51 protein-coding genes, 1 tRNA gene and 1 pseudogene (1 of these 53 running past the window's edge) are annotated in these 56,372 nt (G+C 63.1%); 21 read left to right on the top strand and 32 right to left on the bottom strand.

All coding sequences use genetic code 11. The annotated features are described in order from the left end of the window. Positions 1-16 precede the first annotated feature (16 nt). Complete coding sequence (locus tag HUI96_RS19535; protein ID WP_188256375.1) at positions 17-679, bottom strand: hypothetical protein; 663 nt, start codon at positions 677-679, stop codon at positions 17-19. Positions 680-1,078: 399 nt separating this feature from the next. Between HUI96_RS19535 and HUI96_RS29490 the strand changes: the two genes are divergently transcribed. Further along, positions 1,079-2,053, top strand: a complete 975-nt coding sequence (locus HUI96_RS29490; RefSeq protein ID WP_237684247.1) for a hypothetical protein — start codon at positions 1,079-1,081, stop codon at positions 2,051-2,053. A 265-nt stretch (positions 2,054-2,318) separates the two neighbouring features. Here the strand turns inward: HUI96_RS29490 and HUI96_RS19545 are convergent, their stop codons facing one another. Next, the gene (locus tag HUI96_RS19545) at positions 2,319-3,083 is read right to left on the bottom strand and encodes a hypothetical protein (protein ID WP_188256376.1); all 765 of its coding nucleotides are present in this window, start codon (positions 3,081-3,083) and stop codon (positions 2,319-2,321) included. Then, positions 3,083-3,577, bottom strand: coding sequence for a Panacea domain-containing protein (locus HUI96_RS19550; protein ID WP_237684248.1), 495 nt, complete (start codon positions 3,575-3,577; stop codon positions 3,083-3,085). Before HUI96_RS19550 ends, HUI96_RS19545 begins: the two co-directional genes overlap by 1 nt. Positions 3,578-3,707: 130 nt before the next feature. Here HUI96_RS19550 and HUI96_RS19555 point away from each other — a divergent pair, with 130 nt between their 5' ends. From HUI96_RS19555 to HUI96_RS19565, 3 genes are all read left to right on the top strand, one after another. Beyond that, entirely contained in the window at positions 3,708-4,637 is a 930-nt protein-coding gene (locus tag HUI96_RS19555; RefSeq protein ID WP_188256377.1) for a hypothetical protein, read from the top strand. A gap of 209 nt (positions 4,638-4,846) precedes the next feature. Continuing rightward, the gene (locus HUI96_RS19560; RefSeq protein ID WP_188256378.1) at positions 4,847-8,479 is read left to right on the top strand and encodes a class I SAM-dependent DNA methyltransferase; all 3,633 of its coding nucleotides are present in this window, start codon (positions 4,847-4,849) and stop codon (positions 8,477-8,479) included. 23 nt (positions 8,480-8,502) lie between these two features. Next, positions 8,503-9,438: a restriction endonuclease gene (locus HUI96_RS19565; protein WP_188256379.1), complete on the top strand. Its 936-nt coding sequence runs from the start codon at positions 8,503-8,505 to the stop codon at positions 9,436-9,438. A gap of 17 nt (positions 9,439-9,455) precedes the next feature. On the opposite strand, the gene HUI96_RS19570 is transcribed toward HUI96_RS19565, so the two are convergent. Then, positions 9,456-10,862: a hypothetical protein gene (locus tag HUI96_RS19570; protein WP_188256380.1), complete on the bottom strand. Its 1,407-nt coding sequence runs from the start codon at positions 10,860-10,862 to the stop codon at positions 9,456-9,458. Positions 10,863-10,864: 2 nt separating this feature from the next. Then, entirely contained in the window at positions 10,865-11,104 is a 240-nt protein-coding gene (locus HUI96_RS19575) for a helix-turn-helix transcriptional regulator (RefSeq protein WP_188256381.1), read from the bottom strand. A gap of 599 nt (positions 11,105-11,703) precedes the next feature. On the opposite strand from HUI96_RS19575, the pseudogene HUI96_RS29495 reads away from it, so the two are divergent. After that, positions 11,704-12,714, top strand: a pseudogene (locus tag HUI96_RS29495) (recombinase family protein); the annotation flags it as partial. A gap of 566 nt (positions 12,715-13,280) precedes the next feature. On the opposite strand, the gene HUI96_RS19585 reads toward HUI96_RS29495, so the two are convergent. Continuing rightward, positions 13,281-13,357 (bottom strand) — tRNA-Met (locus HUI96_RS19585). Between the two features lie 457 nt (positions 13,358-13,814). On the opposite strand from HUI96_RS19585, the gene HUI96_RS19590 reads away from it, so the two are divergent. Then, complete coding sequence (locus tag HUI96_RS19590) at positions 13,815-14,771, top strand: Gfo/Idh/MocA family protein (protein WP_188256382.1); 957 nt, start codon at positions 13,815-13,817, stop codon at positions 14,769-14,771. 29 nt (positions 14,772-14,800) lie between these two features. Here the strand turns inward: HUI96_RS19590 and mnmA are convergent, their stop codons facing one another. Further along, the gene (mnmA, locus tag HUI96_RS19595) at positions 14,801-15,991 is read right to left on the bottom strand and encodes a tRNA 2-thiouridine(34) synthase MnmA (RefSeq protein ID WP_188256383.1); all 1,191 of its coding nucleotides are present in this window, start codon (positions 15,989-15,991) and stop codon (positions 14,801-14,803) included. Positions 15,992-16,432: 441 nt separating this feature from the next. On the opposite strand from mnmA, the gene HUI96_RS19600 reads away from it, so the two are divergent. Beyond that, a complete protein-coding gene (locus HUI96_RS19600) occupies positions 16,433-16,708 on the top strand; it encodes a DUF1153 domain-containing protein (RefSeq protein WP_019173843.1) in 276 nt (91 codons plus the stop codon). Positions 16,709-17,047: 339 nt separating this feature from the next. Here HUI96_RS19600 and HUI96_RS19605 read toward each other — a convergent pair whose 3' ends face one another. After that, positions 17,048-17,485, bottom strand: coding sequence for a paraquat-inducible protein A (locus HUI96_RS19605; RefSeq protein ID WP_337918486.1), 438 nt, complete (start codon positions 17,483-17,485; stop codon positions 17,048-17,050). A 67-nt stretch (positions 17,486-17,552) separates the two neighbouring features. Continuing rightward, positions 17,553-17,930 (bottom strand): flagellar export protein FliJ, encoded by a 378-nt coding sequence (locus HUI96_RS19610; protein WP_188256384.1) that lies wholly within the window; start codon positions 17,928-17,930, stop codon positions 17,553-17,555. Positions 17,931-18,376: 446 nt separating this feature from the next. Here HUI96_RS19610 and ctrA point away from each other — a divergent pair, with 446 nt between their 5' ends. Further along, positions 18,377-19,072, top strand: a complete 696-nt coding sequence (gene ctrA, locus HUI96_RS19615; protein ID WP_188256385.1) for a response regulator transcription factor CtrA — start codon at positions 18,377-18,379, stop codon at positions 19,070-19,072. An 88-nt stretch (positions 19,073-19,160) separates the two neighbouring features. On the opposite strand, the gene HUI96_RS19620 is transcribed toward ctrA, so the two are convergent. Next, complete coding sequence (locus HUI96_RS19620; RefSeq protein WP_188256386.1) at positions 19,161-19,547, bottom strand: response regulator; 387 nt, start codon at positions 19,545-19,547, stop codon at positions 19,161-19,163. A gap of 117 nt (positions 19,548-19,664) precedes the next feature. After that, a complete protein-coding gene (gene chpT, locus HUI96_RS19625; RefSeq protein ID WP_188256387.1) occupies positions 19,665-20,303 on the bottom strand; it encodes a histidine phosphotransferase ChpT in 639 nt (212 codons plus the stop codon). Positions 20,304-20,586: 283 nt separating this feature from the next. Here chpT and HUI96_RS19630 point away from each other — a divergent pair, with 283 nt between their 5' ends. Both HUI96_RS19630 and HUI96_RS19635 read left to right on the top strand, forming a co-directional pair. Continuing rightward, a complete protein-coding gene (locus HUI96_RS19630) occupies positions 20,587-21,165 on the top strand; it encodes a DUF1134 domain-containing protein (protein WP_188256388.1) in 579 nt (192 codons plus the stop codon). 91 nt (positions 21,166-21,256) lie between these two features. Then, positions 21,257-22,354 carry a hypothetical protein gene (locus HUI96_RS19635; RefSeq protein ID WP_188256389.1) on the top strand — a complete coding sequence of 366 codons (1,098 nt, stop codon included), beginning with the start codon at positions 21,257-21,259 and terminating at the stop codon, positions 22,352-22,354. Here the strand turns inward: HUI96_RS19635 and HUI96_RS19640 are convergent. From HUI96_RS19640 to HUI96_RS19655, 4 genes are all read right to left on the bottom strand, one after another. After that, positions 22,321-23,130, bottom strand: a complete 810-nt coding sequence (locus HUI96_RS19640) for a TrmH family RNA methyltransferase (protein WP_188256390.1) — start codon at positions 23,128-23,130, stop codon at positions 22,321-22,323. The genes HUI96_RS19635 and HUI96_RS19640 overlap by 34 nt on opposite strands. 69 nt (positions 23,131-23,199) lie before the next feature. Then, positions 23,200-23,985 (bottom strand): HugZ family protein, encoded by a 786-nt coding sequence (locus HUI96_RS19645; RefSeq protein ID WP_188256391.1) that lies wholly within the window; start codon positions 23,983-23,985, stop codon positions 23,200-23,202. 30 nt (positions 23,986-24,015) lie between these two features. Then, complete coding sequence (locus HUI96_RS19650; RefSeq protein WP_188256392.1) at positions 24,016-24,777, bottom strand: 3-hydroxyacyl-CoA dehydrogenase; 762 nt, start codon at positions 24,775-24,777, stop codon at positions 24,016-24,018. Positions 24,778-24,929: 152 nt separating this feature from the next. Beyond that, positions 24,930-25,454, bottom strand: coding sequence for a GNAT family N-acetyltransferase (locus tag HUI96_RS19655; protein ID WP_188256393.1), 525 nt, complete (start codon positions 25,452-25,454; stop codon positions 24,930-24,932). A 279-nt stretch (positions 25,455-25,733) separates the two neighbouring features. Between HUI96_RS19655 and HUI96_RS19660 the strand changes: the two genes are divergently transcribed. Next, complete coding sequence (locus tag HUI96_RS19660) at positions 25,734-26,714, top strand: glutathione S-transferase family protein (RefSeq protein ID WP_188256394.1); 981 nt, start codon at positions 25,734-25,736, stop codon at positions 26,712-26,714. Positions 26,715-26,747: 33 nt separating this feature from the next. Here the strand turns inward: HUI96_RS19660 and HUI96_RS19665 are convergent, their stop codons facing one another. Next, a complete protein-coding gene (locus HUI96_RS19665; protein ID WP_188256395.1) occupies positions 26,748-27,245 on the bottom strand; it encodes an NUDIX domain-containing protein in 498 nt (165 codons plus the stop codon). A gap of 50 nt (positions 27,246-27,295) precedes the next feature. Here HUI96_RS19665 and HUI96_RS19670 point away from each other — a divergent pair, with 50 nt between their 5' ends. Further along, on the top strand, positions 27,296-28,237 hold the full coding sequence (locus HUI96_RS19670) for a metallophosphoesterase family protein (RefSeq protein ID WP_188256396.1): 942 nt from the start codon (positions 27,296-27,298) through the stop codon (positions 28,235-28,237). Between the two features lie 14 nt (positions 28,238-28,251). Here the strand turns inward: HUI96_RS19670 and HUI96_RS19675 are convergent, their stop codons facing one another. From HUI96_RS19675 to HUI96_RS19705, 7 genes are all read right to left on the bottom strand, one after another. Continuing rightward, complete coding sequence (locus HUI96_RS19675; protein WP_188256397.1) at positions 28,252-28,857, bottom strand: hypothetical protein; 606 nt, start codon at positions 28,855-28,857, stop codon at positions 28,252-28,254. A gap of 191 nt (positions 28,858-29,048) precedes the next feature. Continuing rightward, positions 29,049-30,719 (bottom strand): 2-isopropylmalate synthase, encoded by a 1,671-nt coding sequence (leuA, locus tag HUI96_RS19680; protein ID WP_188256587.1) that lies wholly within the window; start codon positions 30,717-30,719, stop codon positions 29,049-29,051. 334 nt (positions 30,720-31,053) lie between these two features. Beyond that, positions 31,054-32,682, bottom strand: coding sequence for a PQQ-dependent sugar dehydrogenase (locus tag HUI96_RS19685; RefSeq protein WP_188256398.1), 1,629 nt, complete (start codon positions 32,680-32,682; stop codon positions 31,054-31,056). After that, a complete protein-coding gene (locus HUI96_RS19690; protein WP_188256399.1) occupies positions 32,675-33,130 on the bottom strand; it encodes a DUF2231 domain-containing protein in 456 nt (151 codons plus the stop codon). The genes HUI96_RS19685 and HUI96_RS19690 overlap by 8 nt, the downstream gene beginning before the upstream one ends. A gap of 177 nt (positions 33,131-33,307) precedes the next feature. After that, positions 33,308-34,396, bottom strand: a complete 1,089-nt coding sequence (locus tag HUI96_RS19695) for an AbrB family transcriptional regulator (RefSeq protein ID WP_188256400.1) — start codon at positions 34,394-34,396, stop codon at positions 33,308-33,310. 70 nt (positions 34,397-34,466) lie between these two features. Beyond that, positions 34,467-34,763: a MoaD/ThiS family protein gene (locus tag HUI96_RS19700; protein WP_188256401.1), complete on the bottom strand. Its 297-nt coding sequence runs from the start codon at positions 34,761-34,763 to the stop codon at positions 34,467-34,469. A gap of 14 nt (positions 34,764-34,777) precedes the next feature. Further along, positions 34,778-35,860, bottom strand: coding sequence for a WD40/YVTN/BNR-like repeat-containing protein (locus HUI96_RS19705; protein ID WP_188256402.1), 1,083 nt, complete (start codon positions 35,858-35,860; stop codon positions 34,778-34,780). A gap of 237 nt (positions 35,861-36,097) precedes the next feature. Here HUI96_RS19705 and HUI96_RS19710 point away from each other — a divergent pair, with 237 nt between their 5' ends. Then, complete coding sequence (locus tag HUI96_RS19710; RefSeq protein ID WP_188256403.1) at positions 36,098-36,625, top strand: 2,4'-dihydroxyacetophenone dioxygenase family protein; 528 nt, start codon at positions 36,098-36,100, stop codon at positions 36,623-36,625. A 20-nt stretch (positions 36,626-36,645) separates the two neighbouring features. Continuing rightward, positions 36,646-37,380, top strand: a complete 735-nt coding sequence (locus HUI96_RS19715) for an SDR family oxidoreductase (protein ID WP_188256404.1) — start codon at positions 36,646-36,648, stop codon at positions 37,378-37,380. A 17-nt stretch (positions 37,381-37,397) separates the two neighbouring features. On the opposite strand, the gene HUI96_RS19720 is transcribed toward HUI96_RS19715, so the two are convergent. The 3 genes from HUI96_RS19720 to HUI96_RS19730 all read right to left on the bottom strand — a co-directional run bounded on the left by HUI96_RS19720 (position 37,398) and on the right by HUI96_RS19730 (position 42,181). Then, positions 37,398-38,306, bottom strand: a complete 909-nt coding sequence (locus HUI96_RS19720; protein ID WP_188256405.1) for a cation diffusion facilitator family transporter — start codon at positions 38,304-38,306, stop codon at positions 37,398-37,400. 193 nt (positions 38,307-38,499) lie between these two features. Then, on the bottom strand, positions 38,500-40,689 hold the full coding sequence (locus HUI96_RS19725) for an anthranilate synthase (protein WP_188256406.1): 2,190 nt from the start codon (positions 40,687-40,689) through the stop codon (positions 38,500-38,502). Between the two features lie 439 nt (positions 40,690-41,128). Then, on the bottom strand, positions 41,129-42,181 hold the full coding sequence (locus HUI96_RS19730; RefSeq protein WP_188256407.1) for a succinylglutamate desuccinylase/aspartoacylase domain-containing protein: 1,053 nt from the start codon (positions 42,179-42,181) through the stop codon (positions 41,129-41,131). Positions 42,182-42,385: 204 nt separating this feature from the next. Here HUI96_RS19730 and HUI96_RS19735 point away from each other — a divergent pair, with 204 nt between their 5' ends. After that, positions 42,386-43,156: an isocitrate lyase/PEP mutase family protein gene (locus HUI96_RS19735; protein ID WP_188256408.1), complete on the top strand. Its 771-nt coding sequence runs from the start codon at positions 42,386-42,388 to the stop codon at positions 43,154-43,156. A gap of 29 nt (positions 43,157-43,185) precedes the next feature. Continuing rightward, positions 43,186-43,965: an SDR family NAD(P)-dependent oxidoreductase gene (locus HUI96_RS19740; RefSeq protein WP_188256409.1), complete on the top strand. Its 780-nt coding sequence runs from the start codon at positions 43,186-43,188 to the stop codon at positions 43,963-43,965. A gap of 115 nt (positions 43,966-44,080) precedes the next feature. Here HUI96_RS19740 and HUI96_RS19745 read toward each other — a convergent pair whose 3' ends face one another. Then, positions 44,081-45,760, bottom strand: a complete 1,680-nt coding sequence (locus tag HUI96_RS19745) for a formate--tetrahydrofolate ligase (protein ID WP_188256410.1) — start codon at positions 45,758-45,760, stop codon at positions 44,081-44,083. A gap of 293 nt (positions 45,761-46,053) precedes the next feature. Continuing rightward, complete coding sequence (locus HUI96_RS19750) at positions 46,054-47,220, bottom strand: DUF2333 family protein (RefSeq protein WP_188256411.1); 1,167 nt, start codon at positions 47,218-47,220, stop codon at positions 46,054-46,056. A gap of 496 nt (positions 47,221-47,716) precedes the next feature. Here HUI96_RS19750 and HUI96_RS19755 point away from each other — a divergent pair, with 496 nt between their 5' ends. The 4 genes from HUI96_RS19755 (at position 47,717) to HUI96_RS19770 (ending at position 51,490) form a co-directional block, all read left to right on the top strand. Continuing rightward, on the top strand, positions 47,717-48,664 hold the full coding sequence (locus HUI96_RS19755) for a choline ABC transporter substrate-binding protein (RefSeq protein ID WP_188256412.1): 948 nt from the start codon (positions 47,717-47,719) through the stop codon (positions 48,662-48,664). 154 nt (positions 48,665-48,818) lie between these two features. Next, on the top strand, positions 48,819-49,673 hold the full coding sequence (gene choW, locus HUI96_RS19760) for a choline ABC transporter permease subunit (RefSeq protein WP_188256413.1): 855 nt from the start codon (positions 48,819-48,821) through the stop codon (positions 49,671-49,673). After that, positions 49,670-50,851, top strand: a complete 1,182-nt coding sequence (gene choV, locus HUI96_RS19765) for a choline ABC transporter ATP-binding protein (protein WP_188256414.1) — start codon at positions 49,670-49,672, stop codon at positions 50,849-50,851. Before choW ends, choV begins: the two co-directional genes overlap by 4 nt. Before the next feature lie 9 nt (positions 50,852-50,860). Further along, positions 50,861-51,490 carry an alpha/beta family hydrolase gene (locus HUI96_RS19770; RefSeq protein WP_188256415.1) on the top strand — a complete coding sequence of 210 codons (630 nt, stop codon included), beginning with the start codon at positions 50,861-50,863 and terminating at the stop codon, positions 51,488-51,490. 58 nt (positions 51,491-51,548) lie between these two features. Here HUI96_RS19770 and HUI96_RS19775 read toward each other — a convergent pair whose 3' ends face one another. After that, positions 51,549-52,028, bottom strand: a complete 480-nt coding sequence (locus HUI96_RS19775; protein WP_188256416.1) for a pyridoxamine 5'-phosphate oxidase family protein — start codon at positions 52,026-52,028, stop codon at positions 51,549-51,551. Between the two features lie 189 nt (positions 52,029-52,217). Here HUI96_RS19775 and clpS point away from each other — a divergent pair, with 189 nt between their 5' ends. Then, entirely contained in the window at positions 52,218-52,523 is a 306-nt protein-coding gene (gene clpS / locus HUI96_RS19780) for an ATP-dependent Clp protease adapter ClpS (RefSeq protein WP_188256417.1), read from the top strand. A 2-nt stretch (positions 52,524-52,525) separates the two neighbouring features. Here clpS and HUI96_RS19785 read toward each other — a convergent pair whose 3' ends face one another. The 3 genes in view from HUI96_RS19785 to HUI96_RS19795 are tightly spaced (at most 58 nt apart) and all read right to left on the bottom strand, a layout consistent with a single transcriptional unit that may run on beyond the window. Beyond that, positions 52,526-52,882, bottom strand: coding sequence for a cupin domain-containing protein (locus HUI96_RS19785; RefSeq protein WP_188256418.1), 357 nt, complete (start codon positions 52,880-52,882; stop codon positions 52,526-52,528). A 4-nt stretch (positions 52,883-52,886) separates the two neighbouring features. Further along, positions 52,887-54,953 carry a hypothetical protein gene (locus HUI96_RS19790; protein WP_188256419.1) on the bottom strand — a complete coding sequence of 689 codons (2,067 nt, stop codon included), beginning with the start codon at positions 54,951-54,953 and terminating at the stop codon, positions 52,887-52,889. Positions 54,954-55,011: 58 nt separating this feature from the next. Next, positions 55,012-56,372 carry the 3' portion of a DUF4159 domain-containing protein gene (locus HUI96_RS19795; RefSeq protein ID WP_188256420.1) on the bottom strand. The gene runs 1,477 nt beyond the window's last position, so the window shows 1,361 of its 2,838 coding nt (coding positions 1,478-2,838); the start codon falls outside the window, past its right edge; the stop codon is at positions 55,012-55,014.

Below are 56,372 nucleotides of genomic sequence, written 5' to 3' on the forward strand. Positions count from 1 at the left end.
GGCGCTCACCGTCGCCCTACAATAAGGGGGTCAAAATTGGACGCCGATCAGGGGTCAGTTTTGCGCGCCGATTGACAACCAGATCGTAGCTGGCGAGGTTCGCCATATCCAAGAAGTACTTAGACTTCCGCTTGGGTTCTGCCCCAAGCCATTCCGACAGTTCCGTCTGTGCGATCTGCAACCAAGTAGGAAACTCCTCGGGGCAATTGAAGTCTCCGTCGATGAAACCGAACAGGGCATTGAGGTAGATGACGCGGCCCACGCCGGGGAACTCGTAAATCTCGCCCCCGCGCTTCCCTTGCAGTCGCTTCTCAAGCAGTTGCCGCCCCAGTTCCATGACGAAATGGTCTTCCGGGTAACGGTCGTCCACGAGAAACCAGTTGGCTATCTCTCGTCTGCGCTCATTGTCATCGCGACCGTGAAATGCGCCTAGCCCCATATTGCAGATCGTGCAGCAAGGTACGAGCTTGCATTCGCCGAACCGTTCTCGGATCGCTTTCTTGGTGATCAGCCCGCCATCTGCGAACCTGTGCAGGACATAGACGGGCGGCTGATGGTCGAGCTTTCCGTGGCTCGGCATTCCGCAATAGATGCACCTGTCACCAGCGACGGGCTGGTAGACAGGGTGGAAACGCTGCTCGGCAGCGCGGCGGTTGTATCGTTCCTTGACGCGGCCCATGAGGGTTGAGCACCGAGGTGATGTTCAAAGGCATGCTCGATGCTACCGGCGGACGCTGAAAGAACTGGTAAGTCGAAAGGAAAAACTGTTCGTTTCTGATCAGTGCGATGTCAGCGGATTTTCCAAGCCTAGCCACGAGTGCCGCGATGGCGGGCGCGAGCGCGTGGAAGATACGCCAGCAGACGGGACACGCTTCCGATACGATGCTGGCCCGCTACATCCGCGACGGTGACATGTTCACGAACAATGCCGCTGGCGCAGTCCTCTCGGGTGCTGGGAGGCAGTTATCCAGTGACTAATGCCCCGCCAATTTTCAACATTCGCGTTCAGTTCATGGCAATTGGTTCCGTGCAAGAATGAAAACATCGACTGTCCTCCTGCCCAAATGGAGCATGGAAAATGAATGTGACAAGTCCTTCTTTAACGAGAACCAAGAAGCTGGGGGACCTCGCAGAAAGTTTGGCTTTGGGGTTGTTGCAAGAGGCGGGGTTCAGAGAGGTAGTCGATCTCAACGTCGAAGCTCCGAACCACGCCGGGGGCGATTTTCTGGCTGAGCGGCATGGCGAGCGATTTCTGATTTCGGTCAAGGCGCGCAACAAGTTTCGGCAGAGTGGTGCGCTCAATGGCAGCTACAACATCTTCCCGGAGAAGGTGCGTAGAGCCGCCAGCCTTTATGATGCTGTTCCCGCTTGGCTGACTATTCAGGTTGATACGGGTCGCGCCTGCTATTCCGCCTACTTCGGATTGATAGACGCATTGCCCAATCCCAACGCGGTGGGCGTGCCGATGACAGCACGGGCTGTGGCGACCTATGAGTGCCTCGCAAGGGATTGCGACTGCCCGGACATCACGCTCGATCTATCCAATCGCAACAGTGCAGGAGCCGCCGTCATCGAGCGTCGGAACAGGCTGCGTGAACAAGCAACTGTTGCTTTCGTCTCTGGCTCCGCGAGGCAGTACACGACGAAACAGATGGGCGACGCTTGCGAGATGTTGGTCGCAGCAGAGCTAACCTTAGCGGGGGTGCCCGCATTGAAGGTGCCTGACAATTGGCCCGGATACGATGTGATCGCCCAGCCCCTTGATAGAAGTGCGCAGCGTATCTCAGTCAAGTCGAGAACATTCAAGCGCGGTGCGGCATATGTCGGCTACAACGACTATGACGAGTTCGACTGGCTCGCGATTGTCCTGCTCCCCGGTGAGGAGCTTTGCGACCGCACAATCTATGTGATCCCCCGATTGGTGGCAGAGGGTCTGGCGCGCCGAGACAAGCCGACGAGCAAGACGGCTGCGGAGCGATACTATCGAGTGGATCAAGTGCCCGAGATTTTCGCAGGCTGGAAGTCGAACTTCGGATTGAAGCACCGGGCGTGATCCGGGGGGCGCAGCTTTGATCGGGGGTCGGCATTGGTGACGCCCGGCCTGACGATGTAGAGCATCGGCAGGTCAGTTCTCTAACCTCCGATACGCTTTACATTTAGTAGCTCAGGAGTGCTCCCATAGCCGGGTCGTCATCGCAGGCTTGTCGGATTTTTGAAGCCTCCAACGACGCCCTCGTCAGAGCCGTGGCGAGTAGCCACTGGGGCCAGCGGATTTTGTCTTTGGCTATCCGCTACTGTGGTTGCGCTACTCACATTTCCTATTTTTTCGGCGTGAAGAGATCGTCCATCTCCGCATGAACCGTGGTCGATGCAGCCTCTCCGCGCTCACGCTCGCGATGCCACTCTTCCATTAAAACCCGGCGTGCCTCATCTCGGGCCTCTAAGAACATCTCTATGCAATCGGCAAGTTGACCCCCGGAAAGTTGCTCGTAGTCGCCTCGTTGCCATGTCTCCGCTGAGCGCACCTTCTCGCCATCCTTCGGGAAGAACAGATACTCAGCCGGACCATTCTGGTAATCGGTCAGCGAGAGAAAGGCATCCTCACAGATTGTGACCAGTAGGCGGCGTTGCATTAGGGTCAGCGACAGTGTGCTCCAACCACAGACAAAGATCGGCAAAAAGGTTCCGCGCTCGCGGATGACCGATAGCGGAGCAACAGGAACCTGCACCTCTCTCGATACCAAGAAATGACCCCGCTCAAAGTCGATGGGGTTCCGCGCAGCATAGCCGCGTTCATCGTCATGAGCGTAAAACGCCCTGACGAGTTCTTCATTTTGGACTTTACCGGCGGGCGAGCCGCGATGTCTCACGATCCCGAGTGCCGTCTCAAGTTCGATGCCTAGCTGGATGCGGTCTTTGATCGCCGCATACCCAGTCTGGTAAGTGAACTGGGGGATGCCCTTCGCGAATGACAAGATCGACTTCGTTGTGGAAGGAAGGTCCGCTCCTATGAAGCGAACCCAGTTGGGTCCAGCAGGCGGACGGTCGAGCTTGGCAATGATCTTTGCGTAGTCCTTTGCCATCAGTGTTTCGCCGTCTTCTGATACCATTCCCGGATCAGATCATCCGAGATTTTCATGGTGGGGTTAGCTCGATTGTCGTGGTTCCACGTCGTGTCCCATGGCCCGCCTCTTACGTGCGATTGTGCCACCAGAGCGCCGGGCGACATGGCTATGTATTTTGGCAGGATAGAGTTCAGAAAAGTCTCGTCTTCCGCGGTCAGATCGCACGATGCAGTGATACGCTGTCCCGTTTGTGGATCAATGCACGTTGCTCGGGAGACGATGTAGCTCTCTCCGAATGCCTTGAACTGGTGATATAGCTCACGAAAAACTGGACCGTGGGTCCAAGCTTCGATCTTCGCGGTTACGAGGGGGCGCGAAAATGTCGCCAGAAAGTCGGCATGCAGAAAGTAGACGATCTTGTTGATGTGGAGGTTGGAGATGCCCCGCCCTTCGCCATCCGCAACATCCAGCACATAGTTGGCAACTGCCCTTACGTCATAGGCCATACGCATAGCTAAGCAATTCCTGTTTTGTTCACAACGCCGAGGGAGCGATTTCCCCAAGACAGTAGCGGGCCTCTGGCAGGAGGCGTGACAACTGGTCGAGCCCGCCTTACCTTCGCCGCCGGGTGGGAGGAAAGCTATGATCAGCGTGAAATTCGCTCTGTCGTTTGAGGGCAACGAAGCTGACGACAACCAACTCGACTTTTATGACGCAGCGGATGCGCTCACTGGGTTCCAGCGGTCACTGGCCTTAACCACGCACCTTGTCCTCAATGGCGAGATCATCGTGCAGGCTCCGGCGCTGAAAGGTGCTCGGATTTTTATCAAATCACCCGAACAGGGGAGTTGGAAGGTCGTTACCACCGTTGGAATGATCATGGCTGGAGCACATCAGCTTGGCACTGCACCAAGAGATACGGTTATCGGGCATCTCGTTACATCGGCCTATGATTACGTCATCAACGAGACCCTCGGCTTTCACGTCGATTTCGACAAAACCCTCGGCCAACAGTATGAGGATGCGCAGCGACATAGACGGGCCATTGCGCCGAAAATCACCCAGTCACAAGTCGATGCGCTCATCGAGAAGTGCGAGAGTTCGATCAAGGAGATGCACCGGCCCATCTATGCATCGAAGACCGCGACCACAGCGAATTTGAGTTCTACATATCGGCGAGCAACTAAGCGCCTTGCAGAAATGGACGCCGACACATTCGACTATGTGAACCTGACTACACAAGTCGAGCAGCCGGTGGAAAATTCAGGTCGGGTCAGCAGTTACAACATCAACACATTCAAGGGCCGTGTGTATCTCCACGATGAACATCGGCCTATTCCCTTCGACCTCGCAGAGGGGTGCCGTGACCCCTTAAGCGTGCAGGCCGTTACTCAGAGCTTGCAACGGAACGCGAGGGATCGATTTAGCCCAGACGGAGAAATTCAGTTCTCAGCCTTCCGCTTTGAAAGCAGCACAGGTCGTCTCAAAAGGCTCCTGATCACTCGTGTCTTCCGCCCGGTAGCTATGCAAATGCAAGGGATAGGTGGGGTCCACTCCATAGCTGCGCAGTAGCGTCAAGCTCTCGCCTTGGTGTTAAGCTGCGTCCGCACGTCCTTCCCGTCCAACGAGCATCTATCGCCGTTCGTTCTGCGTAATTTCACCTGACAACGAATAGCTGTTTTCAGCATTCTCTTGCAAAACCAGTGCAAACGATTTCGTTTTGATGGCGCCAGCGTTCAATTTCTGATTGTCATCGCATTCACCCTGAGTAATTTGGGCTCATGGGGGAGTGTCTGACCAATACCCAAAAGCTGGAAGCTCTGATCACCGAAGCGCAAGCCTCTGGCGGGTCGGAATTGGCCAATTTCCAGCCGTTCATTCTCGGATTGTGCGAGGCGCTGGGGCTGGAGCGCCCGGCGATGGCGCAGGAGCAGAACGAGAGAAACGACTACGTGTTTGAGCGTCGGGTCGATTTCAAACACCCGGACGGCTCACGCACCGCCGGGCGGATCGACTGCTACCGGCGCGGACATTTCATTCTCGAAGGGAAGCAGTCGGGGAAACGGCTGGGTGCCAAGGTCCATCCTTCTCAGCTTGACCTCCTCCCGGAAGATGCGACCCAGCGGAAGCCCGGACAGGCGAAGCGGGGAACACGCGGCTGGGATCAGGTCATGCTCGCAGCCCGCAGGCAGGCCGAAGACTACGCCCGCGCTCTCCCGGTCGAGCACGGCTACCCGCCCTTCCTCCTCGTGGTCGATGTCGGCCATGTGATCGAGGTCTATGCCGATTTTTCCGGGCAGGGGAAGAACTACGCTCACTTCCCAGACCGTCAGTCCTACCGGATCAGCATGGACGACCTCCACGATGCGAAGGTGCAGGCGCGGCTGCGGGCCATCTGGACCGACCCGCTGTCGCTCGACCCCACGCGCATTTCAGCCGAGGTCACGCGCGACATCGCCGAGCGACTAGCAAAGATCGCGAAACGTCTCGAAGGCAAGCACGACGCGAAGGACGTGGCCGAGTTCCTGATGCGGTGCCTGTTCACGATGTTCGCGGAAGACGTGAAGCTCATTCCCGAGAAAGGTTTCCACAAGCTGCTCGGGCAGATGAAGGACACGCCCGAACATTTCGTGGCCGCGCTGGAGAGCCTGTGGAGCGTTATGGATGGTGGCGGTTACGCGCCGCACCTGAACGCGACCTTGAAGAAGTTCAACGGATCACTGTTCAAGAACCGCTCTGCCCTTCCGCTCGACAGAGACGACATCAACGAGTTGTGGATCGCTGCGGGTAAGGACTGGTCTGATGTCGAACCAGCAATCTTCGGGACCTTGCTTGAGCGGGCGCTTAACCCAAGGGAGAGGTCGAAGCTCGGAGCACACTACACCCCCCGTGCCTATGTTGAGCGCCTTGTCGTGCCGACCATCATCCAACCGCTCCGGGCTGATTGGGAGTTGGTTCAGGGGCAAGTGAAGGAGCTTCGCGACAAAGGCGACCACGTGGGCGCGCTGGCCGCCGTGAAGGCTTATCATCACAAGCTCTGTACGACGCGGGTGCTGGACCCGGCTTGCGGCACCGGCAACTTCCTCTATGTCAGCCTCGAACTGATGAAGCGGCTTGAGGGCGAGGTTCTGGAGGCGCTGGAGGGTCTCGGTGAGGACCAGAGGCGCTTCGCGATGGAAGGTGAGACCGTGAGCCCGCGTCAGTTCTACGGGCTGGAGCTGAACCCGCGCGCGGTGCCCATTGCCGACCTCGTGCTGTGGATCGGCTACCTCAAGTGGCAACTCAAGACGGCGGGCCTCTCCTCAATCACCGAGCCGATCCTGCATGCCTATGGAACCATCCGGCAGCAGGACGCGGTGATTACCTATGACCGTCAGGACTTGTTGCGGGACGCTCAGGGCCGACCGTTGTCGCGATGGGATGGCGTCACGAAGAAGCTGCATCCGATCACCGGGGAGGAAGTGCCTGACCCCAACGCGCAAGTGCCACTCTACTCCTATGTGAACCCCAAGCGCGCGCCGTGGCCGGAGGTCGAGTTCATCGTCGGCAACCCGCCCTTCATCGGCGGCAAAGACATGCGTGCCGAGTTGGGCGACGGTTATGCGGAAGCATGCTGGGCAGCACGACCTCACGTCCCGGGCGGGGCGGACTTCGTCATGCACTTCTGGGACGAGGCCGCGACCCGACTGTTATGGAAGCCGATTAGTGGGCAAACGAACCCGCTGAGGCGCTTCGGGTTCATCACCACCAATTCGATCACGCAGACCTTCTCGCGGCGGGTCATCGAGCGTCACATAGCGGCCAAGGAGCCGCTCTCACTCGTGTTCGCGATCCCTAACCATCCGTGGCTCAAGGCATCCGACAAGGCCGCCGTGCGGATCGCCATGACAGTCGCTGAGAAAGGCGACCATGAGGGTGTGCTGGCGGAAGTGGTCTCCGAGGCCGGACTGAACACCGACACACCGCAGATCGGGTTGGAAGCGCGTGAGGGGAAGGTTCGTGCGAACCTCACGATTGGGGCCGACCTCGCATCTGCAAAGGCCCTCTTCGCGAACGAACTAGTCTCAAGTCCCGGCGTGAAGCTCCACGGTGCGGGTTTCATCGTTACGCCTTCACAGGCCAAGGGGTTGGGGCTGGGGACGGTCGACGGGTTGGAGCGGCATATTCTTCACTATCGAAACGGGCGTGACATCGCGCAGCGTCCGCGTGGCGTCATGGTCATAGACCTCTATCCCCTCGAAATTGAGGAGGTGAGTGCACGCTTCCCAGCGGTCTACCAGCATGTGCTCGACAACGTGAAGCCGGAACGCGACCACAACAACAGAGCGAGCTACAAAGATTTTTGGTGGCTGTTTGGCGAGCCAAGAAAGGACTTCCGCCCAACTCTGGAGCGACTTCCCCGCTACATCGCCACTGTTGAGACGACACGCCACCGCACATTCCAGTTCCTCGACGCCAGCATCAGACCGGACAACATGCTCATATGCATCGGACTGGATACTGCCGAGCACCTAGCGGTTCTCTCATCACGGCTAAACGTCGCGTGGGCAATCGCTACGGGCGGTTGGCTGGGTGTCGGGAACGATCCGCGGTACTCGAAGTCGCGAACCTTCGATCCCTTCCCATTTCCATTGGCGGTCGATCCGAGATTGGCGTCCGGTAATCCGCTGTTCGCACAGCAGGAGCGGTTGCGTGAACTCGGTGAGCGGCTCGATACCTTCCGCAAAGAGCGGCTGGCACAGCATTCCTTCCTGACCATGACCGGCCTCTACAGCGCACTGGAGCGACTTCGGGAGTTGGAGAATGGTTGCGACGTGCCCCCCTTATCGGAGGCCGAGCGTGACATTCATCAGGCTGGGTTGATCTCTGTCCTCAAGGAAATGCACGATGACATCGACCGCGCCGTGTTCGTTGCCTATGGATGGGAAGACCTGATCCTCGAACTGGTGGGCAAGCCGGGTGCAACGCTGCCGTCTCCGTACAAGACGGAAGCACAAGAGCGCTCTGAGGAGCAGCTTCTGTCGCGTCTTGTCGCGCTCAATCAGGAGCGGGCGGCGGAGGAGAGAAAGGGCGTCGTGCGCTGGCTCCGTCCCGACTACCAGAAGCCGAAGCTGGGCGTGAAGGCACCGAAGGCCGAGGGAGAGCATGTCGGCCCCCTCGGCATCGACCTGCCCGCGAGCGCCGAGCGTCCGAAGTGGCCCTCGGATGGGCTGGAGCAGATCAGGCTGGTGCGCGACCTCCTCGCCAAGGCACCAGCGCCAGCACCACCTGACGCAATCGCCAGCGTCTTCGACGGCAGAAACACCTCAAAGCGCCGGGACCGCATCGCCGAGGTTCTTGAGACGCTGGTCGCTACCGGTCTTGCCCGCACCGGCGAGCATGAGGGCCAGCGGCGATACTTCCTGCCGAGATAGCAGGCAGGGGATGAGGAGTAGAGTTGCCGATCCCAGACTATCAATCGTTGATGCTGCCGGTCCTCCGCCTCGCGGCTGAAGGCGAGAAGCGTGTCGCCGATGTCGAGGACCGTATCGCGGACGACCTTGGACTGACGGCTGAGGAGCGGGAGGAGCTTCTGCCGAGTGGTCGTCAGCGCGTGCTGCACAATCGTATTCACTGGGCGAAGTTCTACATGAGCAAGGCAGGTCTGATCGCCTCACCCGCACGTGGCCGGTTCGTCGCGACCGAGGCAGGCAGGGCGTTGCTGGCACAGAACCCGGAACGGGTGGACGTGAAGCTCCTGCTCAAGCGCCCCGAGTTCAGGGATTTCTACAAGTCCAGCAACACCGCCGGGACGGACACCGACAGCAGTCGCGGGGAGACTGAGGGCCGCGATCTGGACAGCGCGAGTGTCACTCCGGAGGAGCAGATCGAAGCCGCCTACCAAGCCGTGGTTGCCGCGTTGAGGGCAGACCTGCTCGACCGGATCGGGCAGAACAGTCCCGCATTCTTCGAGGGCCTGATTGTCGATCTTCTGGTCGCCATGGGCTATGGCGGCTCCCACAAGAGTGCTGCTGCCCAGCTCGGACGTTCGGGCGACGGTGGCGTTGACGGTGTGGTGAACGAGGACCGGCTCGGGCTGGATCGCGTCTACGTGCAAGCCAAGCGATACGCGGCCACCAACTCCATCGGTCGCCCGGATGTGCAGGCATTCGTCGGGAGCCTCGTGGGATTGGGGGCAACCAAGGGCGTTTTCGTCACGACCTCGACGTTCAGCCCGCAGGCTCGCGATTTCGTCAAGCACTTGTCCCAGCGCGTCATACTGATCGACGGGCGGCAGCTCGCCGACCTCATGATCGAGCACGGGGTCGGAGTGCGTGTCAGCCGGGCCATCGAGTTCAAGAGGCTGGACGAAGACTTCTTTGCGGAGGAGTAGGAGAGGCGGGCGCGACCTCATGCGGCGAGCAGATCGAAGTCGATGTCGGCTTCCGTCCATGGCAGCGATCCTGCACTCCACTCCTCGTGGATCACCTGATTGACGCAGACGAGGACTTCCGACCAAACAAAGTCCCAGCTTTGCCCCGCGTCAGGGTCGCTGTCGCTGAGTTTGCGATCCCATGCCGGGTGAGACCCGAACCACTGTCGCGCATAGCCCACCGCGATCTCCAGCAACTCGGATTTCGTGATGGCGGTCGAGTTCTCAAGCCGCTGACGCAAACGGGTACGAAATCGGTTGAAGCGATCCAGCCCCGGTCGGACATAGACGGTGCCGTCAGCGCGGCGGGTGATCCGATACCCAAGGAAGTAGGCGCTTTCGCGCACATCGCGGATGCTGTCGTGTTTCAGGTCAAGTGGTCCGGCAGGGAGGCTTGCCAGCCGAGAGGTCAGGGCCTTGATGGACGCCTTTAGCGCCGACCGGGAGCGCGCACCTATGACCACGTCGTCAAGGTGACTGCCGTAGACCACGTCCCGTTTCCCCAGCGCGTGCTGGAGTTCCCGCCCCAAGACCGTGCGCGCGATTTGCGGAGCACAGACGTCGCCCTGTATGAGGCCCTGCCGGACCTGTTTGACCTTCGACCTGAGCGTACCCAACGTATAGGAGGGACACACAGGCTGATCATCGTCATCCCCGTTGAAGATGACATCGTCAGTGAGATCGATGCCAGTTCGCTGGTCGATGAACCTGATCGGGACATTCGCAGGAAGGAACACGATGTTCCCGACGATCCACTGCGAGAGTGGAAAGCCTGCAAGGTGTCCGGGTCTCAGGGACGGGAAGAAATCGCGAACATCGAGGCTGGCCCAGTAGTAGTACCCCTCGGAAATCGCCTGCTTGATGTCTGCAAATAGTCTGGTTTCCCCGCCCATCCCGGACACCGTGCTGTCATAGGGATTGTCCCCCACCGTCATCAGCAGCAGGTCCCGGACCATGAGCTGTTGGGCACGACGGCGCAAGCCTGTGGTACAGACGGGACGCCACGACTGCCCATGAGGCTGGGGGTGGACGATGACGGTCTCGTAGTAGCAGTGATCCAAGCTTAGGCTGTTTGCCCACGTCCCCAGCGTCTCGAACGCTACAGGCCCCCCGCGTTTCGCGGTCGCTCGCACGACTGCCATGAGCTTGGAGGCGAAACTTGACAGAAGGCGCTCCTTGGCAGCGCTGACCGCCTTCGGCTTCCCTTTGGCTATCGCCGCCCGGAGCGCCCTCAGTTGCTTGTGGTGGACCTTCTGTGCCTTGCGTAGGATGCGGACCTGCTCAACGCTGAACTGGCTGGCTGTGTCGCTGTTTTGGGAAACCCGTCGCCGGATGGCAGCTCCGACCTCGGCACTGATGCGGTTCATGGCCAAGTCAACGGTCATGGTCAGTTGCCCTTGGCGAAGGTGTCCAAGGCGTTGGCGTAGTACCAAACTCGACCGCCTCGCTTGGTCCACTCGGGTCCGACTTCCTCACCCCGCCATCGGTTGAGGGTCGAGACGCTGACGCCGAGATAGCGGGCAGCTTGTTCCACATTGAGCCGTGGGTTGACCTGCTCTTCAGCTTGTTGGGCTGCGATGCGCTGTTCGGCTACAAGGAAAGTCTGGTTGGGTTTCTTGATCGGCATATCGAGGCTCCGGTAGGGCGCTCGATGCGGATGATGCTACCGCTCCGATGTATGTCTCAATCAAGCGCTCTTAGCTGGCCGAGGAACGCGGAAAAAATCAAGTGGCAACATCTGGCCTCAGCCGACAATAAGTTGGGCGCTTTGGTAGCAATGGGTTACGTTGTGAATAGCGGGGAAAAACGGCTCCGAGTGAATTTGATTGCAAGTGTTTTACCAACTTTTCTCACTCCTGTTCGCGGGGACAGAAGGTGAGCGGTTTGACTTGGCGGGCAACCTGAATAGCATGGAGAGGCTGTTGAGTAAGTGCTCCTCATCGATGTTGGAGCCGTCGGACCGCGAGTAGCCAAGCGGACGCCTGCAAATGCGCGCCAGTCAGTTGCGCATACTCTTTCATGCAGGAGAGTTCGCGTGGTCCTAATCCTCAACAAGCGACGATCCACCTTTGCTCCTCGCGGCGGTGACAACGAGAACGAGCCGGTTCGCGTCGTGCAACCTGATACGATAGCTGAAGCTCGAAAGTCACTCCGAAAGATCACCCGCTATCTTGCGGAGCGAGCCGCAGTGGATGACCATCGTCAGGAGCACGGTGGAGAGTAACGATGGTGCGCGCGGCAATCTACGCGAGGTATTCGACCGACCTACAGGACCCTCGGTCCATATCGGACCAGTTCGCATACTGCCGAGAGTACGCGGCACGCGAGAACATAGAAGTCGTCAGGACGTTTGCCGATGAAGCTCGCTCTGGCGGGTCCATGATCGGCCGTGACGGGCTTCTCGACTTGATGCAGGCGGCCCGAGCCAAGCAGTTCGACGTGGTGATAGTGGAGGCGCTGGACCGACTGTCCCGCGACATGGAGGACTTGGCGGGTCTGCACAAACGGCTCCAGTTCGCGGGGATCGAAATCCGGGCGGTGAACGATGGGCCGGGTCCGGTCGATGAAGTCGTAGTCGGCCTCAAGGGGCTGATCGGCCACATGTACCGTTTGGACAACGCCAAGAAGGTCCGGCGCGGCATGTTCGGTGTTGTCCGCGAAGGGCGTAGTGCGGGAGGACGAGCGTATGGCTATCGCCCCGTGCCCGGTCAGACTGGCCACCTTGAAGTCGTCGCAGAGGAAGCGGAGATCATCCGGCGCATTTTCAGCGAGTATCTGAATGGGAACTCGCCTCGGCGGATTGCATGGGGCCTCAACCGCGACCATGCGCCCCCGCCGCGTGGCAAGGCTTGGAACGCTTCCACGATCAACGGTAACGCACAGCGCGGCAACGGCATCCTGAACAACGAGCTTTATGTCGGGCAGATCGTCTGGAACAAGGTACGAATGGTGAAGGACCCTGAAACGGGCAGGCGCGTCTCACGGATCAACGCGGAGCAGGACTGGCATCGCACCACCGCCGCGCACCTTCGGATCGTGTCAGACGATCTCTATGACCGCGTGCGGACCCTTCGGCTGGCTACTACTCGAAAGAAGCCCGAAATGCAGCGCAGGCCCAAGCGCATTCTCTCGGGGTTGCTACGTTGTGCTGTCTGTGGGTCCGGGATGACCACGAGCGGGAAGGACAAGTCTGGTAGAGTTCGCATCCGATGCTCAGCGGCACGGGAAAGCGGCACCTGTCCTGATCCCAAGACCTGCTACCTCGACACGGTCGAGGACTTGGTGATCCAGACATTGCTGCGTGAACTTCGCAGCCCCCATGAGGTCACCGAGTTCATCGCGTCGTACATCGAGGCAAGGAAGCGTCTCGTGGCGACTTCGGAGCGACGTCGCGGGAGCCTATCGAGAAAGATCGCGGAGAAGACCCGAGAGATCGACCGCATGGTGGATGGCTACGCCAAAGGGCTGCTGACCGATGCCGATCTTGAGGGACGGTTTCAGGACCTCAAGGCAGAGCGACAGCAGTTGGAGCGTGAGCTTTTAGACGTTCCGAAGGAAGTCAACGTAGTGGCCCTGCACGACAAGGCGCTTGGGCAATACGAGATCAGGCTCGCGCAGTTGCGGGAGGAGCTTCAGGCCGGTATGGACGACGGCAACAGTTCAGGAGCCAGAGGGCTTCGGGAACTGGTCGATAGCGTCATCGTCTACCCGAACCGTGAAGGCGGGGTAGGCGTCAAAATACAGGGGAAACTCAACGCTCTGGTGGGCGCGGAAGGCTTCGGCAGCCTCGGTGTTGTTAACGGTGGTAGCGGAGGAGGGATTCGAACCCCCGACACAAGGATTATGATTCCTCTGCTCTAACCGACTGAGCTACTCCGCCCCGATGCGAGAGCGACCGCTGCGGCGCGTCTCGAAGGCAGCGGCGGTATAGGGGGGCCGGACCAAGCCTGTCAAGCGATGGTACAGCAAATCCTCAGCACCATGGCGTCTTATGCTTCCCCCCGCCAGGTCGGCGGCGGCTCTGAAGCTTCTCGTCTGGCCTCTGGGCGTCTGAAGCTTGGGTTGAAGTCGGCTGGTCGTAGCGCCGTAGGCCGCCGACCGTCCGCTCAAGATGCGGTCGCGCAAGCGGTGCTGGCTCGAATGAGGCTTCGGAGTGCTCGCGCGCACTCCGTTGCATTCACGATGGACCGAACGACAGGCCGCCAATCCTGCACAGCCGGTTACCGACCGTTTTCGACTGAAAACAAACGTGCAGAACGCAGCCTTGAGTTCGCAGCGGGCGCTGGTTATGTCTGCCCGACCTACAATCCCCGGCCAAGCCGCCCTGAGATCCTGAATTGACCAAACCACGTATCGCTGTCCTCGGTTGCGGCTACTGGGGCGCAAACCACGTCCGCACGCTGAAGGGCCTCGGAGTCCTGCACGCAGTATCCGATGCCAATGCCGCGCGCGCCGAAGGGTTTGGCGTCGAGCACGACTGTCTTGCGATCGACCCTTGCGAGCTTTTCCGACGCGACGACGTCGATGCCGTGGTGATGGCGCTGCCGCCGCAGTTCCATGCCGAAAACGCCATCAGGGCGGTCGAGGGCGGCAAGGACGTGCTGGTCGAAAAGCCGATCGCGCTGACGGTTGCCGACGCGCAGCGGGCGGTCGACACCGCCGCGCGGCACGGCCGCATCTTCATGACTGGCCACGTGCTGCGCTTCCATCCCGCCTTCGAGCGGCTGAAGGAACTGATCGAGGCCGGCGAACTCGGCGAGGTGAAATACATCCACTCGCACCGGCTCGGCCTCGGAAAATTCCACACCGAGAACGACGCACTGTGGGACCTCGCCCCGCACGACCTCTCCATGATCCTGGCGATCACCGGCCAGGCTCCCTGCGAAGTGCGAGGGGAGGGGGCAGCGGTGCTCGACCGGCTCAGCGACTTCGCCCATCTGCACATGCTGTTTCCCAGCGGCCTGCGCAGCCATCTCTTCGCCTCGCGGCTCAATCCCTATCGCGAGCGGCGCCTGACCGTCGTGGGAACGAAGGCCATGGCGGTCTTCGACGATGTCGAACAGTGGGAGCGCAAGCTCGCCTTCTACAGGCACGAGATCTGGCAAGACAGCGGCCAGTGGCTCGCCACCACCAACGAGCCGACCTACATCCCGGTCGAGGGCGGCATGCCGCTCACCCGCGAACTGCAGCACTTCCTGCACTGCATCGAAACCAGGGAAGCGCCGCGCACCAGTGGCGAGGAAGGCGTGTCCGTACTGCGCATCCTCACCGGCGGTACGGTGATGCATAGCTGAGGCTTATGCCTCGAAAGCCAGGGGCGATTTTACTCGGCTGTTGCGTGGGCTGGCGCGGCTGAAAGCCGTTCCAGCATGGCCTCCGCTGCGGCACTGCGTTCCGAGCGCTGGATGAAGCCGCCGCCGAGAACGCGCGCCTCGTTGGAATCGTCCGAATAGAGCACGCAGGCCTGGCCCGGCGCGATGCCTGCCTCGCCCTCAGCAAGTTCCACCCAGACGGCCGCGCCTTCGCGGCGGAGCAAAGCGGGCCGGGGCGGCCGGGTCGAGCGGACCTTTGCAAACAGTTCGATGCCACCAGGGCCGATCGAGGCCAGATCCTCGTCTCCGAGCCAGTTCATAGCGCGCAGGAAAACCTTGCGGGTGTCGAGCGCCTCGCGCGGGCCGACGATCACACGCGCCCGGTCGGCGTCCAGATGGATGACGTAGAGCGGCTCGCCTGAGGCGACGCCGATGCCGCGGCGCTGGCCGATCGTGTAGCGCAAAATGCCCTCGTGGCGGCCGAGCACGCGCCCGTCGATATGGACAATGTCGCCAGGCTCGGCCGAACCCGGCCTCAACCGCGCGATCATCTCCGAATACTTGCCCTGAGGAACGAAGCAGATGTCCTGGCTGTCCTGCTTGTCGGCGACGCTCAATCCCAACTCGGCGGCGATCTCGCGCACCTGCGGCTTGGACATCCCGCCCAGTGGAAAGCGCAGATAGTCGACCTGCTCCTGGGTCGTGGCGAAGAGGAAATAGCTCTGGTCGCGATCGGCATCGACCGGACGGAACAGGGCGCGGTGCGCGCCATTAGCGCCGCTGCGGATATAATGGCCGGTGGCGAGTGCTGCCGCACCGAGATCGCGCGCGGTTTCCAGCAGGTCCGCGAACTTCACGGTCTGATTGCAGGAAACGCAGGGGATCGGCGTCTCGCCCGCCACATAGCTCTGCGCAAAGGGATCGATCACCGCCTTGCGGAAGCGCTCCTCGTAGTCGAGCACGTAGTGAGGGATGCCGAGCTTCTCGGAGACGCGCCGGGCGTCGTCTATGTCGCGGCCCGCGCAGCAGGAGCCCGCCCGATGCGTGGCGGCTCCGTGATCGTAGAGTTGCAGCGTCACGCCGACGACGTCATAGCCCTCCCGGGCAAGAATCCCGGCCACCACGGAGGAGTCGACGCCGCCGGACATGGCGACGACCACGCGCGTATCCGCCGGACGTCCCGGCAGGTCGAGGCTGTTCATCGGCATTCTCATCAGGGGTTCCGCAACGAGCTTTCGGCCAAGATATAGGCGAAAGGAGGGAGGCTTGCCACACCAGGCCGCGAGATCCCGGGTCGCGGCCGTCGACGCGCGTCATCCGGAGTTGTGCGGAGCGAAGCGACAAGCGGCTATCCGGATCCGTTCCGGGATCGGTGCCAAGCCCTCCGGTTTGCCCATAGGCCGGCCCGGGGACAAGCGCAGCGAGGCGGAGAGGGGGCGTCCGCTCGCACTAACCTGAGTTCGTTTTTGAAAAGGCCGGGTAACGTGAATCTATCACGGCGGACTGGAAGACTAAAATTTTCATCGGCGCAGCAACGATGGATTCACGAGATGCCGGTTAGCCTCCACCTCGCCGCTTAGGCAATTCTTAAAGCTGTCGCGCTAGTCTGGGCGCGATTGGTTCTGCGAGTTGTAGAGAGTACGATGACCGATCTAGTGAGGCCGCGTGTCAAATACGTCATTGGACCCGACGGGAGTCCGTTGACAATTGCCGATCTGCCTCCCAGCAATACGCGGCGCTGGGTTATTCGCCGTAAGGCCGAGGTGGTGGCGGCCGTCCGTGGCGGCCTGCTCAGCCTTGACGAGGCGTGCCAGCGTTACAAGCTCACGACCGAGGAGTTCCTGTCCTGGCAGGCCTCGATCGACGAATATGGCTTGGCCGGCCTGCGCACCACGCGCATCCAGCAATATCGGCACTGACACATCGGCATCCGCGAGTTCGCCACTACCGTCCCGCACGCGTTTGCCTATCAACTGGCGCGCGTGCACGCGGAGGGTCTACGCGCTCCCTAAAATGCCGACATCCATACTTTTCCTGACTTTAGCACCGGGTTGGATGCTGCGTCTCTACGCCCGCTCTCAGTAGAGGAGTAGAGGTCCAGCAGCCGTCAGCCGTTGCCGATGATCTTGTTCGCCATGGCGGCGTAGGGAGCGAGGACGGTTCCGACCGTGATCGCCGTGAAAAGCAGCTTGCGCATGGACAACCTCCTTGAGAGGAACAACATACAAGGTGGTAGTGCTCGGAAGAACGTTCAAGACCTATTGAACCCTCCTCGCCAAGGCTGACGTGCCCGCCGTGAGCACAGCGGAGGCGGCGAAGAACCACAAGCCCGGTTTGGTGGCTGCGGTCGCGAGGCCGCTGGTCTTCGCCGTGAAGATTACCAGCGCGACGAGCAACACATCCAGCATCGACCAGTTGGAGAGCGCTCGAAGCCAGCCGGGAATGGCCGGTCGAGGCGGCTTGGAATAGGCGGCGATGTGAAGCAGCAGCAGCTTGATCGCCGGGAACACCAGCGAGAACAGCCCGATCAAGGCGGCGAGCGGCCTGTCCCCCGTCCTCCACAGCCCAGCGACGATGCCGATCAGAGACGCCTCGTCCGTGAAAAGGAGCAACCGCTCGACCTGGATCAGCGGCAAGATGATGCCGCAGGCGAACGAAAACGTTGCGGCGAAGAGCAGTAAAGGAAGCGGCGACATCAGGCCGCAATAGAGCAGCCGGCGGCTCCAGGAAAGCCGCGGCTGCCCGGCAACTCGCGCCGGCTTCTCAGCCGATCATCGCGCTGCGGCCATGAATGTCGATGTCACGGATCTTGCCGTCACGGGATTCCAGCATCTGCGCCTTGGAAAGCTCCGCTTCAGCTTCGCGAAGTAAGGCTAGGGCGACGGTTCTCTGCTCGGCGAGGTCCGCCTGGGAATTACGCAGATTGTCCCGCCGCTGGCGCGCGGCTTTGGCAAATGTCGGATAAGCGAAGTGATTGACGTCGGTGATGCCTGCCTTCTTCTCTTCCGCGGCGATCTGCACCTCGAGTTCGCCAGCCATCCTTTCGAACTCGGCGATCATCAGATCCAGTTGGGAGAGTTGCCGGCGCTTCTCGTTCACCTGAAACTGCTTCAGCCGAACCAGGTTTTCACGTGACTTCATGTCCACGACTCCAGAACGCAAACTTGATGCAATAACTCGGTCCGTCGGGACCAGCCTTTCCCGCCGCGCTCCGAACCTCCTCGCGGCGAAGGAAAACAGATTCCTAAGAATCTCCGAGCCCGGTAACCTTTCGTTTACGGGCATTGTTAATCATAGGGCTGAGGACTTAAGGCACGGTAAAAAAAACCGGGTCGGTCAGGTCACCGGCAACAGCTGAATCGAACGAGTCGGTTGCGTCGGATTGTTAAGGTTCAGGCGCAGCCGCGCCAAGGTGATTTAGTGTTCTGAATCAAGGGTATGTGTCCCAAAGTTGAACAGCATGGCAGCGGCTTGCCAAGCGGAATCAGGTTTTGTTAACCATTTCGTGTCAGCTTCGGGTCAGGCAATCACTGCTCCGGCACTGGGGGTTGGCCGAAGCCGGTACGGCAGCAGAAAAGGGGATCTAGATGCGCGTTCTGCTGATTGAAGACGACAGTGCGACAGCTCAGAGCATCGAGCTGATGCTGAAGTCCGAGAGTTTCAACGTCTATACGACGGACCTCGGCGAAGAGGGCGTCGATCTCGGAAAACTCTACGACTACGATATCATCCTTCTCGACCTCAATCTTCCGGACATGTCCGGCTACGAGGTCCTGCGGACGCTGCGCCTGTCGAAGGTCAAGACGCCGATCCTGATCCTGTCCGGCATGGCAGGCATCGAGGACAAGGTGCGCGGCCTCGGCTTCGGCGCCGATGACTACATGACCAAGCCGTTCCACAAGGACGAGCTTGTGGCCCGCATCCACGCCATCGTCCGCCGTTCGAAAGGCCACGCGCAGTCGGTCATCCAGACGGGCGACCTGATCGTCAATCTCGACGCCAAGACGGTCGAGGTCGGCGGCCAGAGGGTGCACCTCACCGGCAAGGAATACCAAATGCTGGAGTTGCTCTCGCTGCGCAAGGGCACGACGCTCACCAAGGAGATGTTCCTCAACCATCTCTATGGCGGCATGGACGAGCCGGAGTTGAAGATCATCGACGTCTTCATCTGCAAGCTGCGCAAGAAGCTCGACGCTGCATCCGGCGGTCAGAACTTCATCGAGACGGTCTGGGGCCGTGGCTATGTGCTGCGCGAGCCGGAGGATATGCGCGAAAGCGCCTGAGGCTCCTTTCGTAGCTACCGAACCTGTTCAAAACCCGGCGCAATGCCGGGTTTTGCGTATTGAGGCTCTCAGCGTCCAGAAAATCGGGTCAGGCGGCCGATGCCGTGGGCTTCGGTTCGCTGATCGCGCGGAAGAATTCGAGGAGTTGTGTGCGGTTGAAAGGCTTCAGCAGGTAACTCTGGGCGCCGGCCCGCTTGGCCCGCATGATCGTCGGAATATCAAGTTCCGTGAGGCAGACGGCGATATGCGGCACGATCGGGCTGGGAATCGAGCGGATTCTGCGGACCACGTCGGCAGCCGGCAGATCGGGCAGTGCCGAGGCGACGATGACGATGTCGGGCATCTCGGCCTGGCACATGTCCACAGCGTCCAGGCCGGATTCCGCCTCGATGACGATCATGTCGGGTCCGTTCAGAATGCGCTTCGCGACCTTACGGACGACGCTTGAATCGTCAACGAACATGCACCGTTTCATTTCCTGCCCCTCTCGTCCGCGGAATCAGTGGAACTGCGGACTGCAGTGAAGCTAGGTGCGTCGGGTAAAGAACAGGAGAACGGGTTACGTAAGTTTTTCCTAAAATTTTCTCGTCCGTCACTCCGCTCTTGACGCGGAAAAGACGATTTCTTCCGGCGTCGCATGAATTGAAATCGGCATGCCGGCTTCGCGTGCCAGAAGCAGCGTGTAATAGGGCTGGACGGCGTGGGCGTCGACCGCCTCTTCGCCGCGATTTCCGGAATGAAGCTCCAGGAATTTCGGCGGCACGCGCAGCATAGGCCCACGTGCCGAGACAGTGAACTTCGGGTTCGTATCCGTTCCTTCGATCCTGACGGTGATCTTGCCGCCGCGCGGAATGGCGGAGTTGCCGATCAGGATGAGATTGAGCAGCAGCTTCACGGTGTTCTTCGGCAGCAGCCAGCGCGGCCCGCTCCACTCGAAGTCGGGCTTCTCGTTCTTCAGAAACGCGGACGCGACGCTCTCGGCGTCGCCGGTGTCGATCACCATGCCGGCCGAGCCGGCGGCCCCGAAAGCGATCCGGGCGAATTGAAGCCTGGCCGACGCATTGCGGGCGCTCTGGCGGATCAGGTTCATCGCGTCTTCATCGGCGCCGCCCTCGTCGAGAAGCTCGAGGCCGTTGTTGATTGCGCCGACCGGGGAAATGATGTCGTGGCAGACCCTGCTGCAGAGGAGCGCGGCCAGGTCGGCCGCCGTAAGCGTGAAAATATCGGCCATCAATGCATCTCCGGCGATCGAAATGTGTCCCCGGACAGAGCGTGACCGCCGTTCCAGCCTGCCCGAATCAGCGCTTCGACGGTCTAGCCGTATATGGCATCTCAACCACGCGGCCAATGCGCCTGCGAGAGCGTATGATTGACCGACCAGGCGACCTTGGGCGGGCGTCGTTTAATGGTTGAAAAAGGATTACGCCATACGCTCGGTTGGGAATCGCCGAGCGGCCGCCAAGAGTCGCCGGCGGCAGGGACGTCGGCGAGTGCTCGCGGACGGAGATCTGAACATGAATTCTCGCTTCAAGGACCGGGCGATCCGGCTCGTTGCCGCATTGCTGCTGGCGACAGGCTTTGTCGGCCTCGCGCCGGGCAAGCTCATCGCCCAGGAATACACCGCGCAGGAGATCGTCGACTCCGGACATCGCTTCTTCGGCGCCACATCCGGCGGCCTGGCATCGGCCATCGAGACGATCTTTTCCTCTTATGGGCTGCCCAACGGCTACGTCCTCGGAGAGGAGGGATCGGGCGCCTTCTTCGGCGGCCTGACCTATGGCGAGGGCACGCTCTACACCAAGAATGCCGGCGACCATAAGATCTACTGGCAGGGCCCGTCGCTCGGCTTCGACTTCGGCGGTCAGGGCTCGCGCATCATGATGCTGGTCTATAATCTGGACCAGGTCGGCTCGGTCTATGACCGCTTCGCGGGAGTATCCGGTTCCGCCTATGTGGTGGCAGGCGTGGGATTCAATGTGCTGAGGAGGGGCGACCTGCTGCTCGTTCCCATCCGCACCGGAGTCGGTGCCCGGCTCGGCGTCAATCTGGGCTACCTCAAGCTGACGTCCAACGCTACCTGGAACCCGTTCTGATTTGGATCAGACGGACTGCTTGCTCCCGAGGTGAAATCCGGCATTAGTGATCACGGGAGCCTTATGCTTCCGAAGACGTTGCAGGGTTGCCGTGGTCCAGTCGCTCCTTTTCTTCGCTCTCGGTTTCCTGTGCGCCGGTCTTCTGGCGTTGATGGCGGCGCCTGCTGTCTGGCGGCGGGCCGCCAGATTGACGCGCAAACGGGTAGAAGCCTCCATCCCCCTGACGCTGGACGAGATCCAGGCCGACAAGGACCGCATGCGGGCCGAATTCGCGGTGGCGATCCGGCGGCTCGAAGTCCGGGTCAAGGAACTTCGCGACACCGCCAATCTCCAGTTGGTGGAGATCGGCCACGCCCGCAAGGAAATCGGGCAGCTGACGATCGAGCGCGATGAGAAGGCGCGGATCATCGCAGACCTTGAAGCCGTAGGCGAGGAGTTGCGTAGCGAGAATGATCGGGAGACGGAGGAGATCGCGGCCCTCACCAATCGGATCGCCGAGACCGAGCGCGCATTTGAGGAGAGGACGCGCAATTTCCAGGAAAAGACCCGCGAACTGGAGAAAATGAACGAACTCCACGAGGAGGTCAGCCTGGAACTCGTGGACCTGCAGGCAGAGCTTCTGCAGCGGACAAGCGAGGTCGAGAAGCTGGAGGTCGATCTAGCCGCGGCTGCAAAGACACGCCGCGTGGGCGAGAAACGGGTGGAGGAACTCGAGCGCGAGCTCAATTCGGCACGCGCGGCGATGGATGCCGAAAAGGCGAGGGCGGCCGAACTCGACCAAAAGATCGAGGGCATGACCGCCAGCATCGCCGAATTGAGAGACGCCGGAGATTCCAAGGAAGTGGAAAAATCGGAAGCAGGGCAGCGCCTCGAAGAACGATTGCTGATCCTGACGCGGGAAAACCGAAAGCTGAAGGCCGATCTCAAGCGCGCCGAAAAGGCTAGGGACGCCAGCTCTGCCCATGCAGACGACGCCGCCTTGCGCGAGCAGATTAACAACCTCGCCGCCGAGGTGATCTCACTGACCTCGAAGCTAGACGGGCCGGACTCGCCGATCCGCAAGGCGCTGGAGGAGCCCGGTCCGGGCGGCAAGCTCGGCGAACGACCGATAAGCCTTGCCGACAGGGTGCTGGCCTTGAGGAAGACCGCGGCGGATCAGGCGGACGTCACGGCCTCGGAAAGCCTGTGAAGCGCGATCGCCGAGGCGGCTGCGACATTCAGGCTGTCGAAGCCTGCAGCGATCGGGATTCGGATCGTATCCATCGCCGCGAGCAGTGCCGGGGGAAGGCCTTCGCCTTCAGTTCCAAGAAAGAGCGCGGCACGGTCGGGGCGCTTCAGGGTGCGGATGTCGTGCGCGCCGTGCGGCGACAGCGCCAGGCCGCGGAAGCCGTGCTCCTTTAGAGCCAGGAGGAACTCCTCGTCTCGATCGAACCGCGCAAACGGCACCTTTAACACGCCCCCCACTGAGACGCGGATCGACTTGCGGTAGAGCGGGTCGCAGCATTCTGAATCCAGGAACACGGCGTCGGCGCCGAACGCAGCGGCATTCCGGAAGATCGAGCCGACATTGTCGTGGTTGGAGATGCCGGAGAGCACAAGGACGAGCGCCCGGTCCGGCAGGCTGGCCAAAAGTTCGGCCGCGGTGAGCGGGGCGCGACGCTGCCCGAGGGCCAGAATGCCGCGATGCATGTGAAAGCCTGCGATCGCATCCAGCACCGGGCCCGCCGCCACATAAACGGGAACATCGTCCGGGACATGCGCGAGGGTTTCCGCCAGTCCGGCGACGCGGTTCTCAAGGATCAGAAGCGATCTTGGCTGAAACGCCTCTGCCGAGAGAAGGACGTCGAGCACGACCTTTCCCTCGGAAATGAAGAGGCCCTGGCGCCCCACCAGATCGCGCTCACGGATATTCCGGTAGCCTGCGATGCGAGGGTCTTCGGGATCGTCGATGCGGATAAGGTCCATGGGCCTCAGGCCGGCGGCATTGTTCCGCGGGTTACCGGAGAAGCTCAGCTCAATGAAGGTTGCTGCAAATCACGCATGACCCTCGCCTGCACCAGGAGGGTGCGCGCTCCTCGCCACCTTGGCCATCTCCACAAGAACCGGCCTTAGCTCAGAGGCGGAAGTAAGTGGCGAGGCGAAGAACACCCGGCGTACCTCGTCGCCACGGGCGAGGTCCATGCCGTCGGCATCGATCCCGGACAGTCGCCACCCGGTGCCGTCCGCTCCCGCAAAATGCCTGGCGTAGAGGTCGATCGCTTCGCCGTGGTCCTCGTTCATGTGGTCGACCGCCCCTTGCTCGGCTTCAGCGAGCGCCTCCACGGCGGGGCCAGACGTAAGAAGGTCGGCGCGGCTGAGTTCATAGGCTTTGCCGAAGCCGCCGTTCAGGCTGGCGCGTTCCGGCTCGAGCCTAAACAGCCGGAAATCGCCTAGCCTGGCATAGAGCTTCGCCTTGGGGTTTCGGCTGAGGTAGCGTCGCTCGGCGCGCGCATGCTCCGGCGTGCCCGTCTGCAGCAATCGTGACTGGCAGATCAGGCTGAGGCGCGGATGCGCGAGCGGGTCGCCTTTTCCGGGCTCGCCCACAAGCAGCGAGCAGCGTGGATCAGCATTCAGCGCTCTCGTATGCGCCGAGAGGAGTGACACCAGGATCAGCGGCGCGCCGTCCGCGTCGGTCGCCACGCCGACCCGGCTGGCCAGCGGCCCGCCGGATTCAGGGTCGAGCACCGCGATCGCGCCATGGCGAGCCGTCCTGACCAGGGTCTTGGCCAGCGTGATCGCCTCCTCGTCGGTGGGGCGGATGACATTTCGGGTCTGGGACATGGGACGCTCCGATCGGCCGTCGGCCGTGCTCTACTTTGGAGCCATGCGAATGGCACCGTCCAGCCGGATCGTCTCGCCATTCAGCATCTGGTTCTCGACTATGTGGACGACGAGGGCGGCGTATTCGGACGGCTCGCCCAGCCGGGGCGGGAAGGGGACGGCCGCGCCCAGCGACTCCTGCACCTCTTGCGGCATTCCGGCCATCATGGGCGTCCTGAAGATACCCGGTGCGATCGTCATCACCCGAATGCCGGAGCGGGCAAGGTCGCGCGCGATCGGCAGGGTCATGCCCACGACGCCGCCCTTCGAGGCCGAATAGGCGGCCTGGCCGATCTGACCGTCGAAGGCCGCCACCGAAGCCGTGTTGACGATGACGCCGCGCTCGCCTCCGTGCAAAGGCTCGAGCTTCGAGGCTTGATCGGCGAAGAGCCGGATCATGTTGAAGGTGCCGAGAAGGTTAATCTCCACGACCTTGCGGAAGAGGTCGAACGCATGCGGGCCGTCCTTGCCGACCGTCTTCATGCCGATGGCGATGCCTGCGCAATTCACCAGGATGCGGGCAGGGCCCAATGCCTCCGAGGCCCGCGCGATCGCCGCCTCCGCACTTTCCGCACTTGCAACATCGCACTGGACAGCAGCACCACCGATCTCGCGCGCGACCTGCTCGGCCCGCTCGAGTGCGAGATCCAGGACCGCAACGTGCGCGCCCCGCTCGGAGAGCAGCCGCGCGGTGGCTTCACCCAGGCCCGAACCGCCGCCGGTGACGATCGCGCTCTGTCCTGTGATGCTCATGCCGATCTCCGCTTGTTGCATTGCGATCGTAGGGTCCGCCCGTCACGCTCGCAATATTCGTGGGCGGCCTTCAGGGCAATGAACCCAGGTCGACGCAATTATCGACCCCGCCTCGCTTCGCTCGGTGCCGAGCGGAGAGGGGCGATCCCTCGTCAGGCCTCTTGCAACTGTCTCGCCTGGTCCTCGTGGCAGACCTCGCCGCGCAGGTGCTCGACCGAGTTGGGAATGATCTCGTAGGCAAGGATGCGGTCGAGATCGACAGGGCGCGGCATCGAGACCTGCCCCCGCGGGATGCGCTTGAAGCCGAGCGGGCCGTAATAGGGCTCGTCACCGACCAGCATCACGGCTCCCGCGCCGGCCTTCTTGGCAGCCTCCAGGGCAATCGCCACCAGTTTGCGGCCGATACCGAGATTCTTGTGCGCCGGTCGAACCGCAAGCGGCCCGAGCAGCAGGGCGCGGCCTTCGCCGACTGTGATCCGCGTCAGCCGCACCGACGCGATCACCTCGCCGTCCCGCGTGGCCACAAAAGAATGATCCCGCTCATGCGGACCGCCCTCGCGTATCTTGTAGGCGGCGCGTGTGAAGCGTCCGGGGCCGAAGGCCTCCTCGTTGATGTGTTCGATGGCAGCATCGTGCGCCGGCAATTCCGGCATGAAGACAAGGTCGGCAGGAGTCATGGGAAGCGATGTCCGGTCGGTCGAGGGAAGGAAGGCTGCAGGGCAGCGTCGCCAGTCAGCGCGCGTCGGCGCGGGCGCTCATCGTCGTCGGTCGATCCGGATCGGCATGTTCATTCCCATGGCTCAGCGGCTAGCATCAAATTGCACTGAGGTCTACCGGGTTCTCGAGAGATTTGTCGCGGTCCGTCCGGCGGTTACGATCCGTTCAATCGTCCTGCCGTGTCGCCGCCTGCCAAACTGACCTATCTAAGCCGTGCGGGATCAGTGCAGGAGTTCGGAATGGGTCAGTTGGTTGAAGGCAAGTGGCACGACGTCTGGTACCCCACCAAGGAGACCGGCGGCAGGTTCGTGCGGCCTGATGCTCCCTGGCGCGACTGGGTAACGGCGGACGGCCAGCCTGCACCCGGTCGCAGCCGCGGCTTCAAGGCGGAGCCGGGGCGCTATCACCTCTACGTCTCATGGGCCTGCCCCTGGGCGCACCGCACGTTGATCTTCCGCGTTCTCAAGAAGCTTGAGGAGGTCATCTCCGTCTCTGTCGTGCACCACTACATGGGCAAGGACGGCTGGACTTTTCGCGCCGAGGACGGTGCCACAGGCGACCGGCTCTACGGCTCGCAATTCCTCCACCAGATCTACACCAGGGCGGACCCGAGCTATACGGGGCGAGTGACAGTACCCGTGCTGTGGGACCGGCAGACGGAGACCATCGTCAACAACGAATCCTCCGAAATCATCCGTATGTTGAACTCGGCATTCGATGAATGGGGCGACGCCTCGCTCGACTTCTATTCGAAGGAGTTGCGGGCCGAGATCGATGCGGTGAATGCGCTCGTCTATCCGGCGATCAACAACGGCGTCTATCGCGCCGGCTTTGCCACCACGCAGGAGGCCTACGAGGAGGCTTTTCGTGAGCTCTTCGCGGCGCTGGATACGCTGGAGGATCGGCTTTCCCGCCAGCGCTATCTGGTCGGAGACCGCATCACCGAGGCCGACTGGCGGCTGATAACGACGCTCCTGCGCTTCGATCCGGTCTATGTCGGGCACTTCAAGTGCAATTTGCGCCGGATCGCCGATTATCCGAACCTGTCCAACTTCCTGCGCGATCTCTACCAGGTGCCCGGCGTGGCGGGCACGGTCAATATGCACCACATCAAGTCGCACTATTATGGCAGCCATCGCACCATCAACCCGACCGGCATCGTGCCGCTCGGGCCGGCGCTGGATTATTCGGCCCCGCATGACCGGGCGAGGTTTGGCTGAAGGTGCCGTAGCTCTCCTGTTTTATCGCGCAGCTCACCAGTAGGGCGACACCGGCTCGCCTCCAAGCACCTCTCCGATCCGCCGCCGCGTCGCAGGCGTCGTACCCTCCGGCAGTTGCTCGAGCGGAAAGAACCCCGCCTCGGCGATCTCGCGATCAGGCAGCTTGGGCGCGGTCTGCTCGAACTGCTCGATCAGGTAGAAGCCGACGTGGTCGCGAAGGCTGGCGCCGCGACTGTAGTGGACCGACCGCAGCGCGGGAGCTCTGAACGCGATGTTGCCTTCCTCGGCGCATTCGCGTGCGAGTGCCTCCTCCATGGTCTCGCCGAGTTCGACACCGCCGCCCGGAAACTGCCAGCCGGGCACATAGGTGTGGCGGATCAGGAAAACGGAGTTCTCCTGGCGGTCATAGATCATGGCGCGCACGCCCAGCGTCATCGCGCGCCGCAGCAGGAAGTATTTGTGCAAGAGAGCGGCGCGCAGCCGCGGCCAATCTGGCCGGCGCGCGGAGCTTTTCTTGCGGCCAAACGCCATCAGTGCATCCGAGGGTGGAAACCGTTCCCGCCCTTCCGTATTAGAAAAAGATGCTCAGGCTCGCGCATATTTCCGACGTCCACCTCGGTCCGCTTCCCGATGTAACCTACCGCGAACTCGCCTCCAAGCGAGTGGTCGGCTATGTCAATTGGCACCGCACCAGGCGAAAGCTCATCACCGAGGGCACGCTCGGCGGCATCGTCGCCTCGATCAAGGAGGATAAGCCCGATCATCTCGCCGTCACTGGAGACCTCGTCAACATCGCGTTGGACGCCGAGCTCAAGCTGGCGCGGGTCTGGCTTGAAACGCTCGGCAACCCGAAGGACGTCTCGGTGGTTCCCGGAAACCATGATGCCTACGTTCCCGGCGCGTTCGACAAGATCTGCCAGTTGTGGTCGCCGTGGATGTGCGGCGACGGGCACGAAGGAACGGTCGGGCGGCTGACGTTCCCCTATCTGCGCGTGCGGGGCAACGTCGCGCTCATCGGCGTTTCAACGGCACGGGCCACCGCGCCCTTCATGGCCAATGGCTTTCTGCGCGAGGAGCAGGCCCACCGCCTCGCGGAACTGCTGGAGGAGACCGGAAGGCGCAATCTCTTCCGGGTCATCATGATCCATCATCCGCCCGTGCGCGCCGCCGTGCCCCAGCACAAGCGGCTATTCGGGATCGGCAACTTCCATCGTGCGGTACACGAGCATGGCGCCGAACTCGTGCTGCACGGACACTCGCACGACCCCTCGCTCTACTGGGTCGGAAGGCGGGAGAAGCCGATTCCCGTCGTCGGGGTCGCCGCGGGCGGGCAGGGTTTCGGGGGCCATCACCCGCCGGCGCAATACAATCTTTTCGAAATTTCCGGAGGTCCGGGCGCCTGGAACATCCGGTTGACGCGGCGAGGGTTTGCCGTTCCCGACGAAGGCGTCGTGGACGTCGGCTCGCTCAATCTGGGGTCGCGCAAGCGGGCGCCGGCGCCGTTCGAGAGCGAACCTTCGTGAGCTTTGCGGGCCTGTTACTGGAGCGATCCGGTGAGTTGCTGCCAAAGCAGGGCGATGGCCACCGCCAATCCAAAGCCGAAGCCTGAGACGAAAACCAGGACGCCGCCGAGGAAACTGCCCCCGCGCCGCCGTGCCCCCGTTGCGGGCTCCCCAATAGTCTCCTGATCTTGCGCAGGAAACTGCTTCTGGATTGCGGGCTCGACCTCGCCCTGGAGGAACTGCTCGCGCTCGACGATCCGCTCGGCCACATAGCGGGTGACGGCTTCGACGATGACGGCGATCTTCGGCGATTCGGCCAGCACGATGCGGCCGTTGCGCGTATCCCTGATGAAGCGGTAGGTGCGATGGTCACGGCCCATGGCAACATGGGAAATGGCATCGATCCAAAGTCGTGGCTGCAGCCCGGACGACAGGGCGAAGTCGAAGATGTCGGCGTCCGACGGGACCTCGGCGAAGACCGGCGCGAGTTCGGCCGCGAGCAGTTGCAAGCGCACGCTGGTCGCGTCACGCAGTTCTACGACCACGTCCGCACGGTCTGCAGCGGCATTCTTCACCTCGCGGATCGTCTCCGAAAGTTTTCGGGACTTGGTGTGGTCTTTGTCTGCCCTGTCGATCGACATGGCTGGGCTCCGCCGCAAACTTTGCGTTAATCTTGGTTAACACAAATTGTGGCGCAAACCAGCACGGAAGAGTTGCTTTCCAGCAGTTCTGCGGGCGAGGGGCGAAGAAGAAGCCGAAAAAATGCCGGCTCCGGGCCGCCGGCCCGAAGCTGTTCTGGGAGAAAAATTGAGCGGGAACCGCCGCGCTTCGGCTAAGTCCTGCCGATGATCCGGTTCACGGCCGAGCTGACCGCCTCGAGCGACGCGCCGACAATGTTGGTGTTGATCCCGGCTCCGAAGAGAACGCCGCCCGGGTGTTCCATCTCGACATAGCAGATGGCGGCCGCGTTCGAGCCGTGCTGGATTGAATGCTCCGAATAGTCGCGCACCGAGATCGCCACGCCGACATGGCGCGACAGCGCATCGACGAAGCCGTCGATCGGACCGTTGCCGACGCCCTTGATCGTCACTTCCTTGCCGCCATCGAGGATGGTCGCCTCGACGATACGGCGGCCCTTGACGTCGTGATCCGGGAACGTCTGATGATCGACGAACTTCAGCCGAGCACCAGGCTGGTCGATGTAGACTTCGCGGAAGCGTTCGTAGATGCGCCTGGGGGAGAGTTCCTTGCCCTCGGCATCCGTGATCGCCTGAATGTCCTTGGAGAACTCCACCTGCAGGTTGCGGGGCAGGTTGAGGCCGTAGTCGGCCTGGAGGACGTAGGCGATACCGCCCTTGCCCGACTGCGAGTTGATCCGGATGATCGCTTCGTAGGTGCGGCCGACATCCTGCGGGTCGATGGGCAAATAGGGCACTTCCCAGAGCGGCTTGTTCGCCGATTTCAGCGCCTTCATGCCCTTGTTGATGGCGTCCTGATGCGAGCCCGAGAAGGCTGTGTAGACCAGTTCGCCCACATAGGGGTGGCGCTCCGGAATGCGCAGCTGGTTCGAATATTCGTAGACGTCTTTGATGTGGTTGATGCGCGAGCAGTCGAGCTCAGGGTCGACGCCCTGCGTATACATGTTGAGCGCCAGGGTCACGATGTCGACATTGCCGGTGCGCTCGCCATTGCCGAACAGCGTGCCTTCCACGCGGTCGGCGCCGGCCATCAGGCCGAGCTCGGTCGCGGCGATGCCGGTGCCCCGGTCGTTGTGCGGATGCAGCGACACGATCAGGCTGTCGCGGTTGTCGAGGTTGCGGCACATCCACTCGATCTGGTCGGCGTGGATGTTGGGCGTCGACATCTCCACGGTCGCCGGCAGGTTGAGGATCAGCCGGTTCTCGGGTGTGGGCTGTACGATCTCCGCAACGGCGTTGCAGATCTCCAGCGCCACCTCCAACTCGGTGCCGGTGAAGCTCTCCGGCGAGTATTCGAAGCGATAGCCGCCGCCGGCCTTCGCCGCCATGTCGGTGATCATCTTGGCAGCGTCGGTGGCGATCTGCTTGATGCCGGCCACGTCCTTCTGGAAGACGACGCGGCGCTGCAACTCGCTGGTCGAATTGTAGAAATGCACGATCGGCGACTTCGCGCCCTCGAGCGCCTCGAAGGTGCGGGTGATCAGTTCGGGCCTGCACTGCACCAGTACCTGCAGGTCGACGTCGTCGGGCACATTGCCCTGTTCAATGCACCAGCGGGCGAAGTCGAAGTCGGTCTGCGAAGCGGACGGGAACCCGATCTCGATCTCCTTGAAGCCCATCTCCAGCAGGAGGGCGAACATGCGCGCCTTGCGGTCGTGACCCATCGGGTCGACCAGCGCCTGGTTGCCGTCGCGCAGGTCGACGGAGCACCAGATCGGGGCCTTCTCAATGCGCCTGGACGGCCACATGCGATCGGTCAGGTTGATAGCCGGATAGGGCTCGTACTTCATGGCGGCATCCGGCATGCCGCGCGGGGGCTTGATACGGGTGGTCTGGTCCATCTTGCTTCTCTTTTGCGCCTTGCCGGACGTCTGGTCCTGGCGGCTGAAACGGCTGACTCTTTTGCGACTGGCGAGGAGCTGGCGCCGCTCGAGCGGCCCGTCGACCGCCGGGCGCTCCTTCAGCGGGCCCGGCGGTCGCCGATAAGGCCGAGAAGCAGGAGAGCGGAGGCGCGCAAAGACGCCGACGGGAAGGCGTCGGGCCGTTTCGCTGCGCTGGCCGCGTGAGAATTCATGCGCCGATTGATACAGGAGCGGCGCGGACGAGGCAAGGGGAAGGCTGGGGGCGGCGCCCCCAGTTTCAGTTCTCGGTTGGCGCGCCGGCGCCTTCTGGAAGCGTGGCCGGCGCGATGTCGGTCTGGGAGGGACCTGGGGGAGAGCCGGCCTCATCGGTGCCGCCGTCAGTGGGACCCTCTGTGGCACCCTGAGCGGCGCCGTTCGCCGGGGGCTCTGCTCCCGCGGCGCCCTGCGGACCTGGATCAGCCGTGCCGTCCGTGGTGGCGCCGGGCTCCTGCGGTGTCGCGCCGCCAGCCGCGTCGTTGCCCCCGGTTGCGCCGACCACGACCGGGTCGGTGCCACGGGGCTCCGGCGTTACGGAGCCGTCCGCGGAGGCGACACGCCAGACCGTATTGCCGGAGTCATCGGCGATCAGCAGGGCACCCGTGCCATCGATGCCGACGCCCACGGGACGTCCCCGGGCTCGATCGCTGTCGAGGAATCCGGTCACGACATCCTGGGCCATCCCGGCGGGCTGGCCGTTCTCGAACGGAATGTAGATGACCTTGTAGCCGTTGAAGGCATTGCGATTCCAACTGCCATGAAGGCCGACGAAGGCCCCGTTCGCGTAGGCTTCCGGAAGTGCGGAATTGTTGGTGAAGGTCAGGCCGAGCGCGGCGACGTGGCTGGAAAGCGCGTAGTCCGGTTTGATCGCCTTCTCGACCAGATCAGGCCGCGGCGGGTGCACCCTCGGGTCGACATGCTGGCCGAAATAGCTCCAGGGCCAACCATAGAAGCCGCCCTCCTGCACCGACGTCATGTAGTCGGGCACGAGGTCCGGCCCAAGCTCGTCGCGCTCGTTGACCACGGTCCAGAGGACGCCGGTTTCGGGGTGGATGGCCAGGCCATTGGGGTTGCGCAGCCCCGATGCATAGACGCGGCTCGCGCCAGTCTGCCGGTCTACCTGCCAGATCGCGGCGCGGCCCTTCTCGGCCTCGAGTCCACGCTCGGCGGCGTTGGAGTTGGAGCCGACCGAGGCGTAGAGGAAACGGCCGTCCGGGCTGAGCGCCAGGTCCTTGGTCCAGTGGTGGTTGATCGGTCCGCCTGGCAGTGGGGTCAGCACCTTGGGCTCTGCGGTGATCTCCGTCTCGCCGAGGCGGTATGGATAGGCGAGGATGGCATCCGCCGCGGCCACATAGAGCGTATCCTCGAACCAGACGAGGCCGAAGGGGGAGTTCAGGCCGGTCAACAGGTCGCTGCGCTCGTCCACCTGACCGTCGCGATTGGTGTCGCGCAGAAGGGTGATGAGATTGGTTTCCTTCTGCTCGCCCCCGCCGCCGCGCGCCATCGACATGATCCAGTCGCGTATGTAGTCCTTTGGCCGCTCGAGCGGCTTGCCCGGCGGCGCCTTGGACTGGACGACAAGGACGTCGCCGTTGGGAAGGGTATAGACGGTTCGCGGATTGGCGAGGTCCGTTGCGTAGGCTGCGATGGTAAAGCCGTCCGGCACGGCGGGGGTCTCGCCGTCCTGCCAGCCGACAACTTCCGCGACCTTCAAGTCGGGCAGCAGCGACTGCTCTGGCTCGGGCAGCAAGGGATCGGGGCCGATCTGGCGGGACACGTCGAAGTCGTCGCTGCCGCTGCAGCCGGCGAGCGCCAGCAACGCGAGGCAGGTTCCTCCGAGGATCGAGGCGCGAAGCGTGGTCTTAGACATGGCTGCTCACCCCCACGCCGTGACGGAACACCATGGAGCGGCCGAGCCAGACGGTCACGAACATCAGCACGACAGTCGCCGCGGACAGCGCGAGCCCATAGGGAACGATGGCCGTCCAGCCGTCGCCGGCGTGAACGAAGCTGTTGATCAAGGCGAGGATCAGGACGATCACGTTGCCGATCGCGTGGGGCCAGGCTGGTCGCTGCGTGCGCACTTCGCGGCGGAACAGGAAATCGACGGCACCGGCTATCGCCGCGAGTGCTCCGAATACGAGCCCCACGAACAGCAGCCAGGCGGAGAAGTTGTGCCACATGAGATGGAACGACTGCCAATAGGCGATGTCAGTCAGCAGGGCGAGGGTGAAGCAGACGATCGGAAAGGGGACCAGGGTTGCGTGTATCGGGTGACCCGCGATCGCGGCGGTGGCTGGCAGGTGGAATCGATCCATCGGCAAAGGGTCTCTGTTGGGGGTGGACCCAGGCCATACGTATGAAAACGTATTTGGTTCCAGCGCCAATGGGCGAAGGCGAAGGTGCTCACCGCTATTCCTTGCCGGCTAGGCTCACGTCAGCAGGGGGCGGCAGCCAGGCAGGAATGCGTTCAAGCTGCGCGCCGGCACCCGGCCTCACGCCCTCACGTTGCGGGCGATGAACTTCGCCAGCGCCGGTCCGAGCATCAGAACGATCAGCAGGCGCGCGGTCTGAAGCGCCATCACGAACGACAGGTTCACCTTGTTGGACGCGGCCGCGATGATGGCGACCGAGTCCAGCCCGCCCGGGCTGGTGGCGAGATAGGCCGTGAGCGGATCGATGCCGAGTTCATGACTGAGCAGCCAGGCGATGCCGCCGCAGAACAGGATCAGCACCAGGGTGGCCCCGAACACCTGCGGCAGCACACGCACGGCGTGCCAGACCACAGCGCGCGTGAAGTTCATGCCGACCGCCCAGCCCACCACGGCATAGCTCAGCGCCTTCAACCATTCCGGCACCTGCATGGGGACACCCCCACCGAGATGAAGCAGCATGCCCAGCGCCAGGGAGGCAAGAAACCAGGGGGAGGGCAGGCGCAGGAACTTGCCTAGCGGGCCGGCGACGATCGCAACGATCAGGGTCACTGCCAAGGCCGGCCAGGCGATCGGCGGAAACCAAACGGTTTCGGGCCGCCCCACGGCGCTGGTGTCCACCCAGAGACTGGCGACGAAGGCGGCGGCCACGGTGACCATTACCACACGCAGATACTGCATGAAGGCGACGAGCCGCGCGTCGGCGCCGAAGGCCGCGCTCATCAGTACCATGGCGGTCGATCCTCCCGGTGCGGTGCCCCAGATCGCGGTGGACCCCGGAAGGATGCCAAGCCGGCTGATCGCCCAGCCGAGAACGCTCGAAGCCGCCAGCGTTGCGAACACCGACAGCAGGATTATCGGCCAGTCGTGCAGGAAGGACGAGAAGATGCCGAGATCGATCGAGGTGGCCACCAGGCATCCGACCACGGCCTGGGCCGCGCCGAAGATGTTTCGCGGCACGCGTATGGTGGCGCCGAGGGTCCCGAACAGGATCGACACGATCATCGAGCCGATCAGCAGCGCGGCCGGAACCTGGATCGCCAGGAACAGGGAGATGAGCGTCGCCGAGCCCGCGGCCAGCAGCAGCCATTGCACGATGCCGGGCAGGGTCTTCAGCGGGCCCGCATCGGGCGGCTCGGGGTATGGGGCCATTGATCCCATCTAGACCGAGCGAACGGGGATGTCAGCCCGCACGGGCGATCAACGCGCCCAAATGCGTTGATCACCCCCCGCTGATCGCGGTCAGGATGAACACCTCGGTCCCCGGCTCGATCGGGGTCTCCAGGTTCGCCCGCTTGCCGTCGATGAAGACGTTGATGTGGCGGCGGATGGCGGGTGTGGAATCGCAGATCCGGTCCCGCATGCCGGGCCAGAGCCGGTTCAGTTCGTCCACCATCTCGCGCACGTTCACCGCATGCATTTCCACCCGGCGCAGCGAGCCGGGGAAGAGGTCGACGAGCGGGCCGGGCAGGCGCACGACGATTACGCTGTTGCTGCCTCGGCTTTTGATCGCGTCCATTGCGGCCGATCCGTTCAGCGGTCCACGACCATGGCTTCCACCGACAGGACCGCCGGCAGATGCTCGGCGACGAGGCCCCAGCTTTCGCCCTCGTCCGCACTCGCATAGACCGCACCGGAGCTTGTGCCGAAATAGACGCCGGCCGTCTCGTGCGTGTCGGTCGCCATCGCCTGGCGCAGCACGCCAAAATAGGCGTTCTTCTGCGGCAAGCCCTCGCGCATGTCCTGCCAGGTCCTGCCGCCGTCGCGCGTTCTCCAGACTGCGGTCTTGGCGTCGGGCACGTAGCGGCCGGCGGAGTCGCCGTTGAGCGGCAGCAGAAAAAGCGTCTCGGAGTCGCGGGGGTGCACCGCCGCTGGGAAGCCGAAGGTGGAGGGCAGGCCGCCCTCGATGCTGCGCCAGTTCTTGCCGCCGTCCTCGCTGGCATACATGCCGCAGTGGTTCTGCTGGTAGAGCCGCTCGCCCTTGCCGGGTGCCATCACCACACAGTGCACGCACTGGCCGAATTCCGGATAGTTCTGGCCTTCCGGGAAGAAATCGGCCCGGGTGCCGCGGTTCCTCGGCTCCCAGGTCTCGCCGCCGTCCTCGGTGCAGAACACGCCGGCCGCTGAGATGCCGACCCAGATCTTGTTCTCGTCGCTCGGGTGAGGGACCAGCGAATGTAGGATCAGGCCTGCGCCGCCCGGGTTCCAATGCGGCCGGGACGGATGTTTCTGCAGCCCGTCCATATGCGACCAGGTCTGGCCGCCGTCTTCGCTGCGGAAGAGGCCGGCCGGCTGCACGCCGGCGTAAAGGCTGCCGTTGCGCGCGGCGAGGCTCCAGACAGCTTTGACGGGCTCCTGGCCCGCCTCATAGGCCAGGCCTTCGCTCGAGTGGCTCCATGTCTCGCCGAAATCCTCCGATTTCCACACCGCCGGGCCGAACCACTCGTTGCCGCCGCCGGCGTAGATCGTTCCGCTGCGCCGGTCGCCCATGACATGGTTCAGCGGCCAAGTCTCGCAATACGGACCGCGCAGGGTCCAATCCTTCCGCTGGTCGTCGCTTTCAGCGATGAATGCGCCCTTCTTCGTACCCAGAAGCACCAAAGTCCGTCTTGCCATCGCGTTGTCCTCCGTCCTCGTCTGTGGCAGCGGTCCCATCCGCCCGGCGCATTCCCCCTTCCGGACGTCCTTTCAGGAATGACGCTCGGCGGGGCGTCATTCCGACATCGAAGGAACAAGACTAGCATCTTTTCCGATCTGGTCGAACCAGCATGGCGGATCGGCCTGCTCTGTCGTGTTGCAGCGAAGGAGCCTTCGCCGCTAATGAGGGCGGCGACATGCACCAAGGAGGAGTGGATGCCGATCGAGAGCCCGGATGCCGATCCGCGCATGCCCTATCAACTGCCGAACCCGCCGGACGCGCTGGCCGAGATCGTCGTGGCGAAGGCCATCCCGGAGGACGAGCGGCTATGGGTGCCGCAGGCGGAAAACGTCTGGTTCCGACCGCTCTGCCTGAACCGCTCGCAAGGCTACTGGATGAACCTTCTCAAGGTCCGCAAGGCCGGAGTACTGTCGCGGCATCGCCATCCGAACGCCGTACACGGCTTCGTGCTGAAGGGCCGGTGGTACTATCTGGAGCACGACTGGGTGGCGGAGGAGGGCAGCTATGTGTTCGAGCCGCCGGGCGAGACCCATACCCTCGTCGTGCCGGACGACGTTGAGGAGATGATCACCTACTTCCAGGTGAACGGCATCATGTACTACGTCGACCCGTGGGGAAAACCGCTCGGCTACGAGGACGTCTTTACCAAGATCGAGATGTGCCGCAAGCACTTCACCGCCGTCGGCCTCGGCGCGGATTTCGTCGACCAGTTCATTCGATAGCGTCGCGATGGGAGGGTCTGGTGGGTTTTTGGCCGAACGGTTGTTTCGAGGGCCGGCGGGTGCTCGTGGTCGGAGGCACCTCGGGAATAGGTGCTGCTATCGCCCAGGCATTCCAGGCCGAGGGTGCGGCGACGATGGTGACGGGCGCGACCGAGGCAGAGGTCGCGGAGCACGCCCGTTCGGCGCCAGGGATCGAGACGCGGCAACTGGACGTACGGGACGGCGCGGCGATACGCAACCTGATCGCCGGCTTCGACCGACTGGATCACCTCGTCAACTGCGCCGGCGTGATCCGCCGCGTGGAGGAGCACGATCCCGAGATATTCGCGGACGTGATCGACATCAACCTCAACGGCACGATGCGAGCCTGCACTGCCGCGCGGCCGCTTCTCGGCGATAGCAAAGGCAGCATCATCAACACAGCCTCGATGCTGTCGTTCTTCGGCGGCGGGCTGGTGCCGGGCTACTCGGCTTCAAAGGGCGGCATCGCTCAACTGACGAAATCCCTCGCTATCGCCTATGCACCGGACGGCATCCGGGTGAACGCGGTGGCGCCGGGCTGGATAGCAACCCCTCTCACCCAGGCGCTGCGCGACGATCCGCAGCGCAACGACGCGGTCCTAGTGCGCACGCCGCTGAAACGTTGGGGCGATCCGAAGGACGTAGCCGGCGGCGTGCTCTATCTCGCCTCGCCGCTCGCCAGCTTCGTTACCGGTACGGTGCTGCCCATCGACGGCGGCTATCTCGTCACCTGACCGGCAGCAGGTGCGCGTCAGGCGAACGGCACCGCGCCCGTGCCGATTGGCAGCTTGGCCTCGTCTTCCGGCTCGACATGGATGATGACGCGCACCGACGGGATCTCTGCTCGTAGAGCCTCCTCGATCCTATCGCAAATCACGTGGCTCTGAGCGACGGTCATGTTGGCGTCGACGACGAGGTGGAATTCGATGAACGTCGCGCGCCCAGCGATGCGCGTCTTGAGGTCGTGCACTTCCAGCGCGCCCCTGGAATTGGCCGAGATGATGTCGCGGATGTGAAGGTGTTCTTCCAACTCCACCGCCCGGTCCATCAGCCCCTCGACCGAAGAGCCGATGACCTTCCAGCCCTGCCAAAGGATGTTGAGGGCGACGATCACGGCCAGCAGCGGGTCGAGTATCTTCCATCCAGTGACCACCGCGCCGACGAGGCCGGCAATGACCCCTACCGACGTCACGACATCGGTCATGATGTGGCGCCCGTCCGCGATCAGCGCCGGAGATTTACCCTGTGTCCCTACGCGGATGAGCACGGCGGCCCAGACCGCATTGACCACCGCGGCTAGGCCGTTGACTGCCAGCCCAGACCATGCGTCGTGCAGAGGCGCTGGATGGCCCCAGGTGCGCCAGACTTCGAAGAGGATCAGGAAGGAGGCGACGACGATCATCACGCCTTCCAGCACTGCCGAAAAATACTCGGCCTTGTGATGCCCGTGCTGATGGGTGCGATCCGCCGGCTTGTGGCTGACCTTGATCGCCCAGAAGGTGGCCATCGCCGCGATGACGTTGACGGTCGATTCCAGCGCATCCGAATAGAGTGCGACAGAGCCTGTCAGCCACCAGGCCAATGCCTTCAGCGCCATCACGCCGAAGGCGACGACGATGGTCCAGAAGGCGAGGGCCGAGATTTGTTGCTTCGAGGGCATTTTCGCTATTCTCCCCCCTTGAGGAGGAGATGGCCGAGAAGCGGCCAGAGGGGGTTGTTCCGGCCGTCCGCTACCATTCGGCAGCGTTGGCCCATCTTCAATAGGATATGGGTGCGGGGGGCGTCGCCGACGACCCTTCCCGGCCGCTGCGCGAACGCCCTCTCCTTAAGGGGGAGGGAACGGCGCTTTTCGGTCACGCTGCCTGTTCCTTTGCCTTGCGCGGCAGGTGGGCAACCACATTCTCGATCATCCGCATCCCTGCATCTTGGCCGAGCGTCATGATCGATTCGGGATGGAACTGCACTGCGGCGATCGGCTCCTTGCGGTGCTCGAAGGCCATGATGACGCCGTCGTCGGTCTCTGCCGTCACGACGAAGTCTTCCGGCAGGCGCGCCGGGTCGGCGAAGATCGAATGATAGCGGCCGACGGTCACCTCGCTTGGCAAACCGGAGAAAATGACGCCCGGCGTAGAGACGTGAATGCGCGACGGCTTTCCGTGCATCGGAATATGCAGCTGCCGCAGTTCTCCGCCATAAGCTTCCGCCAGCGCCTGCAGGCCAAGGCAGACCCCGAATATCGGCAGGTCACGTTTGCGCGCCTTCCTGATGGTCGCCGCGGTGTCAAAATCCTTCGGCATGCCGGGTCCGGGGGAGAGCACGACCAAGTCCGGCTTAAGCGTATCGAACAGTTCCTCCGGAACGGGACTCCGCACTGTCGAAACGTTCGCGCCAGTCTGGCGGAAATAGTTCGCCAGCGTGTGAACGAAGGAATCCTCGTGATCGACCAAGAGGATGTTCACGCCATCGCCGACCCGCGCGGCAGTGCGGTCGCCCGCGGCGGCATTGCCGGCCTTGGCGTCTCGGATCGCGGATATCATGGCGGAGGCCTTCAGTTCGGTTTCGGCTTCTTCTTCTTCCGGAACGCTGTCGAAAAGCAAGGTGGCGCCTGCGCGCACCTCGGCGATGCCGTCCTTGATGCGGATGGTCCTGAGCGTCAGGCCGGTGTTCAGGTCGCCGTTGAAATGGACCATGCCGATCGCGCCGCCATACCAGGCGCGGGGGCTCTTCTCATTCTGCTCGATGAAGCGCATGGCCCACAGTTTCGGCGCGCCGGTGACGGTGACCGCCCAGGCGTGGGAGAGGAAGGCGTCGAAGGCGTCCATGTCCTCGCGCAGCCGGCCCTCGATGTGGTCCACCGTGTGGATCAGGCGCGAGTACATCTCGATCTGGCGACGGCCGATGACGCGCACCGAGCCGGGCTCGCATACGCGGCTCTTGTCGTTGCGGTCGACGTCCGAGCACATGGTGAGCTCGGATTCGTCCTTCTTGGAGTTGAGCAGTTTTAGGATCTGCTCGTGATCCGAAATGGCGTCGTCGCCACGCTTGATGGTGCCGGAGATCGGGCAGGTCTCGACCCGCCGCCCGTTCACGCGCACGAACATCTCGGGCGAGGCGCCGATGAGGAACTCGTTCTCGCCAAGATTGATGAAGAAGGAGTACGGGGAGGGATTGATCGCCTTAAGCCGCCGCGAGATTTCGGAAGGCTGGGTCTCGCAGCGCTCGTAGAACATCTGTCCGGGCACCACCTCGAAGAGATCGCCGCGGCGGAAGCTCTCCATGGCCGTGCGCACCAGTTCTGCATACTCGCCCGGCTCATGGTCGCCACGCGGCGGGATGTGGTCGGCCGTGTGGAAGGGCTCGACGGCAGCCTCGCGCGGCAGGCCAGCGGTCGAGAAGCCCGCGCCGGAATAGTCGTAACGGTCGTGCCAGGCCTTTGCGGCATGGTGGTCGACGACCAAAATCTCGTCGGGCAGGTAGAGGACGAGGTCGCGCTGGCTCTCGGCGCGCTGCAGCTTGAGCTCGACCGGATCGAACTGGAAGGCGAGATCGTAGCCGAATCCTCCGTAGAGGCCGAGATTGGAGTCGTGGTCGGTCCTGAAGAGTTTTGTGACCGCCCTGAGCACCGTGAAGACGGAGGGTACGCGCGAGCGCTCTTCCTCGGTGAACACCCGGCCGGGCTTCGCGATGGTGAGTGCCAACTGCTGCGGGGTCGTCTGGGTGAGCGTCACGTCCTTCTCGGCGAGCAGCGCGCGTGCAATCACTGGAAGCAACATCTCGCCGCGGCGGTTCAGCGCCTCAATGCGCATGGCGCGGCCGCGCGCGGAGATCATGAGTGGCGGATCGACAATCGCCGTGTCCCATCGGGTGTACCGGCCCGGATACTCGTAATTCGAGGAAAAGACGGCGCCGCGGCGGCCGTTCAGCGCATCGACATAGGATTCGATCGCTCCGGCATAGGGCGTTTCATGTCGCTCTCGGACGATGGTGATTCCGCCCGCAGTGACGAACTTTTCCGCTCCGTTGTCGAGGATCTCGACCGACATGACACTCTCCATCCGTTCGCCGCCGGGTCCGGACAGGGCAAGAAAAGCAAATGGCCGCCCGGACTTCTCCTGCGGCCATTTTCCTCAAAATTACGCGCGCGCGTTTGGGTTGGCCGCTGTCAGTTGGCCCACCACCAAAGGGTCTTGAGAGACGTCCCGCGCATGAGGATTCATTACCGGCGAAAGAAGGTTCCGGCAAGCGGATTTCGGATGCCTTTCCGCGCTTCGTCATCCTAGGGTGAAGCAGCCGCGAAGCGGCGTCGCGGAGACCCCAGGATCCATGCCGCAACCAAGCGGCCATGCTCCGGCGGAGCAGAATGACTATGGATCGAAAGCGAGAGGCGATGGTTCCAGCGTAGGCTCCCCTCCGATGGTTCCGGCATGGATCCTCGGGTCAAGCCCGAGGATGACGAAGGAGAGGGTCGGGGCCGCAGGTCCCTTACTGCTCCAGCGCGCCCGATCTCGCCGTCTCGCTTCGCCCCTCACCGACCAGCTTCACGAGATCATCGCCGGTCCGCGCGAAGCGGTGGCTGACGCGGGTGAGGATGTAGCCGGATTGAGGTGCCTTTACCTCGATACATCCGCCCTCTTCGCCGGCTGCGTGGACGATGGTGGCGATCCGGTCGCCTTTCCTGACCGTGTCACCGGGCGCGACCTCGAACAGGATCGCGCCGGACTTGGGCGCCGTGACCATGTCGATATGGTCGATCGGCGCGACCAGGCCGGCGAAACGGCCTACCGGCGGCTGCTTTTCGTCTGCGACCACGCCCCGCCCGACCAGCAGGCGGTAGAGCCCTTCCGCGTCCCCGGTCGCGAGCCCGGGATAGACGTCCAGGAGGCCCCGGTATTCCACTGTCGTCACCACGCGGCGCGACAGGCCGGCCTGTTCGGGCGGCATCTGCAGGTACGGATGCAGCGAAGCCTCGTCGAACGAGGCGCCCGAACCGCCACCCCAGAGGATCACCGCGTCGACGCCCATGGCGGCGGCGCAGTCCTCCATCGCCGGCCAGAGTGCCTGCGGAACATAGAGATAGCTGACACCCTCGTCGTCGCAATGAAGGTCGAGCACGATCTCGTGCCCCATGGAGAGCGCGAGCAGCCGCTTCTTCAAACGATGGTCGGCGGTCCCGATCTCGTCGCCCAGAGCTGATGCATCGGGCTTCTCCAGCAGTGGGAAATCGCGGTTGAAGTTGGTGCGGGTGCCAAGATGGAAGCGGCCCTCCATGTCGCCGAAGTGATACTGCGCGCGTCCGACCGGATTGGCGCCTGGGACGATCGTCAGTGAACCGCGTATCCGCCCCTCCGCTTCCGCCCGAAGCAGCATCGGCATCAGCGCATCGATCGCGACCGTGCCGGGCAGTTCGCCGGCATGCAGGGCGGCCTGGATGTAGGCGGACGGCTCGGACGGGTCCGTGCCCGCGAAGCGGAACACTGGAAATGTATAGGCTACGCCGCTCGCGTCGCCCGGGATCGTTTCAATCGACTTTTTCATGGATACGGTTCACCCCAAATGCTGCGGCACAATGGATCGAAGCGGCGGTCTCTTCAATCGCGAGGCCTGCCGATGATGGGATCAGTTTCGTCGAGCTGTGATGGCAGGGGAGGCGGCACCTCAGGGCGCGTTGACATTCCCGCGCCGAGGCTGTGCACTCGGCGCCACAGCGACCGTCAGAAGCCCGGAGCAAGGAGCATTTCGATGATCGACCAGACCACCCATGCGCGTACGTTCCGTTCCCTGCACGTGAAGGGGGACCCGGTCGTGCTCTACAACATCTGGGACCCGGGCAGCGCGCAGGCCGTGGCGCGCGCCGGCGCCAAGGCGCTCGCGACCGGCAGCGCGCCGGTGGCGATGGCGTTCGGCTACGCCGACGGCGAGAACATCCCGCTCGAGCTCGCGCTGGACAACATTCGCCGCATCGTCGCTTCCGTCGATCTGCCGGTGACGATGGACCTCGAGGGCGGCTACGGCGTCGAGCCGATCGTCGTGGCAGGTTCGGTCACCAGAGCCATCGAAGCGGGAGCGATCGGATTCAACTTCGAGGACCAGGTGGTGGGCGGCAGCGGGCTTCACGAGATCGGCACGCAGCAGCGGCGCATCGAGGCGGCAAAGCAAGCGGTCGAGGCTTCCGGCGTGCCGGCCTTCATCAATGCGCGAACCGACATTTTTCTCAAGAACAAGCCGGACACGCACAACGACGCGATGCTCGATGAAGCGATCGAGCGGGCGAGGGCCTATGCGAAATGCGGGGCGGACGGCTTCTTCGCGCCGGGGCTTGGCGACGAGCGCCTGATTGGACGGCTCTGCTCGGCGGTGTCGCTGCCGGTCAACATCATCGCGCTGGCGCATGTGCCGCCGAAAAAGCGGCTGGCCGAGCTCGGCGTGGCGCGCATCAGCTACGGCCCGGTGCCTTATCGCAAGATGATCGCCTGGCTCGAAGAGCAGGCCAGGGAAGCGATCTCCGGCTGACCGCCGGCTCTGCCAACAAGGACGCTCCAATGTCGTTTTCCGATCTCGTAATCCCCGACCTCGCCGGCAAGGCCGTTCTCGTCACTGGCGCCTCTACCGGCATCGGTGCTGCGCTGGCGCTTGCCTATGCCCAGCAGAAATGCCGCGTCGGCCTGCACTACAACCAGAGCCGCGACGCCGCCGAGAGCCTCGCCGCAAAGGTCAGGGATGGCGGAGGCGACGTGTTCGTGGTCCAAGGCGATTTCTCGGTCTCGGAGGATGTCCGACGGGTCGTGGAGGAGACCGTGGCCCATTTCGGCGGGCTGGACGGGCTGGTCAACAATGCCGGCGGCATGCTCGGCCGCCTTGCCTATGCCGACATGACGGACGAGCAGTACGACCGAGTCATGGACCTCAATGCGCGCTCGGTGATCACTGCCAGCCGTGCGGCCATCCCCTACCTCAAGCGGAACGGCGGCTTCATCATCAACACGTCGTCTGTCGCTGCCCGCAACGGCGCGGGTGCGGGGGCGGGCATCTACGGCTCGGCGAAGGCGTTCGTGTCCAATGTGACGCGCGGCATGGCCAAGGAATTGATCGGACATAAGATCCGCGTGAACGCAGTGGCGCCCGGCCTGATCATGACCCCATTCCACGAGCGCTACTCGACGCCGCAGCACATCGCGGCCGGTGTGGCCAGCATCCCGCAGGGACGCGCCGGCACTGCGGAGGACTGCGTCGGCGCCTATCTGTTCCTGTCGTCCGAACTGCTCAGCGGCTATGTCATCGGACAGGTGATCGAGGTGAATGGCGGGCAACTGATGCCGTAGGCGAGTGTCCGTCCCGCCTGCGTTCTGGGCGGGGATGGGCCTGTCTTTGTCCCATACGAAAAGGCCGCCCTGCAGGGGAGCAGGGCGGCCCTTATTTGAGAGTTCAGTGTGAGGCTTAGAACAGGCCTTCGATCTGACCCAGATCGTTGAGGAAGATCTTCTCCGACGAGGGCGCCTTTGGCAGGCCGGGCATGGTCATGATCTCTCCGCAGATAGCCACGACGAAGCCCGCGCCGGCCGACAGCCTGACCTCGCGCACCGGCACAACGTGATCGGTGGGCGCGCCGCGCAGGTTCGGGTCGGTCGAGAACGAGTACTGAGTCTTCGCCATGCAGACCGGCAGGTGGCCGTAGCCTTGCTGTTCCCACTGGTGAAGCTGGTCGCGCACGCTCTTGTCGGCGATCGCCTCCGAACCACGGTAGATGCGCTTCACGATCGTGTTGACCTTGTCGAACAGCTTCATGTCGTCCGGATAAAGCGGAGCGAATTGCGAAGCGCCGGATTCGGCCAGTTGGACGACCTTGTGAGCGAGTTCCTCGACGCCGGCAGAGCCGTGCGCCCAGTGCTTGCAGAGGATCGCGTCCTCGCCGAGCGAGCGGACGTAATCCTTCACAGCCTGGATCTCGGCCTCGGTGTCGGAATGGAAGTGGTTGATCGCAACCACCGCCGGTACGCCGAACTGCTTCACGTTCTCGACATGGCGGCCGAGATTGGCGCAGCCCTTGCGGACGGCCTCGACATCCTCCTTGCCAAGGTCTTCCTTCTTGACGCCGCCGTTCATCTTCAGCGCGCGCACGGTGGCGACGATGACTGCCGCGGCAGGCTTGAGGCCGGCCTTGCGGCACTTGATGTCGAAGAATTTCTCGGCACCCAGGTCGGCGCCGAAACCGGCTTCGGTCACCACATAGTCCGCTAGCTTCAGCGCGGTGGTGGTCGCTACCACCGAGTTGCAGCCATGCGCAATGTTGGCGAAGGGGCCGCCGTGCACGAAGGCCGGGTTGTTCTCGAGCGTCTGCACGAGGTTCGGCTGGATCGCGTCCTTGAGCAGCACCGCCATTGCGCCGTCGGCCTTGAGGTCACGAGCGTAGACCGGGCTCTTGTCGCGGCGGTAGGCGACGATGATGTCGCCGAGGCGCTTTTCCAGGTCCTCCAGGTCGGTGGCCAGGCAGAGGATCGCCATGACCTCCGAGGCCACGGTGATGTCGAAGCCGGCCTCGCGTGGATAGCCGTTCGCGACGCCGCCGAGCGAGCAGGTGATCTGCCTAAGCGCCCGGTCGTTCATGTCCATGACGCGGCGCCAGGCAACGCGACGGATGTCGATGCCCTGCTCGTTGCCCCAGTAGATGTGGTTGTCGATCAGCGCCGACAGAAGGTTGTGCGCGGTGGTGATGGCGTGGAAGTCGCCCGTGAAGTGGAGGTTCATGTCCTCCATCGGAACGACCTGGGCATAGCCGCCGCCGGCCGCACCGCCCTTCACGCCGAAGTTCGGACCCAGGGAGGCTTCGCGGATGCAGGTGATCGCCTTCTTGCCGATCCGGTTCAGGCCGTCGCCGAGGCCGACGGTGGTGGTCGTCTTGCCCTCGCCGGCCGGGGTCGGGTTGATGGCGGTGACGAGGATGAGCTTGCCGTCCTTCTCGCCCTGCTTCGACTTGATGAACTCGGCCGCGATCTTCGCCTTGTCGTGCCCATAGGGCAGGAGATGCTCCGACGGAATGCCGATCTTGGCGCCGACCTCCTGGATCGGTTTCTTCTTCGCCGCGCGGGCGATCTCGATGTCAGTTTTGAACTCGGCCATACGGCGTTTCCCTTCAGACAACAGGTGCTCAAGGCAGACGGCGCACCGACCGCCCCCTAATCCAGACATTCCCCCTAGGGTCGGCCGATCCTAGCGCCCGGGTCCCGAAAGCGTCAACCACATGCAAAATAGTTTCATGTGAAGAATACGTGTCGGAGCGAGCCCTCATTGCCGAACGGCAGTGATGTCGGGAATTTCCGGTCGGGATAAAACCCTTAGCGCGCAAACGCCGCAGTCTCAAAATAGGCGCGCGATGCACCGATTGCGACAGAGGTGCCCCGCTGCGATCGCCATCACCGATCCAGCACCTGTCGGATCTCCACGATCTGGGAGCGAGCGCGCAGCAGGTTGAAGCCCATCGTCGCCAAATGCGAGGGGAAGATGAAGCTGGATTCGTTGCCGTTGGAGATAATCCAGGGCTGCATGTTGAGCGCGCCCCGCATCTGCTGCTGCAAGGTGTCCCACAGGGCAGTCAGATTGCGCTCGCGGATGATGGCAGAAAAATCATCCTGGGTGGCATGCAAGATGCCGTAGTAGGCATAGAGCTGGCCGTAGGTGAACCAGAACCGGTCGTCGGCGCGCGGGTCGAACCAGCCGGCGTCGGAGGCCTCGATCTGGCCGCGCAGAATGTCGGAGGTCGAGCCGATGTCGCCTGCTATGCGATCCAGGAAGAGTTGCAGATTGTCGGCTCGCGCGTCGAACGTGGCCTGACATCTTTCCAGGCTGTCGTTGAATGCCCGAAGTTTTGTGATCGCTTCCCGATAGACGCTGGGCGTCGGGCGCGTTGGGCCGCGCAGGCCGATGTACCAGGCGTCCTCGTTCCAGGCGAGCGCCGTGCGTGCGTCCTGCAGGTTCTGGTCGATCCGCGAGGTGCCGCGGGTTCGGCCCAGGGTGTCGACAAGTTCGGTGGTCGTGCGGCGCATCACCTGATTGATGCCGAGCTGGAATGCAGCCTTGTTGTCGAAGAAGGGCGTATTGCGCCAGGGAATGCCGAAGAAACCAAGCTTCGACACCAGCATTGAGGAGATCCAGGCATTCTGGTTGACGTTGAAGTCGACGAGATAGGCCGAAACGGCGGCGATCTCGGAGCGCTTGCAGGTCTGCGCGTTGGGATCGGCCTGCGCGTTGGTGCCGGCCGCGGCGCCATTGGACGCTCCCGTTGAGATCGGATCGCCCGCCACTACGTTCGCTGCCTGGGGTGGCGCGCTGCCTGCCGGTATTTGGCTCGGATAGTCGGGGTCGAAATTGGTCCAGACCTGTGTGACGTAGAAGAAATAGCCGTAGGTCCCAACAAGCACGGCAAGGATCAGTCCAACGATCCCTTTCAGGATCCAGCCCCGCTCGCCATACCAGCGCCCCAACCACATGAACGGCCACAGGATGACGCTCACCAGGACCCCGATGCCTCGGCCGATCATCTGAAACAACCGGGTGAAGAAGCTCACGATCGGGTCGAGCATGGCGAAGTCATTCCCCTCGTGCGATGCCGCCGGGTGTCGTCAATCGTACAACCCGTAAAGCGGCTGGGCAGCGCCGCCCCGTCCTCAGATATGTCGTCTTTAGCCGCTCCACAACATAGGCAAGGGAAGCTCTTGCCGTTTCCAGTTGCGAAGGGTCTTGGAGAAGGCGGTGTTCGAAGGCGCGGACGGATCTAGCCGTCAGGCGTCGGTCCAATCCGACGCCTGGATGCCGGATTCGCGGGTGCCTATGCGCAGAGTGTCAACTGCTAGCGATCGGCCAACTCGAGCGTGTCGGACCAGATGCAGCCAAGCTGCGCAGTGGTTCCAACGAATGAAGACGCAGCCTTGGAGAGGAACGAGCGCGCAAAGGTGCCTTTTGACACACCTTTGGCGTTCATCGCCGCTTGAATCCATTTAAAATTGGTGTTTGGCTGGCGGCCTGCCCGCGCGGGAACTTCCCTATTGCGCGATGATCGTGTTGGAGAGAGCACCAAGAATGACACCTATAAAGAACATTGCGCTGTCGGCAGGATTTGCAGCCCTGCTCGCAGCAGGGCCGGCCTTTGCCGCCGATCCCGAAAGCTGCAAAGCCGTGAAGTTCGCCGATGTGGGCTGGACAGATGTCACGGCTACAACGGCGACCGCTTCGGTGATTCTCGAGGCTCTGGGCTACACACCGGACGTCCAGGTGCTCTCGGTGCCGGTCACCTACACCTCACTCGCGTCCAAGGACATCGACGTCTTCCTCGGCAACTGGATGCCGACCCAGGAAGCCGACATCAAGCCTTACCTGGAGAACAAGTCGGTCGAGTCGATCAAGACCAATCTGGAAGGTGCGAAGTACACGCTCGCCGTGCCGAAACATACCTATGAAGGCGGCCTGAAGGATTTTTCCGACATCGCCAAGTTCAAGGACAAGCTGGGCGGAAAAATTTACGGGATAGAGGCGGGCAATGACGGAAACCGCCTGATCCTTGATATGATCTCCGACAACAAGTTCGAACTCGGCGGCTTCGAACTGGTCGAGAGCTCCGAGGCCGGCATGCTCTCGGCGGTCCAGAAGGCGGCGTCCAACAAGGAAGACGTCGTCTTCCTCGGTTGGGAGCCGCATCCGATGAACGCAAACATCGACATGGCCTATCTCTCGGGCGGTGACGAGGTGTTCGGGCCGAATTTCGGTGGCGCCACGGTGCACACCAACGTCCGCACCGGCTATCCGTCGGAGTGCCCGAACGTCGGAAAGTTCCTTTCCAACCTTGTCTTCACGCTGAAGATGGAGAACGAGATGATGGGCGGTATCCTGAACGACGGCAAGGATCCGAAAGCCGCCGCCAAGGAGTGGCTGCAGGCCAATCCCGATACGGTCGCGCCGTGGCTCGAAGGCGTCACGACTTTCGACGGCGACGATGGCTTGGCAGCGGTGAAGACCGCGCTCGGCGGCTGATCGAGACCGACGATCCGGCGGGCGCGATTGCGCCCACCGGCCTTCCTTCCCGGAAAGACTGGAGCGATGGCTTGCAACCCTGGCAACCCTCGCCTAGTCGGCACCGGGCAATCGCGCGGCTCAGGCCGCCACAAGAAACGGCTGAGGGGGTAGTGTGGATCCGATCTCAGGATGGATAGCCAGCTTCAAGGTGCCGATTGGGCGCTGGGGCAAGGTCTTCTTCGATTTCCTAACCACCAATTTTGAGTGGTTCTTCGATTCAATCGCCGAGAGTGTAACCTACGTCCTCAACAGCCTGATCAGTTTTCTGCTCGTCGCCCCGCCGGTCTTGCTCGCCGCGCTGCTCGCCGCGCTCGCCTGGTATCTGCAGCGGTCGTGGAAGCTCGCGCTGGCGGTGCTGATCGGCCTTCTCTTCATCATCAACCAGAACCTCTGGAAGGAGACGGTCGAGACCCTCGTGCTGGTGGTCGCCTCGGCCGCGGCCTCCATGGCGATTGGCATTCCGCTCGGCATCTGGACCGCGCATAACGAGCGCACGTGGCGCGTGGTCCAGCCGGTGCTGGATTTGATGCAGACCATGCCGACTTTCGTCTACCTGATCCCCGTGCTGATCCTGTTCGGCCTTGGCGTCGCGCCGGGTCTCATCGTCACCGTCATCTTCGCCGCGCCGGCGCCGATCCGCCTGACCCATCTCGGCATCACTTCGGTGCCGAAGCCCATGCTGGAGGCGGGCGCCGCGTTCGGCGCCACCAAGCGGCAACTGCTCTGGAAAGTCGAATTGCCTGCGGCTCTGCCCACCATCATGGCGGGGCTGACACAATGCATCATGCTTTGCCTCTCCATGGTGGTGATCGCGGCGCTCATTGGCGCCAATGGCTTGGGCAAGCCGGTTGTGCGGGCGCTCAACACGGTCAACATACCACTCGGGCTCGAAGCCGGCTTCGCCATCGTGATCCTTGCGATCATGCTCGACCGCATGACCCGCATGGGCGTGGGAGAGAAGAAATGATCCCCGCCGTCGAATTCCGCAACGTCGACATCGTCTTCGGCGAGAACCCGGCCCGGGCGCTCGAGATGATCGATCAGGGCGCTACCCGCGAGGAGATCCTGGCGAAGACTGGGAACGTGCTCGGCTGCGCCGGGGCCAACCTCACCATCAAGGAAGGCGAGATATCGGTTCTGATGGGCCTGTCCGGATCCGGCAAGTCGACCCTGCTGAGGGCGGTCAACCGTCTCAACGTCGTTTCACGCGGCCAGGTTCTGGTGAAGGAAGACGGCCGGCAGGTCGACGTCGTGACCTGCGACGATGCCACGCTGCGGCGCCTTCGGCAGCATCAGGTGGCGATGGTTTTCCAGCAGTTCGGCCTCCTCCCTTGGCGCACCGTGGAGGAGAATGTCGGCTTCGGTCTGGAGCTTGCCGGTGTTCCTGAAAGGGAACGGCAGGCCCGTGTCAAGAAACAACTGGAACTCGTTCATCTCGACCAGTGGGCCAAGAAATACGCGCACGAGTTGTCCGGGGGGATGCAGCAGCGCGTCGGGCTTGCCCGAGCGTTCGCGACCGAGGCGCCGATCCTGTTGATGGACGAACCCTTCTCGGCCCTCGATCCGCTGATCCGCACCAAGCTCCAGGACGAGCTTCTCCAGCTTCAGAAGAGGCTCAAGAAGACGATTATCTTCGTCAGCCATGACCTGGAAGAAGCGCTGAAGATCGGCAACGCGATCACCATCATGGAGGGCGGGCGCATCGTGCAATCCGGCGCGCCGGAGGACATCGTGCTCAATCCTGCCAACTCCTATGTCCGCGACTTCATCGCCAATGTGAACCCGCTGTCGGTGCTGACCGCCTGGAACATCATGCGCGACCGCCGCGATCTAGAGACGGAGGAGGGCGGCTGGACCTGGCTCGACCGACGCCGCACCACTCGCTTCAAGATCGATAGTGACGGGTTGGTTGCCGCGGCAGAGCGGAACGGCAAGCCGGCGGTGTGGGTGTCCTGCGCCGATGTGGAACGCCAATCCGAGGAGGCGGCACAGGTATTCTGGGCGAACCCCGGCACGCCGCTGAAGACAGTCATGCTTGCCATACATCGCTCACAGACGGCGCCGGTCGCGCTGCTTGATGACCAGTCGCGCTTTGTCGGCGCCATCGGCATCCGCGACGTCTTGAGCGCCGTGCTGAGGCGCTGATCCGGTCCGATGCCTTCGTTCCTCATGGATGGGCCGGAGGGCGTGCAATGCACCCTCCTTCTCGCCCATGGCGCGGGCGCACCGATGGATTCTGGCTGGATGAACGACATGGCGGCGCTTTTTGCCGCCCAAGGAATCCGCGTTGCGCGTTTCGAATTCGGCTACATGGCAGCCCGCCGCCAGGGCCAGCGGAAGCCGCCGCCCCGGGCCGAAAGCATCACCGGCGAGTATCTCGCAGCCGTTGAGGCGCTTTCGAACCAAGGCGAGGTAAGGGGCAAGCTGTTCATTGGCGGCAAGTCGCTGGGCGGGCGCGTAGCAAGCATGGTCGCCGGCCGGCTCTTCGCGGAAGAGCGGATCGCCGGCCTCGTCTGCCTCGGCTATCCGTTCCATCCGCCTGGTCAGCCGGAGAAGCTCCGCACCGGCCATCTCAAGGAACTGTCCGTCCCGACCCTGATGTGTCAGGGAACGCGCGACCCCTTCGGCACGCAAGAGGAGGTGGCAGGCTACGGCCTGCCGGCCTCGATCACGGTGCATTGGCTCGATGATGGCGACCACGACTTCAAGCCGCGCAAGCCCCTGACCTTGAGGACAAATCAGGAGGACACCGCCAGCGCGGTCGCCGCTTTCGCGTCGCGCTGATGCAGAAGCGGCCCCGGCGCCAGGGGCCGTTCCGCCGGGCAGCGCCGGCGATGCTACCCTACATACGGACCTTTGCGTTGTCGCCCATGTCCGGACGTGAGTCGCCGATGGCTGCCGCGAGCATCTTCACATAGGAAACGACCGTGCCGGGGCTGTCCCAGTACTGCGCGTCCTTGGGCACGACCTTGAGGAGGCGGATGGACGGATCCTCGGAACTGTCCCACCAGGCTTTTGCGGGAGCCGAGAACAGATCGCGGATCTTGGCGCGGTCGTTCCGCACAGTCGCCACGCCGGTCACCGAGACATACTTCTGGTCGCCCGCGTCGGCGAAGGCGAGGCACACGTGCGACTCCGCGTTGATCTCGTCGTCCTTGTGATCCTTCACGTCCGTCAAGAAATAGACGGCATTCTCCGCCGGTTCGACATGGGCCGCCATTGGCCGCGCCCGGATGTCCTCGCCGTCGCGGGTGGCGAGCATGCAGAAGCCGATCTTCTCCATCAGGTTCCAGACGCGTTCGGGGTCAGTATCGCTGGCCATGAAAGTCTCCTCGGGTCTCGGGAAGTGCCCAAGCGGAACTGGCACGGGCGCATCAGGTTCCAGCGGTCTGAAGCCGTGGCGGGGAACCGGCCGAATGAGGGGAAGCGTCGTGTAGCATCGCCCAGAACCGGGTGAGGTGGACCCTGGCCGGTGTCAGTGGCAATATCCTTGCCCATGATAGGCGCCACGATGCCTGAAACCATCGTCAAGCCGAGGACCGATACCCGGCCCCAGGTCGAGCGTCCGAAGCTGCACAAGGTCATCCTGCTCAACGACGACTTCACCCCGCGCGAATTCGTTGTGCGGGTGCTGAAGGCTGAGTTCCGGCTGTCCGAGGATCAGGCTTACCGTGTGATGATCACCGCCCATCGAAAGGGCGTGTGCGTGGTCGCGGTATTCCCGAAGGATGTCGCGGAGACCAAGGCGACGCGGGCGACCGACGCCGGCAAGGCCAAGGGCTATCCGCTGCGGTTCACCACTGAGCCGGAAGAGTAGACTCAGCCCTTCGAAACGCCGCTGATCACCCCGGATGTCAGGCCGTGGCGGTAGTCCTCGCGCACGGGCGAGAAGGCGTCGAGTATGCGGCAGTCGGTCAGCGCCCGCCCCGAGTGCAGCGCGTTGGACGGGATCGCGGAGACCATTCCGGCGTGGAGCGTCTCCGTGCGGCCGTCCACCGTCGCTTCGAAGGTCCCGTCCAGCATGTGGATGACCTGCTCGTGGACATGACGGTGCTCGGGCAGCGAGGCGCCCGCATCGATCCGCCAGAGAACGAAGCTCATGGAATCGGTATGCAGCACCTTGCCGTGGAAGCCGGGGATCGGCGTCTGCTCTTCGACCGCGCTCCAGTCCATCATGGGCCTATCTCCCCTCGCGATACCACATGCTGCCGAGTGCGAGCAGCAGCAGCGCGAGGCCGAAGAATCCGCCGAACAGCGGCACGCGCGAGACAGACTTCAGGACGCTGTCGTTGGTGGTGCGCAGACCGATCCAGTCGCGCCCCGAGGCGTCTGCCTGGCCGCGCACCGGCACGATGGACGGCAGCGAGACACCGGTCATGCCTTCGAGGCGACGTACGCTGCCGCCCGTCGCGTCCGCCGCCGGCTGCAGGACATTCTCGGTGGACACGACGTCCGCGAACTCGGGCGCGTTGACCGGGCCGATATGGGCCAGTGCCGACAGATCGCCATTGTTGACCTGATAGAGCCCGATCTCCCGCGTCTCGACGCTGCCAAGGAAGAGTCCGGGATCGGCAGGCGTGAGCGGAACCGTGACGGTCTTGCCCGAGGGCGTGGTGACGGTGGCCGGGCCGGGATCGTCGCTCATGCTCTGGCGGCGAATGTCGAGGATCATGCCTCGCCCGTCGGCGGTCAGGCGCTCCTCCTCGAGTTCCGGCTCTTTCATCAACCAGTGGGCGATGCGGCGGTAGAGCGCCACATGCGGCCCGCCGCCCTCGAAGCCGCGTGCCCACAGCCAGCCCTGGTCGGAGAGGAACATGCCGACCCGTCCCTCACCCTTGCGGTTGAGCAGGAGCAGGGGTCGGTCGTCGGGACCCTTCATGACCGCCATGCCGTCGGGCTGATCGACACCGATCAGGCGGAACCAGCGGCTCCAGTGCGGCGGTTCGAAGGCCGAGCCCTCAAGGCCGCGGGTCACCGGGTGGCGCTTTCCGGTCTCGGTCAGGCGCGGGTAGAAGGCCTGCTCCAGCACTTGGCCGTTCGGCAGGCCCGGGAGGGCTGACATCAAGGGCGTGCGCGCGATCGAGGCCTCGCCGGCATATTCCGGTCCCGCCGCGATCAGCAGCGCGCCGCCCTGTTCCACATATTCGGCGATGTAGTCGTAGTAGAGGATCGGCAGCACGTCGCGGTGCTGGTAGCGATCGAAGATGATGAGATCGAACTCGTGGATCTTCTCCACGAACAACTCGCGCGTTGGGAAGGCGATCAGCGAGAGCTCATTGATCGGCGTGCCGTCCTGCTTCTCCGGTGGGCGCAGGATGGTGAAATGGACGAGGTCGACCGAGGCGTCGGACTTGAGCAGGTTGCGCCAGGTCCGCTCGCCGGCATGCGGCTCGCCTGACACCAGCAGTACTCGCAGGTTCTCGCGTATGCCGTCGACCAGTGCGACGGCCCGATTATTAATGTCAGTCAGTTCGCCTTCAACCGGGGCGATGGCCAGCTCAACGATGTTGCGCCCCGCATTGGGGATGTCGATCGACAGCCGCATTTCGCGGCCGATCTCTGCTCGCTCCACCGACAGAGGATGGCCGTTGATCGAGACATGAACGTCCACCATTCCTGTCTCGCCGCCGGTAGCGAGCACCCTGTAGGTCATGTCGACCGGCTTGCCGACGATGCCGAAACGCGGCGCGTTCTCAAAGCGGATCCGGCGGTCCATCTCGCCTTCATGGCCGGTGATAAGCGCGTGGACCGGCGCGCCGATGCCCGACGCGTCCTTGGGTATGTCGTGGACCTGGCCGTCCGTGATCATCAGCGCTCCGCCCATTCGCGAGGGAGGCACGTCGCGGAAGGCACCTTCGAGCGCGCCGAAAAGGCGCGTTTCGGTGCGATCGTCTGCCGAGTTGGCCTTTCCGGCCTCGACCACCCGCACCTCGAACTGCTTGAAGCGGGCAAGCCGCTCCTGCATTCCCGCCAGCGCCTGGTCAGTCTGGCTCGTCCTGTCGCCGATCTCCTGGCTCTGGCTGCGGTCGACGACTAGGGCGACGACACTCTTCAGCGGATCGCGCTCCTCGTCCAGGAACACGGGGTTGATGATTGCGGCCGCGAGCGCCGCAAGCGCGGCCAGCCTGAGCAGCGATCCGCGCTGGCGCAGCCACAGCCCGGCCAGCGCAAGCAGCGCGATCGGGAACAGGATGATGGCGAGCCACATCCATGGCAGCAGGGGCTCGAAGGCGATGGACCAGTTCATGGGGTGGGCACCTGGTCAGTTCGCGATTGATTGCCCCCGGGAAAATATCCGATCCGACTCACTGCCCCAACCGCTCCAGGAGGATCGGCACATGCACCTGGTCGGACTTGTAGTTGCCGGTAAGCATGTACATGACGATGTTGATGCCGGCGCGCAGCGCGTAGATCCGCTGCATCGGATCGGACGGTACGGTGGGGAGCATGAAGTTGCCGCCGTCGTCGATCGCCCAGGCTCCGGCGAAGTCGTTCGAGGTGATCATGATCGGGCTCACGCCGTCGCCGGTGCGAACGGGACGCTTGTCGGTGTTGCTGGCGTCCAGCGACGCCTCCACCCAGAGGGGCCCGCCGCTGTAGCGGCCGGGAAACTCGGGCATGATGTAGAAGGCCTTCGTCAGCACGTGATCCTCGGGCACCGGCTCGAGCGGCGGCACGTTGAGGTTGCCGAGGATGTCTCGAAGCCGCTGCGTGGCCGGGCTGGCGGCGCCATTGTCGATGCCGCTGGCATACTGGTCACGGGTGTCGAACAGAACCGTCCCGCCATTGCGCATGTAGGCGTCGATCCGGGCTATCGCGTCTTCCGACGGCATGGGCGCTGCGGGATCGATCGGCCAATAGATCAGCGGATAGAAGGCGAGTTCGTCCTTGGCGATGTCCACGCCGACGGGCTGGCCAGGCTCGAGCGCGGTCTTTTCGGTGATGTAGCGAGCGAGGCCGGTGAGCCCGGCCTTGCTGACCGAATCCACGCTGCTCTCGCCGGTGATCACATAGGCAAGGTGGGTGACCGAGACAGCCTGGATCGCTTCTACGTCGCCTGGCTTGGCGTCGCTCGAGACATTCTGGGCGAGCGCCGGCTCTGCGAAGTGGGCGAGCAGACCGATCGACAGGAGCACTGCTGCGACTGTCCCGCCAGACCTCGGAGAGATCCACCGCCGACGCGAAAACGCGCCGCCCATCCAGAAGACGGCCAGTGTGTCGAGCACCATAAGCGCCAGTGCTGCCGCGAGTAGGGGCGCCTTCAGATCCCTGGACTCGTCCAGGGCGTAATGCAGTTCCTTGACCTGCGATGCGATTTGCGGCCTCGACAAAGGCGCAAAAGTGCTGTCCGCCGCGAGCAGGTTGTGGGCATAGACGCCGTCCTCGGTGCCATAGAGGCCGGGCGGGTTCTCGATGGTGACAGGCGCTCGGGTACCGCGGATCTCCAGCGGGCGGGCATCTGGCGTGGGCGGAACGAGCGCGCCGTTGGCGGCGATCATGCGGTAGGGCGCCAACGTCGCCGCGCGTCCTTCGGCATTCGGGGCGATTGTGCCCTGATTGCGGGACAGTTGGACCAGCCGGCGCAGCATCTCCACGAATGTACCCGAAATAGGCAGGTTCGACCATGTCGCCTGCGGCGTTGTGTGGAAGAGCGCGACCGTGCCGT

This window comes from Pseudaminobacter soli (ex Zhang et al. 2022), from assembly GCF_014595955.1.
GTDB classification, from domain to species: domain Bacteria; phylum Pseudomonadota; class Alphaproteobacteria; order Rhizobiales; family Rhizobiaceae; genus Kumtagia; species Kumtagia pseudosoli.

Bases quoted from the DNA above. Each gene is read 5' to 3' on its own strand.
- HUI96_RS19535 (WP_188256375.1), bottom strand. From the start codon at position 679: ATGGGCCGCGTCAAGGAACGATACAACCGCCGCGCTGCCGAGCAGCGT.
- HUI96_RS29490 (WP_237684247.1), top strand. From the start codon at position 1,079: ATGAATGTGACAAGTCCTTCTTTAACGAGAACCAAGAAGCTGGGGGAC.
- HUI96_RS19545 (WP_188256376.1), bottom strand. From the start codon at position 3,083: ATGGCAAAGGACTACGCAAAGATCATTGCCAAGCTCGACCGTCCGCCT.
- HUI96_RS19550 (WP_237684248.1), bottom strand. From the start codon at position 3,577: ATGCGTATGGCCTATGACGTAAGGGCAGTTGCCAACTATGTGCTGGAT.
- HUI96_RS19555 (WP_188256377.1), top strand. From the start codon at position 3,708: ATGATCAGCGTGAAATTCGCTCTGTCGTTTGAGGGCAACGAAGCTGAC.
- HUI96_RS19560 (WP_188256378.1), top strand. From the start codon at position 4,847: ATGGGGGAGTGTCTGACCAATACCCAAAAGCTGGAAGCTCTGATCACC.
- HUI96_RS19570 (WP_188256380.1), bottom strand. From the start codon at position 10,862: ATGACCGTTGACTTGGCCATGAACCGCATCAGTGCCGAGGTCGGAGCT.
- HUI96_RS19575 (WP_188256381.1), bottom strand. From the start codon at position 11,104: ATGCCGATCAAGAAACCCAACCAGACTTTCCTTGTAGCCGAACAGCGC.
- mnmA (WP_188256383.1), bottom strand. From the start codon at position 15,991: ATGAACAGCCTCGACCTGCCGGGACGTCCGGCGGATACGCGCGTGGTC.
- HUI96_RS19600 (WP_019173843.1), top strand. From the start codon at position 16,433: ATGACCGATCTAGTGAGGCCGCGTGTCAAATACGTCATTGGACCCGAC.
- HUI96_RS19605 (WP_337918486.1), bottom strand. From the start codon at position 17,485: ATGTCGCCGCTTCCTTTACTGCTCTTCGCCGCAACGTTTTCGTTCGCC.
- HUI96_RS19610 (WP_188256384.1), bottom strand. From the start codon at position 17,930: ATGAAGTCACGTGAAAACCTGGTTCGGCTGAAGCAGTTTCAGGTGAAC.
- ctrA (WP_188256385.1), top strand. From the start codon at position 18,377: ATGCGCGTTCTGCTGATTGAAGACGACAGTGCGACAGCTCAGAGCATC.
- HUI96_RS19620 (WP_188256386.1), bottom strand. From the start codon at position 19,547: ATGAAACGGTGCATGTTCGTTGACGATTCAAGCGTCGTCCGTAAGGTC.
- chpT (WP_188256387.1), bottom strand. From the start codon at position 20,303: ATGGCCGATATTTTCACGCTTACGGCGGCCGACCTGGCCGCGCTCCTC.
- HUI96_RS19630 (WP_188256388.1), top strand. From the start codon at position 20,587: ATGAATTCTCGCTTCAAGGACCGGGCGATCCGGCTCGTTGCCGCATTG.
- HUI96_RS19640 (WP_188256390.1), bottom strand. From the start codon at position 23,130: ATGGACCTTATCCGCATCGACGATCCCGAAGACCCTCGCATCGCAGGC.
- HUI96_RS19645 (WP_188256391.1), bottom strand. From the start codon at position 23,985: ATGTCCCAGACCCGAAATGTCATCCGCCCCACCGACGAGGAGGCGATC.
- HUI96_RS19650 (WP_188256392.1), bottom strand. From the start codon at position 24,777: ATGAGCATCACAGGACAGAGCGCGATCGTCACCGGCGGCGGTTCGGGC.
- HUI96_RS19655 (WP_188256393.1), bottom strand. From the start codon at position 25,454: ATGACTCCTGCCGACCTTGTCTTCATGCCGGAATTGCCGGCGCACGAT.
- HUI96_RS19660 (WP_188256394.1), top strand. From the start codon at position 25,734: ATGGGTCAGTTGGTTGAAGGCAAGTGGCACGACGTCTGGTACCCCACC.
- HUI96_RS19665 (WP_188256395.1), bottom strand. From the start codon at position 27,245: ATGGCGTTTGGCCGCAAGAAAAGCTCCGCGCGCCGGCCAGATTGGCCG.
- HUI96_RS19670 (WP_188256396.1), top strand. From the start codon at position 27,296: ATGCTCAGGCTCGCGCATATTTCCGACGTCCACCTCGGTCCGCTTCCC.
- HUI96_RS19675 (WP_188256397.1), bottom strand. From the start codon at position 28,857: ATGTCGATCGACAGGGCAGACAAAGACCACACCAAGTCCCGAAAACTT.
- leuA (WP_188256587.1), bottom strand. From the start codon at position 30,719: ATGCCGGATGCCGCCATGAAGTACGAGCCCTATCCGGCTATCAACCTG.
- HUI96_RS19685 (WP_188256398.1), bottom strand. From the start codon at position 32,682: ATGTCTAAGACCACGCTTCGCGCCTCGATCCTCGGAGGAACCTGCCTC.
- HUI96_RS19690 (WP_188256399.1), bottom strand. From the start codon at position 33,130: ATGGATCGATTCCACCTGCCAGCCACCGCCGCGATCGCGGGTCACCCG.
- HUI96_RS19695 (WP_188256400.1), bottom strand. From the start codon at position 34,396: ATGGCCCCATACCCCGAGCCGCCCGATGCGGGCCCGCTGAAGACCCTG.
- HUI96_RS19700 (WP_188256401.1), bottom strand. From the start codon at position 34,763: ATGGACGCGATCAAAAGCCGAGGCAGCAACAGCGTAATCGTCGTGCGC.
- HUI96_RS19705 (WP_188256402.1), bottom strand. From the start codon at position 35,860: ATGGCAAGACGGACTTTGGTGCTTCTGGGTACGAAGAAGGGCGCATTC.
- HUI96_RS19710 (WP_188256403.1), top strand. From the start codon at position 36,098: ATGCCGATCGAGAGCCCGGATGCCGATCCGCGCATGCCCTATCAACTG.
- HUI96_RS19720 (WP_188256405.1), bottom strand. From the start codon at position 38,306: ATGCCCTCGAAGCAACAAATCTCGGCCCTCGCCTTCTGGACCATCGTC.
- HUI96_RS19725 (WP_188256406.1), bottom strand. From the start codon at position 40,689: ATGTCGGTCGAGATCCTCGACAACGGAGCGGAAAAGTTCGTCACTGCG.
- HUI96_RS19730 (WP_188256407.1), bottom strand. From the start codon at position 42,181: ATGAAAAAGTCGATTGAAACGATCCCGGGCGACGCGAGCGGCGTAGCC.
- HUI96_RS19735 (WP_188256408.1), top strand. From the start codon at position 42,386: ATGATCGACCAGACCACCCATGCGCGTACGTTCCGTTCCCTGCACGTG.
- HUI96_RS19740 (WP_188256409.1), top strand. From the start codon at position 43,186: ATGTCGTTTTCCGATCTCGTAATCCCCGACCTCGCCGGCAAGGCCGTT.
- HUI96_RS19745 (WP_188256410.1), bottom strand. From the start codon at position 45,760: ATGGCCGAGTTCAAAACTGACATCGAGATCGCCCGCGCGGCGAAGAAG.
- HUI96_RS19750 (WP_188256411.1), bottom strand. From the start codon at position 47,220: ATGCTCGACCCGATCGTGAGCTTCTTCACCCGGTTGTTTCAGATGATC.
- HUI96_RS19755 (WP_188256412.1), top strand. From the start codon at position 47,717: ATGACACCTATAAAGAACATTGCGCTGTCGGCAGGATTTGCAGCCCTG.
- choV (WP_188256414.1), top strand. From the start codon at position 49,670: ATGATCCCCGCCGTCGAATTCCGCAACGTCGACATCGTCTTCGGCGAG.
- HUI96_RS19770 (WP_188256415.1), top strand. From the start codon at position 50,861: ATGCCTTCGTTCCTCATGGATGGGCCGGAGGGCGTGCAATGCACCCTC.
- HUI96_RS19775 (WP_188256416.1), bottom strand. From the start codon at position 52,028: ATGGCCAGCGATACTGACCCCGAACGCGTCTGGAACCTGATGGAGAAG.
- clpS (WP_188256417.1), top strand. From the start codon at position 52,218: ATGCCTGAAACCATCGTCAAGCCGAGGACCGATACCCGGCCCCAGGTC.
- HUI96_RS19785 (WP_188256418.1), bottom strand. From the start codon at position 52,882: ATGATGGACTGGAGCGCGGTCGAAGAGCAGACGCCGATCCCCGGCTTC.
- HUI96_RS19790 (WP_188256419.1), bottom strand. From the start codon at position 54,953: ATGAACTGGTCCATCGCCTTCGAGCCCCTGCTGCCATGGATGTGGCTC.